Here is a 57,671-nt window from a genome sequence, read left to right on the forward strand (position 1 = left end):
CCGGCCGAGATCCGCGCCCCCGCAGGCACCCTGCCGGGCGTGTCGAGCTTCCAGGTGCACTTCGCCGACTACGACATCCTCACCCCCGGTGACGCGCCGAACGTGCTGGTGGCGATGAACCCGGCCGCGCTCAAGGCCAACCTGGCCGACCTGCCGCGCGGCGCCGACATCATCGTCAACACCGACGAGTTCACCAAGCGCAACCTGGCCAAGGTGGGATACCAGTCCAGCCCGCTGGACGACGACTCCCTCGCCGGCTACGTGGTGCACCCGGTCGCTCTCACCTCGATGACGGTCCGGGCGCTCGCCGAGAACGAGGTGTCCAAGAAGGACGCCGAGCGGGCCAAGAACATGTTCGCTCTCGGCCTGCTGTCCTGGATGTACTCCCGGCCGTACGAGTCGACCCTGCGCTTCCTGGAGCGCAAGTTCGCCAAGCGTCCCGAGCTGGTCGCGGCGAACATCGCGGCCTTCAAGGCCGGCTGGAACTTCGGCGAGACGACCGACTCGTTCTCGGTGCGGTACGAGGTGAAGCCGGCGAAGATGCTGCCCGGCACGTACCGGAACATCACCGGCAACGCGGCGCTGTCGCTGGGCCTGGTGGCCGCGGGCGTGCGCTCCGGCCTGCCGGTGTTCCTCGGGGCGTACCCGATCACCCCGGCGTCGGACATCCTGCACGAGCTGAGCAAGCACAAGCGGCTCGGCGTGGTCACCATGCAGGCCGAGGACGAGATCGCCGCCGTCGGCGCGGCGCTCGGCGCGTCGTACGGCGGGTCGCTCGGCGTCACCACCACCAGCGGCCCCGGCGTGGCGCTCAAGAGCGAGACGATCTCGCTCGCGGTGGCGCTGGAGCTGCCGCTCGTCATCGTGGACGTGCAGCGGGCAGGCCCGTCGACGGGCCTGCCGACCAAGACCGAGCAGGCCGACCTCAACATCGCCCTGTACGGCCGGCACGGCGAGGCCCCCGTCGCGGTGATCGCCCCGAAGTCGCCGTCGGACTGCTTCCACGCGGCCATCGAGGCGGCCCGGATCGCGCTGACCTACCGCACCCCGGTGATCCTGCTGTCGGACAACTACGTCGCCAACGGCTCCGAGCCGTGGCTGCTGCCCGACGTGGAGTCCCTGCCCGACCTGCGGGTCGAGTTCGCCACCGAGCCCAACGGCGAGAACGGCGCCTTCCTGCCGTACCTGCGGGACCCGGAGACCCTGGCCCGGCCGTGGGCCGTCCCCGGCACGCCGGGGCTGGAACACCGGATCGGCGGCCTGGAGAAGGCCGACAAGACCGGCGACATCTCGTACGACCCGGCGAACCACGACTTCATGGTGCGCACCCGGGCGGCCCGGATCGAGACGATCCCGGTGCCGGACGTCGAGGTGGAGGACCCGGACGGCGACGCCCGGGTGCTGGTGCTCGGCTGGGGCTCGACGTACGGGCCGATCGGCGCCGCCTGCCGGGGGCTGCGCCAGCGCGGGCTGTCCGTCGCCCAGGCGCACCTGCGACACCTGTCCCCGATGCCGGCCAACCTCGGCGAGGTGCTGCGCTCCTACGACCGGGTGGTCATTCCCGAGATGAACCTCGGCCAGCTCGCCCAGGTGATCCGGGGCAAGTACCTGGTCGACGCCATCGGCTACAACCAGGTCCGCGGCCTGCCATTCACCGCCGTCGAGCTGGAGACGATGCTGGAAGAGGTCCTGAAGAATGTCTGAGCCCGTCGCCCTCAAGCTCACCGCGAAGGACTTCAAGTCCGACCAGGAGGTGCGCTGGTGCCCCGGCTGCGGTGACTACGCGATCCTCGCCGCCGTGCAGCAGTTCATGCCGGAGCTGAACATTCCCCGGGAGCGGACCGTCTTCGTGTCCGGCATCGGCTGCTCGTCGCGCTTCCCGTACTACATGAACACCTACGGAATGCACTCGATCCACGGCCGCGCCCCGGCGATCGCCACCGGCCTGTCGGTGTCCCGCCCGGACCTGTCGGTGTGGGTGGTCACCGGCGACGGCGACGCGCTGTCGATCGGCGGCAACCATTTGATCCACGCGCTGCGCCGCAACGTCAACCTGAAGATCCTGCTGTTCAACAACCGGATCTACGGCCTGACCAAGGGGCAGTACTCGCCCACCTCCGAGGTTGGCAAGATCACCAAGTCGACCCCGGCCGGCTCGGCCGACGCGCCGTTCAACCCGCTCTCGCTCGCCCTGGGCGCGGAGGCCAGCTTCGTCGGCCGCACCATCGACTCGGACCGCAAGCACCTCCAGTCGGTGCTGCGGGCCGCGGCGGAGCACCAGGGCTCCGCGTTCGTGGAGATCTACCAGAACTGCAACATCTTCAACGACGGCGCGTTCGAGCAGCTCAAGGAGCCGGGCACCCGGGACGACTTCCTGATCCGGCTGGAGCACGGGCAGCCCATCACCTTCGGCTCCGACGGGCAGTTCTGCGTCGTGCACCCGCCGGGCGGCTTCGGCCTGGAGGTGCGGGAGACCGCCTCGGTGGGCCCGGAGGAGATCGTCGTGCACAACGCGACGGTCAACGACCCGGCGTACGCGTTCGCGCTCTCCCGGCTGCCCGGGCTCGACCTGCGCAACACCCCGATCGGCGTGTTCCGCTCGGTCGACCGCCCGTCCTACGACAGTGTGGTGCAGGAGCAGCTCGCGGCGGCGAAGGCCACCGTGACCGAGACCCCGGAGCAGCAGCTCGCCGGCCTGCTCGCCAGCGGCGACACCTGGACGATCCGCTGACCCGCCGCTGACGGCGGCACGGATTCGCCGCCGCCCTCCGCGACACGAAAAGGGCCCGCAACCTTCGCAGGTTGCGGGCCCTTTCGTCAGTACGGGTAACCCTGGTCGATCAGAAGACCAGGTTGAAGCTGCCCCAACCGGTGGAGATGACCTTGCCGCTGGCGTCGATCCAGTTGCCGTGGCCGTCGGTGGTGTAGAGGCGCATCTGGTTGCTGCTGTTGACGCCCATCATGTCCATCATGTTGTCGCCGTTCCAGTCGCCCGGCGTGATGATGTTCTTGAAGCCGCCCCAGCCGCTGCCGATCTGCGTGCCGGCCGGGTTGGTCCAGCCGCCCGCCTGGTCGGTCTGGTACATCTTCAGGATGCCGGTCGAGCTGCGGCCGATCAGGACCTCCTTGCCGTCACCCTTCCAGGCGCCCGGGGTGAGGAACAGGTTGAACCCGTTCCAGCCGGTGCCGATCCGGGTGCCCGCCGGGTTGGTCCAGCCGCCCGCGCCGTTGCTGGTGTAACGCCACAGCTCGCCGTTGGACTTGCGCACCATGAGGCTCGGCAGGCCGTTGCCCAGCCAGTTGTTCGTCACCATGAGGGCGGTGAAGTTGCCCCAGCCGGTGCCGATCTTCTTGGGGTCGCCGCTGGGGCTGCCCTGGCCGTTGGTGTTGTAGATCCACAGCGCGCCGGTGGAGTCGACCTCCATCAGCGACGGGGTCCGGTCGCCGTTCCAGTTGTAGACCCGGAAGATCCGCTTGGAGCTGCCCCAGCCCGAGCCGATGCTCTCTTGGGAGTAGAAGCCGCCCTTGCCGTCGTTGGAGAACCCGCGCCCCACGTACAGCCGCAGGTTGCCGGCGGTGTCCCGGGCCATCAGGTCGGTGTGGCCGTCGCCGGTCCAGTCGGCGTTCACCAGCGGCGCACGGGTCAGGTCCGCGTTGATCGAGTTGGCGTAGTAGCTGATCCGCTCGTAGTAGCCCGGGTGGTCGCCGCACGGGTCGTAGCCCCAGTCGGTGATGCCGACCTGCTTGCCGTTCACCAGGAGCGGCCCGCCGGAGTCACCGTGGCAGGTGTCCGCGCCGTTGTTCGGCCCCGCGCAGATCATCCGGTTGGCGTCGTACGCCTGGCCCGCGACGCCGGCGCAGGCCTCGTTCGACTTCATCGTCACGGTCGCCTTGCGCAGCTTCGTGTCGTCGTTGTCGCCGTCGGCCACGCCGTAGCCGAGGATGTCCGCCGCAGTGCCCGCCGCGTACGGCGCCTGGTCACCCTGGCCGCTCAGCGCGATCGGCGTGTACGCCGACGGAAGGTTCTGCTTGAGGGTCAGGACCGAGACGTCGTCCAGGATCGCCGTCGCGGTGCCGTTCTCCTGCGCGGCGAGGTTGTAGCCCTGGTGGGTCCAGGTGGACGCCACCGCGCCGATGTACCCGCCGGGCGGGATGTTGCCGTTGACGTCGAGCAGTTGGTTCTTCCCGGCGAGAACCAGGGTCGTTCCCGCCGCGTCCACGGAGCAGTGCGCCGCCGTCAGCACCTTGTTCGGGGCGATGACGGTGCCGGTGCACCAGTAGATGCCGTCGTACGTGTAGGTCAGGATGCCCACGACGTACGGGTGGTTCGCGACGTTGACCTCGGAGCCGCCGACGATGCGCTTCGACGGGAGCAGTTCGCCCTTGACGCCGGGGCTGGGCGGGGCGAACTTGCCCGCCCGGAAGTTCTTCGACGAGGTCTTCCGGCTCTCACCCTGGATGTCGCTCGCCGGCTTGAGCACGCGGTCGTTCGAGGTGGCCGCCTGGACGACCGTTCCCGGCGCGACGACCGCCGCGCTGCCGAGGGCGAGGCCGGCGATGATGCCCGCCGCCCGCCGCCGCCGGATCCCTGCGGTGTTTGCCACTTCAGCCACTAATTTCTTCCCGTCGTTCGATTAACGAGGCACTCGAAACTGCCGACGTGCGGTGCGCCGACCGGACGGAGAGATGACGACGCGGCCGGGGGCACGACCTGTGCACCCCGCGCGTTCCGTTGGATCCCCCGTGCCTGAGCCAATCGAGGGGCGTCGGCGATAATCGGACGCCATGCCCATTGGCAATTCCAAGCGGCCAAACGGTAGCAAGATTCGCGCCGTCACAAAAGAACCGACAGGATGAATCTCCACTGGCCGAAACCGCAGTAACAGCACGTCGATCGGCCGGAGGACACGGACCCGGAAGGCAGGGATCCGGCGCCGCCACCCGCCTCCGGTGCCGGGGGTCAGCCCGGCGTGCTCGTCTGTTGGGGCCGGTCGTCGCGAACGTGCACGAGCATGTCGCCGGTCTCGATGACCGCGCCGGCCTTGTCCGAGAGCGTGACCACCTTGCCCCGCCGGACCAGCGCGATGACCAGGGAGTCCAGCTCACGCGGCGAACGGCCCACCTCGCTGCGCTCGGCCGAGCGCATGGCCAGCGCCATGCCCTGACCCGGGGTGAGCAGGTCCTCCACCACGTCGATCAGCGGCGGCGCGGAGGTCGACAGCCCGAGCAGCCGCCCCGCCGTGGAGGACGAGACGATCACGTGGTGGGCGCCGCTCTGCTTCAACAGGGGCGCGTTCTCGGCCTCCCGGACCGCGGCGATGATCCGCACCTGGCCGGCGGTGAGCTGCCGGACGGTGAGCGCCACCAGGACCGACGCGTCGTCGCTGTCGGTCGCGATGATCACCGACTTGGCATTCTTCACGTGCGCCTCGATCAGCACCGACGAACGCGTCGCCGAGCCCTCGATCGCGACCAACCCGGCCGAGGTGGCCTGCCGCAGCGCGGTCGGGCTGCGCTCGACCACCACGATCCGGGACCTGTCCAGGCCGTTCTCCAGCAGCGCCGAGACGGCACTGCGGCCCTTGGTGCCGTAGCCGCAGATGATGACGTGGTCCTTCACGCTTCTCCTCCACCGCGACAGGCGCCGGCCGGTCCGGTACTGCTCGGTCAGGACTTCCAGGGTGGTGCCGACCAGGATGATCAGGAAGATCACCCGGGCCGGGGTGACGAACAGGACGTTGACCAGCCGCGCGGACGGGGCGGCCGGGGTGATGTCGCCGTAGCCGGTGGTGGAGAGGGAGACCACCGCGTAGTAGAAGCAGTCGAGGAGGGTGAGGCCGTCCTCGTTGACGTCGCGGTAGCCGTCCCGGTCGAGATAGACCGCGGCGACCACGGCGAGGACCAGACCCAGGGCCGCGGCGAGGCGCAGACTCAACGCGCTCAGCGGACCCCGCCGCTGCGCGGGAAAATGGATCACCGTCGGACCTGCTCCGCCTCCGTCGCCTGCACGTGCTCAACATAGCCGGTACGCGGGGATCCGCACCCCGGGGTGCCGCCGGGACGCGTCCGGCCGTACCGGCTCGCGGACCGGGGCTGCCCGGCGGCCCCGCACCGGGCATGATGGGGCTGTCCGCGGAGAGACGACCGGGGGTGAGGCCGCATGTCTTTGCTGCGACGGATCATCGGCGGGGTGCTGCGCCGGATCAGGACGAGACAGGGCCGCACCCTGCGTGAGGTGGCCCAGGCTGCCGGCGTGTCGCTGCCCTACCTGTCCGAGGTCGAGCGGGGCCGCAAGGAGGCGTCGTCGGAGGTGCTCGCGGCGATCTGCCGGGCCCTCGGCATCCGCCTGTCCGACCTGTTGGAGGAGGCCCGGGACGACCTGCGCCGGGTCGAGCCGCGCACCCCGGTGGGTCCCCGGGCTGCCGTGGCGGCGCACGCCGTCGCGCTGCCGCTGCCCCGGTACGGCGACCGGCTGGCCAGGCTGGAACGGCCTGGCGACCGGCTGACCGGCGCCCGACGGGGGGCCGACGTGCACCGGGCGCTGCCCGGGGCGCCGCTCGCCGGCGGTCCGCGTACCGCCGGGTTGGTGCGGTGCGGGCGGGACGCGGCGGGCCTGCGGCGGCCGGTGACCGTCTAGGGGCGTCGCCCGACCGCGTCGCCGGCTGCCGACGGCCCGCCCGGTTCTGCTGTCGGCGAATCTGCCGGCGGCAGAAGCGCTGGGGTCTCCGCCCCGGGCGGGCGCACGCTGGACGGGCCGGTCCCCGGGGCGGGGGAAGTCGCCCACCGGCGCGGTGGAGGTCGACATGATCAGGTACGACGTACGGATGCTGGAAGGCGGGCAGCCGGCCTTCGGCGACCAGGTGTTCCAACGGTTGCTGCGGGAGCGGATCATCTTCCTCGGCACCGAGGTCACGGACGAGTCGGCCAACCAGATCTGTGCGCAGCTCCTGCTGCTGGCCGCGGAGGACAGCGAGCGGGACATCCACCTCTACATCAACTCACCGGGCGGCTCGGTCAGCGCCGGGATGGCCGTGTACGACACGATGCGGTACATCCGCAACGACGTGGCCACCCTGGCGCTCGGCTTCGCCGGCTCGATGGGGCAGTTCCTGCTCTGCGGGGGGACGGCCGGGAAGCGGTACGCGCTGCCGCACTCGCGGATCATGATGCACCAGCCGTCGGGCGGGATGGGTGGCACGGCCGCCGACATCACCATCCAGGCGGAGAACATGCTGCACGTCAAGCGCACCATGCAGGGGCTGATCGCCCAGCACAGCGGGCGAACCCTGGACGAGATCCAGCAGGACTGGGACCGGGACCGTTGGTTCACCGCGGAGCAGGCCCGCGAGTACGGCCTGATCGACCAGGTGCTCACCCGGGTCGACCAACTCTCGACGTGACGCCCCTGGCGGCGTGACGGCCCCGGCGGCGGGCCGGCACGGGGCGGCCCGCCGTGCGCCCCTTTCGGGCCGAGGGCGGCCCCCTCTGTGGTCACCGACGGTCCGGCGCGCGCCCCTCGACCGGGTCCGGCGCGTGTCCGGAGCCGCCGTCCGGGCGGACCCGGTCACCAGGTCCGCCCGGACGGTCCGGTCAGGGGTAGCTGACCACCGGGCTGGTGCCGAACGAGCCGACGACCGGGGTGCCGGCGTCGTTGACCGTACGTTCGATGCCGCCGCTGCCGTCGAGGAAGACGGTGATCATGTCGTGGAACCGCACGCCCGGCCGGCGGGGCACCTCGATCGCCCGGTCCGCCCGGATGTCGACCCCCTGGTTGAAGTACGAGTACACGCCGAGCCCCCACGCCTCGTGCCGGCGCACGGAGTCGGCGACCTTGTACGACGCCCAGCCGCGACCGGTCGGGCTGGCCCAGGCGGCCTGGCTCGGCGGGTCGTAGGGCAGTTCGCTCTGGTAGAAGACGGTCCGGCCGCGCTCGCCGGTCCACACCGTCTGGTACCGCTGGTAGTGCTCGACGAAGAGCCCGTACGCCGTCACGTCGTCGCCGGTGACCAGCACGCCGGTGTCGGCGGTGTTCGCCGTCCAGCCGATGCCGTTGCCGTGGTCGCCGCGCCAGGCCCAGATGTTGTCGAGCAGGGTGTCGTCGCTGTGCACGGCGAGGCTGGTCCGGGCCCGGCCGACCCAGGGGCCGCCGATGCGGAAGAAGACGTCCTGCAGCGAGGTCGGGTTGGCGGCGTGGTCCCGGCGACCGTCGCGCCGGCCGATCTCGACGAGCACGTCGGACTCGCGCCGGCCGGCGTCGACCAGCAGCCCTGCGACGCGTACCCCGTCGACGTCGGCGACCCGCAGCGCGGCGTCGCCGGTGGTCGGGGCGAGGCTCGGCATGCCGAGTCCGAGCACGACGGTGCCCGGCCGGGTGACCCGCAGCGCCTGGTCCAGCCGGTACACGCCCGGGGTGAGCAGCAGGTGCCGCCCCCGCGCCAGTTCCCGGTTGATCCGCTGGGCGCTGTCGGTGGGCCGGGCGACGAAGAAGTCGCGCAGCGACAGCGAGGGGGTCGGTCGGCCGCCGGCTGCCCAGGTGATGCCGGCGGTGTCATGCCGCAGGCCCGGTACGGCCACCCGCCACCGGTCGTTGCCGTCGACGAACAGGTACGGCTTCTCCCTGGTGACCGGGCTGGTCGGGAGCGTGGTGTACGGGGGATTGGGGAAGGCCTGGGCGGGTGCCCTGGTCACGCCGGAGAAGACCTGGTTCCAGACCCCGTTGCTCCATTGGCCGCCGAGTTCGCTGTTCCGGGTCAGCCACTGCTGCTGGGAGCCGTTGATGGTGGTCCCGTCGACCTTCGAGTCGGCGATGTAGCCGCCGCTGGAGTACCCGCCGTTGCCCGGTTCGAGCCAGAGGGGGCCGCGCACGTGCACGCGGCGCATCGGGGACGCCTGGGAGACCGCCCACTGGTTCGACCAGTCGGAGGGAATGACGGAGAGGTTCTCCGCCGAGCGCCAGAAGTTGGTCAGCGCGGAGATGCCACCCGGCGAGTTCGGGTCGGGCTGTCCGACGACCCGGACCGCGCCGTAGATGTCGACGTCCTCCGGGGAGCGGCCGAGACCGGCCACGGTGGTGTAGTAGCCGAGCTTCGCGTCGACGTCGTACCGGCCGGGCTTGAACAGCACCGCGTGCCGGTCGGTGCCCATCTCGTTGCGTTCCTGCTTCGTGAAGATCGCGTCGAGGGTGGACTGGATCTTGGCGGTCGGGGTGGACGGGTCGTAGACGTGCACGTACGGGCCGAGGTCCGGGTCGCGGTCGTCGGGGTGGCCGGGGTGGGCCAGGGCGGACGCCGGGGCGAGACCGGCGGTGGCGAGGGAGACGGCGGTGGTGGCCAGGGCCAGGAGGTGGCGGCGGGTGCGAGGTGTCATCGGCCTGCCTGTCGGGTGGCGGTGGCGAGCCGGGCGGGCGACCGTGAGAGCGCTCTCTTCGCCGTCCGGCATCCCTTGGCGAATTGAGGGATCGCCATGTTTCTACCCCCTCCCGCCCGGACGCGCCAGCCCCCGACCGCCGCCGAGGATCAGCGGGCGTCCAACGGGAAGTGATGGCAGGAGTGTCCTGTTGGTACCGGACGACGGATCATCGACACCTCCCGAGGAGCTCACCATGTCCATCGTCGTCACCGGCGCCACCGGCCACCTCGGCCGCCTGATCGTCGAGTCGCTGCTGCGTCGGGGCGTACCGGCCGGGGAGATCGTGGCGCTCGGCCGGAACACCGGCAAGCTCGCCGACCTCGCCGGACGCGGGGTGGTCACCCGGCGGGCCGACTACACCGACCCCGCCTCGCTGCGCGCCGCGTTCGCCGGGGCCGAGAAGCTGATGTTCGTCTCCGGCAGCGAGGTCGGTCAGCGGGAGACCCAGCACCGCAACGTCGTCGCCGCCGCCCGCGAGGCCGGCGTGGGGCTGGTCGTCTACACCAGCGTCGCCAACGCCGACCGGTCCAGCATGATCCTCGCCGGGGAGCACCTGGCCACCGAGCGGGAGATCGCCGCCGCCGGCCTGCCGTACGTGATCCTGCGCAACGGCTGGTATCTGGAGAACTACACCGACCAGCTCCCGACGTACCTCCGGTACGGGGTGACCGGCGCGGCGGGCGACGGCCGGGTCAGCGCCGCCACCCGCGCGGACTACGCCGAGGCCGCCGCCGCGGCGCTCACCGGCGCCGCCGAGGCCGACCGGGCGTACGAGCTCGGCGGCGAGGCGTTCACCCTCACCGAGCTGGCCGAGGAACTGTCCCGGCAGACCGGCCGCACCGTCGGGTACACCGACCTGCCGGCGGAGAAGTTCGCCGAGGTGCTGGGCGGCGCGGGCGTCCCCCCGATGTTCGCCACCCTCCTCGCCGACAGCGACCGGGGCCTGTCCCAGGGCGACCTGTACGTCGAGGGCGACGACCTGGCGAAGCTGGTCGGCCGCCGGCCGACCACCCTCGCCGAGGCGCTGCGCGCGGCGCTCTGACCCGTAGCCGCCCCGTTCGGAAGGAGTCGCACGCCGCCGTCCGTCGCCCCGCCCCGCGCCCGTGGGGGGGGGGCGACGGGACTGCTCAGGCCGTGACCCGCTCCACCGGGATCCACAGCTCGGCGTCGGCCCGCGTGCCGTCCGCCGAGACCCGGGCCTGGAGGATCTCCGGGCCCGGCCGGCTGCGGTACGGGTTCGCCGGGAACCACTCGGTGAAGACGTCCCGCCAGATGTTCTGGATGGTCTGCGGGAACTCGCCCGAGCTGGAGAAGACCGCCCAGGTGCCGGCGGGCACCGGCATGGCGTCCAGGTCCTCCGGCGGGGTGACGCCGGTGACGACGCCGTGCCAGTAGTCCAGCTCGGCACCCTCCTCCCGGTTGTCCCCCAGCTTGTCGCTGACGTTGACGATCCCGCGCGGCTCCTGGTCGGAGAGGGCCTCGATCCGCTCGACCGTCCCGGCGTCGATGCTCCTGACGAACGCCACGATGGCCGGGTTCATCCCCTCGTGCACGAGCGGGACGCGGGCCTTCCGCCCGACCAGGTGGAAGGCGTCCTTCTCGGTGACGCGGTAGCGCATGCTGCTGCTCCCTTCGACGACGAGGCGGAAGGACATCCGGGGCTGGGACCGCAGCACCGCGCCGGTCCGCCGGGCCTCACCCGGGCCGACCCCGTGCACCCCCTGGAACGCCCGGCCGAACGCCTCGGCCGAGCCGTAGCCGTACCGGACGGCGATGTCGAGCAGCGTCGCCTCCCCCGCGAGCACCTCGGCGGCCGCGACCGTGAGCCGCCGACGCCGGACGTACTCGGACAGCGGCATGCCGGCCAACGCGGAGAACATCCGCCGGAGGTGGTACTCCGACGTGACGGCGATCCGCGCCATCTCGGCCACCTCGATCCGCTGGTCGAGATGCCGCTCGACGTACGCCATCGCCTCGTTCAGCCGGTCCAGCACCCGGATCTCCCTCCCTGATGTCCACCACGCTAGGAAGGACGACCCCGGCCGGACCCGACATCCTGTGCCAGATCCGGTCGGGCTGTGGGGTCAGCGCTGCCAGCGCACGACCCCGCCGACCACGGTGAGCGCCACCGTGAGGTCGCGCAGGTCCGCCGGATCGACCTGGTACGGATCTGCGGGCAGGGCGATGAAGTCGGCGAGCATGCCGGGGCTGAGTCGCCCCTTCAGGTGCTCCTCGTAGGAGGCGTACGCGCCGGCGACGGTGAACCCCCGCAGCGCAGCGTCGAGGCTGAGCCGCTCGTGCGGGTCCACGCCTCCCGGCGGGTTTCCGTCGGGCTGCTGCCGGGTCACCGCGGCGTGGATGCCGTGGAACGGGTCCGGGTCCTCGACCGGCGCGTCCGAACCGAACGCCACCGTCGCGCCGGCGTCCAACAGGCTCCGCCAGGCGTACGAGGCGAGGTCCCGGCCGGCGAGCATCCTGCTGGTCAGGGGGATGTCGCTGGTGCAGTGGGTCGGCTGCATCGAGGCGATCACGCCCAGCCGGGCGAGCAGTGGCACGTCCTCCGGCCGAAGATGCTGGGTGTGTTCGATCCGGTGCCGCAGCCGCCGTACCGCCCCGGCGACGGTCGGGTCGGTGCGCGCCGACTCCTGCCAGCGGGCGTACGCCCGCAGCACCATCCGGTTCGCCGCGTCGCCGATGGCGTGTGCCGCCACGGCGATGCCGGCGCCGGCCGCCTTCGCCACCAGCCGCTCGAACTCCTCCGCCGGGGTGACCGCGATGCCGTGGTTGTCCGGCTCACCGTCGTACGGTTCGCTCATCAGGCAGGTGTGCGAGCCGAGCGCCCCGTCGGTGAAGATCTTCACCGGCCCCGTACGCAGCCAACGGTCCCCGTCGCCGGTCGCCCAGCCCAGGTCGATCACCTCGTCCAACGCGGTCGACGGGATCGACTTGTGCACCCGCAGCGGCAGCTCGCCCCGGGCGTACAGGGTCTCGTAGGCGGCCCGGCAGTCCTGCCCGTCGAGGTCGTGGATGCTGGTGAGGCCGACGGCGAGCAACCGGGACAGGTGGGTGCGCAGCTGCTCGACCATGTCACCGGCGACGGAGGAGCGCAAGATGTCGTACGCCGCGTCCCCGGCCGCCTCCCGCAGGATGCCGGTCGGCTCGCCGCGCTCGTCGCGGGCGATCTGCCCACCGACCGGGTCGGGGGTGTCGGCGTCGATGCCGAGCCGCCGCAGGGCGGCGCTGTTGACCCAGGTGGTGTGCCCGTCGATGCTGGGCAGCACGGCGGGACGGTCCGGGCACACCCGGTCGAGGTCGGCCCGGGTCGGCTGCACCGGCCGGGCCCACTTGTGGCTGTCCCAGCGTCCGCCGAAGAGCCAGGCGTCGGGCGCCAGGGTGGCGGCGTGCCGCCCGATCCGGGTCAACGCCTCGTCGAGGCTGGCGGTGCCGCGCAGGTCCACCTGCTCCAGGCCGCGCACGTACAGGGCGGAGTGGATGTGGCTGTCGATCAGCCCGGGCAGCACGGTCATCCCGGCGAGGTCGACCCGACGCGCTCCGCCGCCGGCCCGGTCCCGGCACTCGTCGCGGTTCCCGACGGCGACGATCCGCTCACCGCGCACCAGCATGGCCTCGGCGCGCGGCCGGGCGGGGTCGAGCGTGTGGATCCGGGCGTTCTCGAAAACCGTACCGGTCATGGGGCTGCCTGCTTCGACGGTTGGACAGGGGCCAACCATGCTAGAGGACGGGCTCCCCGACGCGAGGCACCGTCCGTGGTCGAAGTGATCGATCCTGACCACCCCACGGCGCCCGATCGATCGGCGCACCCGGGCGGGGAGCAGCACCGCCAGGAGCCGCACCGCCAGGAAGGGCGCCAACCGCCGGTAGGCCCAGCCGACTCCGTCTCGTATCCCGCTCCCTCAGAAGCCTCCCGTGGCGAGTCGCAGTTCGGGGAGATGTTCGCTGGCGGCGTCGATCACGGTACGGGCGAGGGCTGCCGGAAGGCCGGCCTGCGCTGCCAGGCTCTCTGTCGTCACCCGCTGCTGGCCGAGGAGTTCGACGGCTTTGCCGAGCAGGGAGGGCTGTTCCCGGGGTCCGAGGTCGCCCGGTTCGGGGTGGCCCCACTGGGCGAGCAGGCTCATGCCCCGTCGGTAGGTGTGGTCCCGGTACACGCCCAGGTCGTGGCCGCGGTACACGAGTGCTTTCAGGCTGATGCCCCAGCGGCGTTTCAGCTCGTGCAGCCGGTCGAAGTCGAGGCGGGCAGGTAGCTCGTCGGCCAGCGCCGGGCTGGGGGCGAGGAATTCGGAGGCGAAGGCGGTGGCCTCCCGTTCCAGGATCTGACTGCCGGGCTCGGCGTCGTGGTGCAGCAGCAGGTGGCCGAGTTCGTGGGCGGCGTCCATCCGGGAGCGGGCCTTGTCGTTCTTGGCCGGGTTGAGGAAGACGAACGGCCGCTGGCCGTACCAGTGCGAGAAGGCGTCGACCCGCTCGGAGGCGTCCGGCAGGGACAGCACGATCACCCCGTGCGCCTCCAACAGCCGTACCGCGTGCGGCACCGGCCCGTCGACGAGCCCGAACTCGCGGCGCGCGACGGCGGCGACCGCACGGACGTCCTCGGGACGCACCGGTTCGGGCAGGTCGAGCTGGGGAAGCCGCAGCTCGGGCAGCCGCAGATGCCGGCTCACGACCTCGATCACCCGCCAGGCGACCTCGCCGAACGCCTCGGCCTGGTCCCGCTCCGCCTGGCTGGTGGCCCGCAGGCTGCGAAAGTGCGCGTGCCCCGGCGACGCCGGTGCGGGAACACCGGCGGCGAAGAACTCCACCGGCATCGCCAACGCCAACGCCATCCGGGCCAGCACGGCTGCCGAGGGGCGGGCCTGCCCCAGCTCGTACTGGCTGGCCGCCGCCGCCGTGACCCCGATCTGCCGGGCAAGTTCGTTCTTGCGCATCCGCCGCCACCGGCGCGCCAGCCCGAGGGCGTGCGGCTCGAACGCCGCGACGGCCGCGGTGGCCGGGACCGGCGGGCGGGTCCCGCCCGTCACGCCGGTCGGCCGACGGCAGCACCGAGGGTACGGCCGATGCCGCGGCCCGGCCGCAGCGTCTCGATCGGCAGCTCGGGGATCGGCAGCTCGTCGTGCCGCTGCCCCGGCACGCCGGCCGGGTCGCCGACGACCGGCAGCGGCGTGCCCACCGTCACGGCGTCACCGAACCACAGCGTCACCTCGAACCACGGCGACCCGCCCTCGCGGTTGTCACGGGGCAGCCCGAGGTACGCCGTCGCCTCGCCGGTCGCGATGTCACCGGTGTGGGCGACGCGCAGGTGCCGCTTCGCCGGCACCACGCCGGCGAAGACCTCCGGGAACTGCTCGGCGTCGTCGAAGGCCAACTGCCCGTCGCGGCTGTTCTCCACCGCCCCACCGAGGCGGGCCTCGCTGCCCTCCCACCGGATCGACTCGATCCCACCCTGCAACGAGTACAGCCGCACCACGTACCCGGCGCAGAGGATCTCCAGGGAGTTGTCCTCCACCCGCACCCGCACGCCGTCGACCCCGTCGAAGGATGCCTTGCCCAGGTTCGTCAGGTTCCGCCACACCGTGGTGCCGAAACTCATCGCGTCGTCGCCGAGCTCCGGCTCGTGCCGGTCCGCAGCCCGCCGGTACACCTGCCGGATCAACCCGCCCAGCGGCTCCAGCACGCCCCGCCCGTCCAGCACCGCCACCGCGTCACCCAGCAGACCCATGGCAGGGAATCTAGCCGATGCCACAGTTGATGTTGCGGAAATCAAGCGGGCAACACGCCCAGAACCTGAACCCGACCCAACCTCACGTGTCCTCGCCGAACGTGGCCGGGGACACCCCGCCCACCACCGGTACGCGAGCTTCGCCGGCGAGCCGGCGAGCCGGCCACCGGCGGCCTGGTCGGGCGGTGGCTGACCGAGCCCGCCCAGGCGGACGTGCGGGTTCTATGCTTCCGGCGATGGGCCGTCGCAGCCGCTGGCAGCAGCCTGATCGGGGGGAGGTAGGACCGAATGGGGCCACCCACCCTGGTCGTCTCGCTGACCCGGCCGAACGCGTACCGCGGGATCGGGCCGGCGGTGGCGGCTGCGCCTCACGGCGCGGTGATCGTGGTGGAGCCGGGCCGTTACGACGGGCAGGTCGTGGTGCGGGCGAAGGCGGTCACCATCCGGGCTGCCGCACCAGGTGGGGCGCCGGTGGTGGTGGAGAACCGCGACGCTTCGCCCGCGCTCTGGTGTGAAGACGCACAGGTCCTGCTACAGGGGCTGGTGCTGCGTACGTGGAGCGCTGACGCCCCTGCCACCGTGTCAGCGGTTCGGGGATCCCTGTCCATGGAGTCATGCGCTGTCACGGGACAAGCGGTCAATGCCGTGCTGTGCGAGCAGGGTACGGCACATCTACGCACCTGCTCCGTCAGTGGGATGCGGCGGGGTGTCGCCTTCGTCGACTCCAGCGGCCTGGTCGATCACTGCCGACTCTGGGACCTCGACGAGTACGCCGTACTGTCCAAGCGGGACAGCGAGCCGCTCGTGAGGCATTGCCATATCCAGAACGTCGGTCAGGGTTTCGAAGCGTTCGAGGGCGGTCGCGGCACCGTCGAGGACTGCGACTTCACGGGCGTACGCCAGGGGGCGGTGGTGGCGAGTGCGCGAGCCCGTCCGACGGTGCGTCGATGCCGGGTCTCCGCCGGACAGGGCAGTGGTCTGACGTTCAGCGGATCCGCCCGAGGGCTGGTCGAGGACTGCGACCTGACGGACCTGGAGGGTTGCGGTGTAGAGGTGTCCGGCGGCGCCGACCCCGACATCCGCCGCTGCCGGATCGAAAGGATCGGCCGGAACGGCATCTACGCCAGCGGTTCACGCGGGACGTTCTCCGACTGCACCGTGATCGACAGCCAACTGCCTGCGATCGCTGTGATCGACGGGGCGGCCCCTGAGATCCGCGGCGGCGTTCTACGGGGAGCGCGTGAGGACGCTCTGCTGATCCGGAACGCCACCGGCCGGTGTGCCGACCTGCGGATCGAGGATCCGGGCCGCTACGGCGTGGTGATCCAGGGCGGCACCCCGACTTTCACCGGCCTGATGGTTACCGGCGGCGAGGCCGGAATCGTACTTGACGGTACCAGCGAGGCAGACGTCCGCATCGATGGCGCCACTCTCCGGAACCTGGAGAAGTGCGGCATCGCGGCCGGGGGTCCAGGCCGGCTCACCGGTACGGCGATCCGGATCGAGGATGCACCGGTGGGTCTGACCGGGAGCGACGCGATCTCGGTGAGCCTCACCAACGCGGCGATTTCCGGCGGCACCATCGGGGCTGTCGGGATGGGCCAGGCCAGCCTGCGCATGGACCAGAGCACCGTGACTGGCATGGCCAAATCGGGGTTCGTGTTGCGAGACCAGTCTCGCCTGGACCTCCGGGCCAGCGTGGTGCGCGACTGTGGTGGGGACGGGGTACAGGTGGAAACCGACGCCCCAGTCCTGGTCGATCGGTGTGAGTTCGTGAACGTGGCTGGCGAGCCGGTAAGGGGCGTCGACCGTCCGCTGGTGTCGGTGCTCGCACCGAAGCAATCGAGCAACACGGACCGTCCGAACTCGGCCGGCTCCGGCGTCGGAAATGACCCGGCCGGCCAGGACACTGCTCCAGCTCAACCGGCGGCGGAGCGTCCCAGCGGCGACAACGGAGTCCGATCGTCCTCAGGCGATGTCGATGTCGAGGCCGCCCTCGCGGAGTTGGACGCCATGATCGGCCTGGACGCGGTGAAGCGTGAGGTGCGCACCCTGGTCCATCTGATCCGGGTGGGTGAGCAGCGGCGGCAGGCGAACCTGCCGGTACTGCCGTTGAGTCGACACCTCATCTTCACCGGACCGCCGGGCACCGGCAAGACCACCATCGCACGCATTTACGGGCGGCTGCTCGCCCATCTCGGCATCCTGTCCAAAGGGCAGGTCGTCGAAGTGGCCCGGGTCGACCTGGTGGGCGAATACTTGGGCAGCACCGCGCTGAAGACCGCCGCGGTCTTCGAGCGCGCACTCGGCGGCGTGCTCTTCGTGGACGAGGCATACACACTTGCCCGTCGATTCGGCACCACCTCCGACCTCGGCCTGGAGGCTATCGACACCCTGGTCAAACTGATGGAGGACCACCGGGACCAGATCGTGGTGATCGTCGCCGGGTACCCCACCGAGATGGAACAGTTCCTGGCCACCAATCCCGGCCTCGCTTCGCGGTTCACCAAAACCGTCGAGTTCGTCGACTACACCCCCGACGAACTACTTGCCATCATCTGTGCACTCGCCGAGCAGCACGGGTACGACCTCACGAAGCTGACGAGCAGCGCCCTGCTGGACCGACTCACCGAAGCCGTTCACGACTCGGACTTCGGCAACGGCCGCAGTGCACGAAAGCTGTTCAACCTCACGGTCGAACGGCAGGCAGAACGGCTCGCCGACATATCCGATCCGACTGCGGAGCAACTCCGGCTACTGCTGCCAGAGGACGTCCCACCTGCGGCACTCAACCACCACAGCCCCTCAGGCCAGCACTGACATGAGGCGTCCGGACGGCTCACGACCAAGACAAACATCCGCCTGCAGTGCTCCAGCAAGCGAGCACAGCGACATGCCATTGCGACCAGCACGCAAGATCCTGAAGTAGAAAAACCGCAGGCAAGTAACCTGCGGCTGCACATGGAGCAGCGCGTCAGGAAAGGCGACCGGGCGGGATGGCCACTGTGGCCATGACCTGCGCCTCCGGAACGCACCGACTCCGAGCTCCAAGAGCATTCAACGCACTCCCCACCGAACGCTGCGGGCACCCGAGGATGACCGAAAGCCGCCCGCAGGGCGGGCCGCAGGGCACAGCGACCGCCTCGGCCTTCCAAAGATCAAGACCGCTGTCGACGGATGGCGGCCACCGACGGTGACGTTCTACTGCCGGGGCTGGCTGAAGCTGGAGATGCCGTCCATCTCGTCTGGTGTCGTCGGCGTACTCCCGGGTCTGGAAAGGGCGCGGAGGCTGAGCCTGAACCCGGCCTGGGTCGCCTCTCCCCTGGCCGGGCGTCCTTACGACCTGCGGCGCGCCGGGGTGTCGCTCTGGCTCAACGCCGGACTGCCGGCACCCGTAGGTCGCGCAGCGGGCGGGGCACTCGGTCGACGTGCTGCTCAAGGTGTACGCCACGTGCCTCGACGGCGTTCACAGCAGGATGAACGAACGGATCGAGGCGGCACTGAGCCAGCGATGATCACTGGCGGGACGCGATGGGCCGTGGCGACGCCGCGTCCCTTCCGCGTTGCAGTGGTTCTGAGCTGGGGAACCGGGGCCACCCAACCGTCCAAGATCATTGCACGCATCTGCCACGGAGGGCTGCAACGGCGGCTGCGGGTGGCATTTGGCTGCGCAGGTCGACCGATCGACGCGGAAGCGTATCCGCTGGTCAGATGGCGTTTTGGCTGATCTTCGAGGTGCCCCCGGCAGGATTCGAACCTGCGACACACGGTTTAGGAAGACGACTGCGGCGGGTTGGTGAGCATGCCCTTGACCTGGACGTCCGCGTCGGCCATGCGCCGGACGAGTCAAGATCATTGCACGCACTCTGCATGAGGCGCTGCGGATGCCCGACGGCGGCCGTCACCCCTTACGGTCGGTCTTGGCGTGCCTGTCTCGCTCCCGAAGCCGCCGCACTCTCCGGAGGTACTGCCCGGCATAGGAGCGCTGCGCGTCGTCGAGCGCCTGCGCGTCTGGGTCCGCAAACGCTTCGTAGTAGGAGACCTCGGCCGAGTCGTGGTCGTGCTCAATCAACCGGCCCAGCACCTGGGCGTCCTGTGCAAGAGGCGGCTGCCTCGCCGCCTCTTCGCGCCATAAGCGCCCGCTGATGTCGTCGTCTGACACGCCGCGATGGTAGACCCCACTCAACCCCCGGCACCCGCAGTTTGGAAGATCGTTTCCGGCTGGCCTGATCTGCCCGGATCGCCTGGTCATCGGCGGTGCCGTGGTGCCCGATCATGACCGCTGCTGACCGGCTGGGACACCGGCTACTGGCACAAGGCTGGCACGGCTACGCGGTGAGCGGCGCGGCTGTTCAGCGGCGTACGGATTACCGCCCCCGGCCTTCGGGCCGGGGGCGGCTGGCCGTGTCGCCGCTTTCCGCGCGCCTGGACCCCGGTACCCAGTGGCAAGCCGCGAAGCGGCGCGGCAGCGAGCGCCCAGACCTCGTCGGAGATTGAGCGCCCTCGCGCTCGTCGCGGCGTGGGGACACCACAAGGACGAGGGCTACGTCCACGTGTGTCGGCTACCCTCGGGTTGGTCTGAAGAGAGGGGCTAGGGTGGGGATTCCGAAGAAGGGGAGTCGGCTCATCTCGGTCGATCACGTCGTCTACAGGTGGAAGGTCCGTCACAAGCCCTCGTACGAGCAGGGCCGCGGGCACAGTCCCTTGTCCTTCGCAGTAGAGCTTGCTCAGGAGCCGGGTTCCGTTCTGGTCATGCAGACGCCATCAGCACGACTGGACAACTGGATGGCACTACCGGGGAAGCCTGTGCTTCCGGCGCTGGTCGAGCAGGTCATCCGCACAGCGCTGACCAACGGTTGGCGTCCCGACCGTCCTGGGCACCCGTTCACTCTCAACGCCTCCTGAGCGATTCCCTTGGCCTCGGAGACGATGGATAGGCGGGATGCCGGTCTCTCGCCCGCCGTGCCGGCCGATGCCGGCCGGAGGCCGCCAGCAGGCCGAGCGCGGCGGGCGGGCCGCGCTTGCGCGGCCCCTTGATCCTGAAGAGACTGTTTCGGCAATGTCTGGCGATGACCTTGCCACGATTTGCGCATTACAAGTCAGTACCCGGACTGGTCTACGGCCTGGTCCTCGCGCCCGACATGGTGTCCGGGTTCGCCATCGTCCACTCCTGCTCGCGGGTTTGGCTGCTCACATGGATGCTCGGTGTCGGCCTCTGGTGTTAACCGTCGGCGATCCGCAGCGGGGCAGCAATGGTGGCCGACACCCGGTACCAACCCGTCTCATGCACTAGATCTAGAAGATCTCACCGCTTGGGCGGCACGACGCACTTACGCTCGTTCCTCTACTTGGCGCTTGGGTGTGGTAGGCGCTTGTCGATCACTCCCGTACGGCCTCAACTGGACGACAAAAGCGAAGCACGTGCTCGACGAGGGTTTCCATAGCTCGCTGGGTCCCGCCAATATCTCCTGGCTCGATCCCCAAAACCTCCACTACTCCGCCGTCACGTGATATAAGCGTCCGCCGCTGCCGCCTCCCATCAATAAGATGACCGGCTGGGGAGTGATAGACAATTGCGCCTGTCTTGCATGCCTGAGTGCCATCGTTCGAAAAATATCCCAGCATCTTGTAAACTTCCTCCGTCAGCAAGCCGGACGCTCGCTGCCGCAACTTTGCGTCGATGAGCATGACCATCCGTTTACCCTCGACCCCTTCGCAAACTAGCCCAAGGTCGGGACGGGCACCCAGCATCTTCGCCCCCTGGTACATCCACCGATTGCCTTCACCGGTTAACGCGCTCAGTGGCGCCTGAAAATAAAGACTGACTATGGTGCCGCTCGCGTTCCATCGTCTAGACACGCTCGAGGAACCCGCTACGGTAGAACCCTGATTCTGGGCGAACGGAGCCCCGAGCTTCGCCGTGAGGCATTCCGAAAGACGACTAAGTAGCCAGATTTCAAACAAGGTAGTGTCAAAGTCTGAGTCGTAGAACTGCGCCGACAGCTTGCCAGCCGCTCCCATATCAGGGATCTTAGCCAAATGCAGTCGGCACCATTCGACGAGATCTGAATACGCCTCCTGTTGCGCTAGGCGCCCCATCTCAGCACGTCGCTCTGTCTGATCGATGAGCTTGCTGACGGGTGGCCGTCGTCGAGCCCTTGTCCTAGTCTGCTGACTGGCGGTGATGAGCCTCTTCAATCTAAGCAGTTCATCTCGCTGGCTCATGGCAACCCGATATTCAAACTGCTTCCGGGTCAATCGAAGAGCTGTGGTAGCCACTTCTATGTCACCAACGACGCGATCTACTGCCGCCTCGGCCAGAAGATTCTCCGGGGTTTCTCTGTCTCGGCCGGGAACCCTAACGGGGTATCTGCGAGGGACGGCTACGCGCAGCCGCTCCATGAGGTAATGGTTGACATCCAGTCGCCCACGCACCGAACCTGGTTCTGACGCAGACGCTAATCGGTAGCGGAAGCTGGGGTTTGCGGCTACTTGACGCAGGATCTCTGCCAAAGGCTCAGCTGAATAGATCCGAGTTCGCAGCAGAAGGGCGGCTGCGAACCGGCTTCGTGCGCGGAATTCACCCTCAGAGTTCTCGTATCCACTCAGTTCATACGCTAGGTATTGGCGGTCTGCGCCGCTGAAGTATGTTGCAACCCACGGCAATGCGTCCGCAATCGCTCGTTGGCGAGACTTCTCGCTCAACCTTCCGCTGTTCGACAGGCTGGTCATGGAAATCGGCACCCGTTACGACTGGAGCGCAAGAGGGTTAAGGAGGCGCTCCACACTACGGCGGCTCTTTGGCCACGTTCCCGCCCCCGCTAGACCATCCGAAATCGCCGACAGCAGAGGACGCGGTGCATGGGCTAGCTGTGGAACAATCAGATCCGAGACCGCCTCATCGAGTCGGAGGGCAATGTTGTCATAAGCGGTGGCGGCCAAGAGCAGCTGTCGTACTACGTCGAGCGCTTGGGCAGTACCCAGCGGCCAAGTGACGGCAGCAGCGTTGGCGGTGGTAACCGCCTCTTCGTCTGCGGTCGCAAGATCGTCAGCGGAGGAGGGGCCTGCAACAAGTGAGAGCTCCCCATATCGGATCCACCTCAGCAGTTCTTCTAGCCGCAGGATAGAAGTTTGAACGTCGCTCCGAGCTGCAAGCGAAGACGCCTCGTCGATTGCAGTGCCAGTGCCAGCCAAGAGGCCGGCATGCTCACGGGCTAGCCATTCGATACCCTGGGCCGTCACCGCTGCGATCTCTTGGTGCGTTTGCTCCCGGCCGGGTATCCCGATGTACACAAAGGTGAACCGACGTGACAAACCCTGCGAGATCTCGTTGGCGTAGGCGGTGTCAACGTCGTTCATCGTTGCGATGATTCGGAACCGCCGCGGGACGTACAGGTTGGCGGGCAAAGTCTCGTCGGCGAACCACAGCTTGAGGGTTCGAACGCCACCTCCGAGCACGGTATACAGGGGGCCGATCGCTTTATCGATCTCCGCCCGGTTCATTTCGTCCAGGATCAACCAGTGGGCCTGTTGCGCGGTGCGATCTGCTGCATTTTCTTGGACGGTTTTCTGGCAAACCAGTACGGCCTCGGTGACGCAGCCTCGATGAACCGTCAGAATCTCATGCTGATCTTGCCCTGTGCCGGGGCGAAATCCGCCGATCACATCGTACGTGCTCCAGTCGGCTGTTGCCGTTTCCAGTTGCTCGCTGCAGCCAAACTCCTCGACCAGCAGTCGAGCAAGCGTCGTCTTCGCAGTTCCCGGCGGACCGTGCAGGACGAGGTGTCCCTGGACTAGTGCCAACACGCACTGGCTAACGAGCTGCTCTGCGTCGGTAAAGCAAAGGAAGCGCTCGGCAAGCTTTTTCATGAGGCGTTTCGTAAGGCCTGCGATCCCGCCACTCACCTCTAACGGCAAGTCGTCATCCGGATCGAAAGCAGTTGAGTCTGGTTCTACGGGCAGCTCCACTTCGGCCAGCGGTATGGCGGCAGGAGCCCCCATGGGAACGAGTGGAACGGTCTCTACCTCGGATACAAGCGGAAAGTACTTTTTAACATGCCGCCCAATTCCGACGCCTTCGACGTCGATAATCTGCCGAACCCGCCAAACGTCATCGACCTTCTCGGCCAGGCCCACGGTGGTCATGTGTCTCGTGAGAGGGATTAGTTGCTTGACGGCTTGGCGTTGCTTGGGGAGGCCTACCTTGGCGTCGACGACGATGAGGAGGAACTGTCGTGGCGCGGTGATCAGGCCCGCAGACAACGGGCGGTTGTTCTTGACCCCGTCCTCCGTGACGGATATTGCGCCGACAACTTCTGGGGTAAGGCCCAAGTGCGGCCCCAGAACCTTCTGCACATCGCGCCACACCGTACCGGAACCCTTGCCGTAGGCCAAGTCGATCTGCTCACTGAGACGGAACTCAAACTCGGTAGGCGCTGGCACCGACCGTGCGCCCGGCTCGGCCTTTGCAGGACGAGGGATGCTAGCCAACAGGTCGGCAAACGGGTCCTGGGTCATGCGGGGACTCTAGTTGGTCCCCTTGCGAGGGCGGTAGGGTGCAGGCGAGCCAGGAGGCAGCCGGGTATGAGATCTCTAGTCAAGACACCCTGAGGCGGTGCGCTTCAAGCGCGTCTAGGAAGCCGTCGGAGAACCGGAGCCGGCTCGACCGCGCTCGTGACAGAAACCCCGTCACCGCCCTAGAGGACAGAGGGCGAAGTGGCTGCGCAAGGAACTTCAGCAGGTTTGGCTCCTCGTCGAACGGCTGCATGCTCGCTTCTGCGCTCCACCGTTCCCCTCTCGCACCCCACGCAGCGAGCGGCCAACGGCCCCCCGTTGACATCCTCTGAAACGCTACGACGGGTGTGCCGGGTTCGGAGATTCTTCGGCCGACCCATGCAGCCATCGGAACGCACACGGCGTTGCCGACCATTCGCCACCGGAACCCAGGCTTGTGCCCGGCTTCGATGGCGGGCAGCGTCCAGTCTGCGGGAAATCCCTGCATTCGTTCGCCATCTTCGATCTCGGGAGTGCCGACTTCTCCAGTTGCCGGCACCCATACTGCAGGGGCAGAAGGTATCCCGAGGCCGCTGCCTCCCTTGATGGTCGGAACAGCGTTACGAGCCCAGCCCAGCCCGCGAAGACCCTCCGTCCAATAGAAACCGTACGCACAGTCTTCGTCAACAGGCCCGATCAAGTCTTGGAAACCCGACCCATTACCTTCGTCGGCAAACAAAACCTCGCGGGGGTCAAGCGATCGTGACGCAATCATGACAACTCTTTGACGCCGTTGTGGTACACCGAAGGAGCGGGCGTCCACGACCCGATAGGCCCACGCGTATCCAAGCTCTTCAAACCTGCGCACAAGGTGACCCATAGCTTCGCCCTTATCTAGACGGAGCATGTATGACACATTTTCCAGTAAGACAGTGGGAGTTCCGTTAGGGCTATCAATGAGTCGAAACACGTGGTCAACGAGACTTGAATGCCTGCCTGTAATGCCGATCTTTCTACCGGCCTGGCTTAGGTCGGTGCAAGGAAATCCTGCCGCAACGAGGTCCACCGTAGGCAGGTTTCCGAGAGTACGAACATCATCGCGCAGTGGGATTCCTGGAAACCTGGCCTGAAGGACATGGGCGGCCGCAGCATCGATTTCGCACAAAAGTGCGGTCTCGTGTCCTGCTTGCTTGAGACCAACTTCGATGCCGCCGATACCGGCGAACAGACCAGCGACCCTCGGCGTCCTGCTTGTGCGACTCATCGGACCAACCCTAGGACGGCACTGTAGGCAAGTCGAGTGTGAACGGCATTTCCAATCATCTGCTGCAGAGCTCGGCGGCCTGCTGCGCTGCTGAAGCGGAAAAAGTCTGGAAAACCTTGGAGCCGCGCAGCTTCATGTGGTGTCAACGTCCTCGGTCGTTCCGGATGCACAAATCGACCTTGTCCGGTGGATCCGAATCCTGCAGTGATCGTCGGGGCTGGACGGTCCGGACGCATCCGTCCGTATACCGAGGTGTAGGAGTGCGGCTTGAGGCGGTGGCAGTCGGGGCGTTGCTCGTTTGGCAGATCGTAGAGCCCGTGGTCAAAGAGGTACTTAATCCGGCGGTTATTGGTCGGAGAATGCCGAGCCGAGGTGTCGAAAGTGCCGCCCTCCGGATCCTCGTCGAGATCAGAGATTGCCCACATGACGCTTCGATGAGGTGCATGGAATTGCCAAGAAAGTGCTTGGACCGCGCCGAGTGACTTCTCGTCCAGGGTTGCGAGTAACAGATGGCGTTTTCGATTCTGCGGCACGCCTAGTTCGACTGCATGCACCACGCCTGCAGTAACCGTATAACCTGCCTGACGCAGCGCATTGATGGCGAGAGGCACGACGCCGTGCCGGTCATGGGCAACGCCGGGAACGTTCTCGATGACGACGTTCCGAGGACGGACGACTTCAACGAATCGCGCCACTTTCAGGTAGAGAACGTTCTTGGGATCTTGCCGACGCGTGTGGTTGTTCAGGTCGGAGTGCCCCTGACACGGCGGCCCGGCGACCACTAGGTCGAGTCCAGTCAGTCGATCCCCTAGTTTCCGTTCGCCAGGGGTCGGACCACTGCCGAGCGGTCCGTCGACCAGCATCTCGATTGGTTGGTCCCGAAGATCGGCGCCTGGGAAGTTGTCACCGTAAACGGCGAGCGCTGCGGGCTCGATGTCCACCGCGAGCGCGTGCTCGACCGGGCGGCCCAACGCTCGACATGCCTCTACCGCCCCGACTGTCAAGCCTCCGCAACCCGAGAACAGGTCGGCCATCGACAGGGCGGGTCCGCCAGGAGCCAGCGGTGCCGCCTGCGAGCGCAACCAGGCAGAGTCGTGAGCATCTGCAGCTGACAGGTGGGACAGTGTTTGGGGCGACCACGCAACCGCGGACGTGAGGACGTTTCCGTTGCGGTCTTGCACATGACGGAGCACTCGCCTGCGCGCAGAATCTATCTCGTACTTCTCGACGGTGTGAAGCCCTTCGGCGGGTAAGGAGTCGGCTACGTCGGCGCAAGCTGCGACCTCGCGTCGGAAGGCGGCTGGCGCGGGATCGACTGACATGGGGTGGAGGTTAGCCCGAGGCGCGGACTTTTTCGAGGCACGGCGCGTTGGATCACACGGAGCACCTGGGAGAGGTGCAGGGGGTAGGTCTTCCAGCTAGGCTGGGGGCGCCGCGGACCTCGGTCTCCCGATCGGGAGCGCGCGGCCGACCGGTGGCAGCAGAGGGGCACACCGCCATCACTCAGCGGATGCGGCGAGGCTGATTGGGCACGTAGGAGATGAAGACAGGTCAGGCTCCGGCTCCACTATCGGCGGCTGTGCGGAGTCGTATGCGCAAACAAGGGCGACGGGACACTCGACCGGAGCTTCGACTTCGGTCCGCGCTGCATCGGTTAGGACTGAGGTTCCGGGTAGAGGTCCGTGTACTGCCGGACGTTCGACGTACCGTCGACATTGCCTTCACTCGACAGAGAGTTGCTGTCCTGGTGATGGGCTGCTTCTGGCACTCCTGCCCCGACCACGCGACGCGGCCGAAGAACAACAGCGCCTGGTGGAGTGCGAAGCTAGCAGCCAATGAGGCACGAGACCGTGACACTCTCCGCCGCCTTGAGGTGGCCGGTTGGACCCCGATCGTCGTTTGGGAGCACGAAGACCTAAGTGCTGCGGCTGCGCGAATAGCAGCCGTTGTCAGGCCAACCAGCGGACGCGCCTGATCCGGGGAATTAGCTGTTAATATGCAGCCGTCGTTTCCTCGTTCTTCCTGAACTTGCCTCAGGGACGCCGGCGGGTCGGGTAGTGGTCTGCTCGGTTTGCCCGGGTCGATGGCCGGCGGGATGGCCGACCGCAACCACCCACGGAGTGCGACCCGCCGACGGGCCCCGGCCACCCTGGAGCCGGAGCGCCCCCGCCGGAGGCACCCTAACCGCAGCTCCGCGACCGCCGCCAGCTCGCCGACGCGGCCTCGTCGCTCCCCTACTGCCGCGCGGGTCCTAGCCGCGCCGCCCGGCCGGTTGTCGGCCCACCACACCCCCGGTCAACGTCTGTCGTTTTGCGGGGCCCTCCGGGCTTCCCGCTGTCCGCGCCGGCCGCCGGCCGCCGGGCGTACGGCGTACGGCCGCACGGCAGCGGCCGGCGCGTGCCCAGGCGGCGGCGTGTGCGGCCCGCTTGTCGGGCTGCCTTGAACACTCGTGTCGAAAGCCTACAGAACGTCGCCGTGCTCCGCGTAGGCAGCGTTGCCACTGTTGCGAGCTGCGATCGCTGCGCGGAGTCTCCGAGTCAGTCGAGCCGTTCCGTAATGGTCCAGGTTGTCCGCTGCAACGTAGCGCCATTCGGTGAGTTCTCCGTCCATGAAGCGGATGGCCTGTTCCTGCTCCGTGGTGAGAGATCCCCCGTCGAAGATGAAGAGGAGCTTGTCACCTTCGTGCTCGGCTGGCGCCCAGTCAACGACGAGCAGGGGGCCAACGACGGTGGTGAGGCCGAGTTCTTCCTCGATTTCGCGCATACATGCCGCACGCGGTGACTCGCCGGGTTCGACGTAGCCGCCGGGGATGTCCCAGTGGTCCTTATAGCTGGGGCGAACGAGCAGCACGCGACCTTCGTTGTCGAAGAAGAGGGCGCCTGCCGCGACGCGTGGGGTTGCCATGGGTGGCGTCTGGTTGGCCGTCACCAGGGCAGCCTAGATGGGCTGGGTTTAGTCGAGCACCTTGAGCCGCTGGGCCAGGCCGACCAGTTCAGCGGAGGGCTTGCCGCGCTGGCGGCGGATCCAGGTCAGGGCGAGTTGGCGGCTGAGGAAGTGATGGCGGACCTGCTCGGGTGCCATCTGCTCGGCGTCGAGTAGGGCGGCTTGGGCGTCGTCGACGCGGTTCCACGAGCTGTAGGCGCGGGCGACTTCGAGGGCATGCCGTACCCGGCGTTCCATGGGCAGGCCGGTGGTGTCGACGCGGGGGCCGAGGTCGATGGCGACTTGCAGGTCTCCCATCTCGGCGGCGGTGGCGACGCGGTGGATGGCGACGTTGGTCGGCCCGAACGCGGTCCAGAGGTGGTTGGCGTCGGCACCGAGCTGGCTGGCGGCCTGATCGGCGGCGGCGAGGAAGGTACGGGTGGTGCCAGCGTCGTTGGCGCGGGCGGCGGCCATCGAGCCGGACAGGAACAGGGTGCCGTAGACGGAGAGCAGCGCTGGGGTGGCGTGCTTGAGGTGGGGCTCCAGGTAGCCGGCGGCGTCTTCGGTGAGGCGTACGGCTTCGGCGTAGCGGCCGGTGGCGTGCAGGGCGTGGCCGACGGAGCGGAACAGGCTGCCGGTGATGAGCGGGTCGCCGGTGGGGCGGACGGCGGCCAAGCCCCGGTCTGCGGCGATCCACGCGAGGTCGCTCTCTCCGAGCTTGGTGAGCTGGGTCGCGGCGAGCTGGTAGGACAGACCGAGTAGCCGGCGGGCCTGATCCTGGTCGTCACCGTCGTGATGGTCGGCGGCGGCCTGGGCGCGGTCGAGCAGCTCAGGTAGGCGGCCGGTGACGTACCCGAACCGGGAGTCCTGGTAGGCGTCCCAGAGTGCGCCTACCTCCTTTCCGAGTGCGGCGATGCTCGGTGTTGCCGCGTTGGTGCCGCCGTTGAACGGGCTGAGGGCGCGGTAGTTCATCAGGGCTGCGCGTAGAGCGGGGACGGTGGCGGTGCCGCTGTCGCTGGTCCAGTCGAGCAGGGAGGGTTCGCCGAGCAGATCGCCAAGGGAGACGTCCAAGACTTCGGCGAGGGACTTGATGACGGACAGCCGGTCCAGCTCGATCCGGTTGTTCTCGACCTTGCCCAACCAGTCGGCGGTACGACCGATGAGTCCGGCCAGGACTTCCTGGGACAGGCCGCGTCGGTAGCGGTACCAGGCGACGCGTTCGCCGATGGTCAGGTTGTGAGTTCTCCCTCGCACCGGTTCACCATCTCCCCTCGGTCGGCTGCGACCCCGGAAGGATTTTCCGGGTCGTTGGGCGGTTCGTGCCACAGCCTGTGTCTATGACGGGGCTGAACGTATCGACCAACTGCCAATCCTGCTCGGGCGCGGGCTGGAAGTACATCCTTTCCCGCGCCGCCATCCGGGGGATGGGCCAGGGATCGGAGCGGACTCGATCCCTGGCCCGGCGGTCCTGCCTGGAGTGCGCGGGTTCCGGTCGTTCGGCGGCGTGCTGAGGCTGGCCCGGGGTGGGTGCTGGTGTGGGGCCGCGACCAGAACGACGGCCCGTGAATGGCCCGCCCGCCCCGGTGCCCCGCGCGTCTGCGCCGAGTCGGCCGGGGGTGCCGGTGCCGGGCGACCTGGTCCTGGTCGATGGGCGGGCGTCGGTGCAGTTCGGCGGCGACCGCGCGCTGTGGTTGCGAATCACGTCTGTGGACGAGCGGCCGACGTACTACGGCTGGGTGTGGCTGACCGGCTACTCCATCGACCTAGCGACCGGTAGGGCGCTGGCGCGGCGGGAGGTCTTCGTGCAGATCGACGGCCTTCAGATTCAGCGACGCAGGACCGAGAGTGCGCCGCCTCGCAATGTGGCGCCGGTGATGAGGAGACGCGGTGTTTGACGTCCGGATACAACTCGGCGCGGTGCTGAAGATCGATGCAGCGGATCGTGTCCTGCCGTCGGCCGGGCCGGTGACGATGTGGGTGACCGGGGTTCGGCTGGTGCTCAATCGCCCGCCGCACAATGAGTGGCTCTGGGTTGAGGGGTTCAGGCTCGGTCCGTCTGGCCGGCAGGGTCCGCAGTCGCAGATCCTGGTACGCGGAAGCAGCTTCCTGCCTGACCGCGCGGCCCGGTGAGCACCTACCTGTCGAGTGCTCTTCGCGATCAGCTTCGGGCGGCGCAGGCGCAGCTTGACCAGCACACGCCGTCGAGCGCGGACGGGCGCTGCGCCGGCTGTGGCGAGGAGGGTCCGTGCTCGTCGCGTCGGGTGGCATTGCGGGTGTTCGACCGGTACGGCTGCCTGCCCCGTCGGTGGCCGGGTGCGACTCGTCCGGAGCGGGTGGAGGCGGCGTCTTCGTGGTCGGGCTGGCTCACCGCAGCGGTGGAGCGTGTGACGCCGAACGGCTGACCGGACTTGTTCTGTCATGCAAACAACTCTTAAGCTGCTGTGATTCATGCAGCGTTCATAGGTGGGGTGGCCCGCAATGGCGTACGAGATTCCGACGCCGAAGTACCTGCGCGTGTTGAACACGCTGCGGAAGCGCATCGAGGATGGCGACTACGCGCCCGGTGCGGCTCTGCCGTCGGAGAGTCAGCTCTGTACGGAGTTCGGGGTGTCCCGCCCAACGGTGCTCAAGGCGCTGGGCATCCTCAAGCAGGACGGCTGGATCGAGTCGCAGCAGGGCAAGGGCAGCTTCGTACGTGGCCGGCCCGCCTCCGGCCGCACCTCGCCCGACTACGCCCGCGACGCGGTCGAGCTGGACGAGACAGGGGAGACGGAGATCCTGCACGTCGGCCCGGTGCTCGCCTCACCACGCATCGCGGCGGAACTGGAGATCCCGGAGGGCACGCCGGTCTACGAGCGGCGTCGCCGGACCGTCTCCGAGGCGGGGCCGGTGGACCTGGTGGCCACGTTCGTGCCGGTGGACATCGCAGTCGGTACCGACATCACCAAGCCGGACCCGATTCGGGGCGGCCTGCTCGACCTCATCGCCCGCCACAAGGGCCTACGGGCCGACTACGCCACGGAGCGGATGACCGCCCGGCGGGTGAGCGGGGTCGAGGCTGAGGCCCTGGAGGTGCCGGCCGATGAGTCGGTGATGAGCGTCGTCATCACCGTCCACCAGGCATCCGGAAGCCCGATCATGACATCGGTGCTGGTGATGCCGGGCAGCCGCCACGAAATCGAGGACACCTACGCCCTGTCCTGACTGGTCAGCTCCACAGGTTGCCGTAGAAGTCCTCGTCATCGTCGTCCGGCGGCAGCGGGGCCTGCCACCAGAGGTCGATGAGAAAATTCCCGGCGTCGTCACGCCTGCTCCGGTGGACCCGGACGCCGTAGACCCCGGCTCCCTGAGGGAGCGTCATCTCTGCCGCCGCTCCGGCGGTGATCTGCTCTACGAGTAGTTCTCCGGTGGGGCAGTGCAACAGAAGCTGTCGACATTCGTCCCACGAGCCGCGATCAGGCGCGGGCTCGCCGGCCCATAGCCGTAGCTCAAGTCCCACCTTGCCCGGGTCCGAGAGCGCTCGCACGGTGAGTTGATACGTGGACGCGCCGGCTACTTGGCCCTGCGAATCCCTGTACGACTCTTCGTCATCCTCAGCATCGCACCATGCGTCCCGTAGGACGAAATGCCCATAAAGGATGCCGACGGCGGCTCGATGCACGGCGAGAGGCTCCATGCTCAGAGGCTGACAGCACCCTCTGACACTCCTATGTGAACGGAATTCGCCCAACCCTTGCTTGTGCTTACAAGCTGACGTAGCTTGTTGGCTCAACCGGTTGTCAGGAAGACGACTGGTGAGGCTAGGAGGCTGTCCAAGTGGTTCCAATGACGTTGAAGGTGCCGGTTCCGTCTGAGTACGTCTTCCCCGCCGGGGCGCTCTGCCTCGGTGTGTCGCCGCAGATCGACTTCGAGCGGCGGGGTGAGGCGGACAACCAGGCGCGGGACAAGGACACCGGGGAGCGGGTCTGGGTGGTCCGGGTGATGGACCTGGACCCGGAGGCGGGGAAGTTCGGTCGGTCGACCGAGGTGAAGGTCAAGGTGGTCGCCGGGCAGCAGCCGGTACCCCCGCCGTCGACCGTGCCGGGTTACCCGCCGGCGGTGGAGTTTGAGGGCCTGACCCTCACCCCCTACGTCGACTCCCAGCGGTGCAAGCCGGGCCGCTCCTCGGGCGACTGCCGCTCCCGCATGGCGTACTCGCTGCGGGCGACCGCAATCCGTCCGGCGTCGGCAATTCCCGGCGTGGTGGCGGCCTGACCGCTTCTGTCGCGCGCGGGGCGGGTCGTTTCCCCGCCAAGAGTCCCGACCCGTCCCGCGCTCTCCCATCCCTCGCGTGACGAAGGAGGGCGTGATGCCCACCGTAGTTCCCCCTGCCCTGATCATCGCCGCGCCCCTGCTCGTCGCGGCCCTCATCCTGATCCGCACCCGCCTGGCGGGTCTGCGGCACGCCTACCGGGAGACGGAAGCCGTCCTGCGGTCGGTGCTGCGGTTGCCGCCGGCTTGCGGGCGGGTACGCGCGATTCGCTGCCCGTACTGCTTCCGGTGGGTGAAGCCGCGCCGGTTCGACCTGCGCCGCATGTCCTGCCGCTCGTGCATCTCGACGCTGGCGCGCCCTGGCCGGGGTGGTGACCTGTGCCTCTGATCAACGTCATCCCCGGGGACAAGATCCCCATGGCGCCGATGAACGTGCGCCTTCCGGCGTGGCGGATTCCGGGTTGGCTGCTGGTGTTCTGGTGGCTGGCCCGGGGCCTGTTCAGGCTCACCGTCCTGGCCGTCCGGTACTGGTGGCTCACCACCCCCGCCGCGCTCGCGCTGTGGATCCGCGCCGAGTACGGGGAGCTGGTCCTGACCGGCGTCATCCTGACGCTTGCCGCCGGCTGTGTCGGCTGGTGGCGGTGGCACCCGTCGTCGTGGCTGCGATTCGGCTGGTACCCCATCGTCGCCCGCGTCCGCGCCCTGGTGATCTACCGGCGTCGCTGGGCGTCGGTGATGGCCACCTGTGGGCTGGCGACTGCGTTCGCCGGTGACCGCTACGTGCCGCAACTGCTCAAGGTCCGCTGCGACCGGTTCGGCGACGAACTAACCGTCCGGTTGTTGCCGGGGCAGATCCCGGATGACTGGGGGCAAGCCGCGGAACGCCTCGCCTACGCCTTCCGCCTACGAACCGGTCATGCCCGATCGACGGGACGGCCGGATCGGGTGGCGCTGCGCCTCGTGCGCCGCGACCCCTTAGCCGAGATCGTCGGCCCGCTGCCCGTGGCTGAGGTGCCGGACTTCGACGGGCTCGCGCTCGGCGTCAACGAGGACGGGCGGCCGTATCGGCTGCGCCTCGCGGGGTCGCATGTGTTGATCGCGGGGGCGACGGGGTCGGGCAAGGGGTCGGTGTTGTGGTCGTTGCTCCGGTCCCTGGCCGGCGGTATCCGGTCGGGGCTGGTGGAGGTGTGGGCGTTCGATCCGAAGGGCGGCATGGAGCTGGCGGCTGGGGTGCCGCTGTTCGCCCGGTTCGCCTACGACGACCCCGACAGCATGGCCGGCGTCCTGGAAGAGGCCGTGAAGCGGATGCGGCTGCGGGCGGCGCGGCTGCGCGGGGTGACCCGACAGCACGTGCCGACGCCGCAGGATCCGTTGCTCGTCCTGGTCGTCGACGAACTCGCCGCGTTGACGGCGTACATCACTGACCGGAAGGTCCGCGACCGGATCAAGGAAGCCCTCGGCCTCCTGCTCAGTCAGGGCCGGGCGGTCGGCGTGCACGTCGTCGCCGCGTTGCAGGACCCGCGCAAGGACGTGCTGCCGTTCCGCGATCTGTTCCCCACTCGCATCGGCCTACGGCTGACCGAGCCCGAGCAGGTGGACATGGTCCTCGGCGACGCCACCCGCGACCGGGGGGCCATCTGCGACCGCATCCCCGAATCCGCCCCCGGGGTGGGGTTCGTCGTCCTCGACGGCGTCCGCGAACCGGTCCGGGTCCGCTTCGCCTACCTCACCGATGACGACATCCGGCAACTCGGCCGCGAATACCGCCACCTCGACGACACCGACAACCGCCAGGGGGTGACCTCGTGAAGGCTGACACCGAGCGTGTGGAGGGCGTGGTCCTACTGCTCATCGTCCTCACGGTGGGCGGACTGGCCGGGGCGGCGTCGTTCACTCACGTCCACGACTGGACCATGGCCAACTCCCCGAGCGGTACGGGGGACTGGTTCGGCTGGGCCAATGCCGCCATCTCCGAACTGCTGCCCCTGGCGGCGCTGCTGACCATCCGGCGACGCCGCCGCACCGGCGGTCCGGTCGGGTACCCGCTGTTCCTGCTCGTCTGCGCCGTGGCCCTCTCCCTCGCCGCGCAACTCGCCGTGGCGAAGCCGAGCCTGTCGGGCTGGTTGCTGTCGGCCGTTCCCGCGCTGGCGTTCCTTGGCCTGTCCAAGCTCGTCTTCTCGGTAGCTCCGGCGGTGGTGCCCGTCGACCAGCCGACCGACACCCCCGACTGGGACCAGTGGTCAGCCGATCAAACCCGCACTGAAGACCGGCCACCCCTGCACCTCGTCGACGACCAGGCGGCGAACGTCGAACCGGTCTTACCGCCGCCAGGACCGGTGCAACGGCCGCGGCTGGTGCCCGTTCCTGCGGCGGCGTTCGCGCCCCGGAACGGCACGCCGTACGGCTCGGAGCGTGACCAGTGAGCCAACAGCAACTCCTGCCCACCGTGACTCCAACCGAGGCGGAGCGGCCTCGGCCGGGGTCACGGGCCGACCGGATGCGCAAGCCCCTTGCCAAGGACGCGCTCAAGCAGCTCGCCGAGCAACACGGCGTCTGCGTCCGCCCCCTGGCCCTGCGCCGCACCGACACCACCACCGGCCTGACCGAGGTCGTCGAAGTCCCCTGCGGCGCGACCCTCGCCGCGAAGTGCAAGCCCTGCGCCGAGCGGGGCCGGCGGCTGCGCATCCAACAGATCCGGGAGGGCTGGCACCTCGCCGACGAACCCACCGTCCGCCCCGACAGGCCCGGTGAAGACGTGCTCGCCCTCGTTCGGGTCCGGGCGCACCTGGAGTTCGAACGCGAAGCAGTCGAGTACCAGCCCATGAGCCCAGACGAGCGGGCTACCCAGGTAGCCGAGATCGACGCCGCCATCGCCGAACTGGACGAAGCCCTCGGCGAAACCAGCCTGCGCGGACACCTCACCCCCAAGGAACGCGACGAGCGCCCACGGCGCAAGCGGTCGACCCGGCGGCGGCAGGACACCCCCGACCTACCCCGGCTGCCCGTCGACCCGCGCACCGTCGGCCGCGCCTACTCGGGCAAGGCGGGCAAGACCTACCGCCCGTCGATGCTGATCACGCTGACCCTCGGCTCGCACGGGTCGGTGCACTCCCACCTGCGGCGCGGCGCCTACGTCGCCCCCTGCGAGTGCGGGCAGCGGCACGGCCCGTATGACGACGTGCTCGGCACCCCCGTCGACCCGGCCGGCTACGACTACCGGCGCGCGGCCCTGGACGCGATCCACTTCGCCCGGGTCCTCGATCGGTGGTGGCAGAACGTCCGCCGGGCCGCCGGCTGGAACGTCCAGTACGCGGGCGCGATCGAGCTGCAACGCCGCCTCGCCCCGCACGCGCACTTCGCCATCCGGGGCACCCTCCCCCGCCGGCTGCTCAAGCAGATCGCTGCGGCCACCTACCACCAGGTCTGGTGGCCACGCTTCGACGAACCGGTCTACGCCGTCGAGAAGCCGCCCGTGTGGGACGTCGACCGACAGGCGTACGTCGACCCGAAGACGCGCGAGCCACTGCCCACCTGGAGCGAAGCCCTCGACGCCCTGGAAGAACCCGACAGCCGACCCGCATACGTCGCCCGCCTCGGACGGATTGACGCCCGGGGTATCGAGCAGGGCACCAAGGACGCCGAGCGGTCCATCCGCTACGTAACCAAGTACGTCACCAAAGACCTCACCGACCAAGCCAAGCCACGCTCCGACGCGCAGAAAGCTCACTTCGACCGGCTCCACGCGGAACTGTCCGTGCTGCCGTGCTCGCCAACGTGCGCGAACTGGCTGCTCTACGGCGTCCAGCCCGACGGGGTCAAGGCGGGCTTGACGCCCGGCCGCTGCACGGGGAAGGTCCACCAACGCTCCACCCTCGGCTTCACCGGCCGGCGCGTCCTCGTCTCGCGGCAGTGGTCCGGCAAGACCCTGGCCGATCACCGGGCGGACAACCGGTCCTGGGTGCGGGCGATTCTCGCGGGTGACATGGCCGACACCGAGGAGCACGACCAGGCGGCCGACGACGCGGACGGCTCGAAGCGGTACCGGTTCGAACTCGCCCGGCCGGAAGACCCCGACGTGCCACCCCTGGAGCACCGGCTCCTGCGCGCAATATCCGCCCGCATCCGCTGGCGCGCTGACCTCGATACCGCCCGGATACGAACAGCCGCCGCCGTTTCGGCAACCGCTGTTCCCCTCGCCCCTGCTGCTTGATCCGAAGGAAAGAACCCCCCATGGAAAGCGAGCTGTTGACCGTTCCGGAAGTCCTCGCCGTGCTCCACGGAGTGTCGCGGCGGACCTTCTACCGCTGGCGTGAGCTGGGCATCGCCCCGGACTGCATCAAGCTGCCCAACGGTGAGCTGCGCATCGAGCGGCGCGACCTGCGGTCGTGGCTGGAACAGCACCGGGAGGCGGCGTGAAGTCGCGCGAGGTGCGGATCCGTGGCATTCAGGTCAACGGCCTGGCGGGTCGCAAGAAGTCGTACACCGTCCGCTGGGTGGTGGGCACGGGGCCGAAGTCCCGGACGTTCGGCACCCGGGCGCTGGCGGACAACTTCCGGTCGGACCTGATGCAGGCGGCAAACCGGGGTGAGGCGTTCGACGGCGACTCCGGGTTGCCTGAGTCGATGACGGTGCCGGTGGAGTCGGTGAGCTGGCTCGGCTTCGTCCGTCGGTACATCGACATGAAGTGGCCGGGCTCGGCGGCCAAGTCTCGGGAGAGCACGACGGACGCGCTGGCGACCGTGACGGCGGTACTGGTGCGGGACCTGGCCGGGCGGCCGGATCCGGCGTTGCTGCGGCGGGCGTTGCGGGAGTGGGAGTTTCCGCCCGCGTCTCGGCAACTCGACCGGCCGGCTGAGATCGCTGCCGCGCTGCGGTGGCTCGGCAAGGCGTCCCTGCCGTTGTCGGCACTGGCGGAAGCCGCGGTGGTACGGCCGGCGCTGGACACCCTCGGGCTGACGATGGACGGGCGGCCGGCGGCGGCGTCGACGACCAGGCGGCGACGCTCGGTCTTCTACAACGTCCTCCAGTACGCCGTCGAACTGGAGCTGTTGGACTTCAATCCGGTCGACAAGCTGCGGGTCCGGTCGTCCCGGCGGAAGGTGGCCGGCGAGGTGGATCGCCGGGTCGTGGTCAACATCCGCCAGGCGCGCGAACTGCTGACCGGCGTGACGTACGTCGGTCAGCGCGGGAAGAACGGCCGGCGCGGTGAGCGCTTGGTCGCCTTCTACGCCTGCCTCTACTTCGCGGCTCTGCGGCCGAGTGAGGCGCTGGGCCTGCGGGAGCGGGACTGTCATCTTCCGGCAACCGGCTGGGGTCTGCTGACGGTGGAGAAGTCACGGCCGGCGGCCGGGAAGCGCTACACCGACAGCGGCGAGGTGCACGACGACCGAGGGCTCAAGCACCGGGGCGACACGGAAGCGCGGGAGGTGCCGATCCCGCCGGAACTGGTGACGATGCTGCGGGTACACATCGAGCGGTTCGGCGTCGGCGCCGACGGGCGGCTGTTCTGCAGCGACCGGGGCAATGTGGTGTCGTCGTCGACGTACTCCCGGGTCTGGGAAGAGGCGCGGACGCTGAGCCTGACCCCGGACCGGGTCGCCTCTCCCCTGGCCGGTCGTCCTTACGACCTGCGGCACGCCGGGGTGTCGCTCTGGCTCAACGCCGGGCTGCCGGCGCCCGAGGTCGCGCAGCGGGCCGGGCACTCGGTCGACGTGCTGCTCAAGGTGTACGCGAAGTGCCTCGACGGGGACCGTAGCCGGATGAACGAGCGGATCGAGGCGGCGCTGAGCCGATGATGATCACTAGCGGGATACAAGGGGCCGTGGCGACGCTGCGGCCCCTCCGCGTTGTAGCGGCTCTGAGCTGGGGAAACAGGGTCGCTCAACCGCCCAAGATCATTGCACGTATTTTGCACGGAGGGCTGCAAACGGCGGCTCCGGGTGGCATCCGGCTGCACAGGTCGACCGATCGACGCGGTGACGTATCCGCTGCCCAGATGGCGTTTTTGCTGATCTTCGAGGTGCCCCCGGCAGGATTCGAACCTGCGACACACGGTTTAGGAAACCGATGCTCTATCCCCTGAGCTACGGGGGCGCGAGGGCCTAGTCTAGCGACCTGGGGGTTAACCTGGGGTGGCAGGGAGCGGCCCACGTTCACCCACGTCACCCGGACCCCTATTTGCCCAGTCCAGGGGCACACCCGGAGCACACGAACCCCGGGGTTGCGACCGGCGGTCGGCCCACAGTGACCCGCGTTGACCCGGGTGGCATCCGTTGGAGAGCACACACCGCGCACATCACAAGATCATGGTGTGCCGCCCGCTCCCCGGGCCCGGGGATCCACCGGCCGGCAGGAGCGCGCGTCGGCATCCCTCCCGGGCTTCGGGCTTCGAGGGCTGGCTCAGGCAAGACGCGGATGCAGGGCCAGCGTTCGGGATGAGTCCCGCACGGCGCTCAGCGCCCGGATCAGCCACGGGGCTGCGCTGGACCAGCTCCCGCAGCTCGTCCTCGTTCACCTTCCGTGGTGAGTAGCACACCGTACGGGCGGGCTGCCCCGATCTTGTAACATCGGCCCCCGTGCCGGCATGGGAGTTCTCGCTTCCTGCAGTTCCGTTCCGTTCGACGCCCGGGGCGGCCCCGGACGTGCCGTTCGGCGTCATCCTGCGGGCAGCCCGCGAGCGCGCCGGTGTTACGCAGCGGGAGCTGGCCGACCGGTCCGGCGTGAGCATCGCGACCATTCGCGATCTGGAGCAGGGCCGCAGCCGACTTCCACGCCGGGCATCGCTGCACGCCATGATCGAGGCGCTGGGGCTGTCCGGCGACGACGACGGAGCCGAGCTGGTGCGGGCAGCCGCCACGGCCCGCACGGAACCGGCGCCGCAGCCCGACCCCGCGCCCGGCGACCCTGTCGACGAACTCTCGGTGGCGGTGCTCGGGCCGCTTCAGGTGCGGTGCGGTCCGCACGAGGTGGAACTGGCCTCCACCAAGCAGCGCCGGATCCTCGTGCGACTGGCGCTGAACGCCGGCGAGGTGGTGGGACGCGAGGAACTCATCGAGCTGCTGTGGGGCTACCAGCGGCCACAGCGGGCCCAGCAACTGCTGCAGAGCTACGTCGGCCGGCTCCGCCGGAAGCTGCGACTCCACGACGCGACGGGGGTGCTCCGCGCGGCAGGCGATGGCTACCGCCTCGTACTCGCGCCGGGACAACTGGATCTACTTCGGTTTCGCCGGCTCATCGCGCTGGGCGCCGGTGAGGCCGACCCCGAGCTGGCCAGCGGCCATTTCGCCGCAGCCGCGCTCCTGTGGCGCGGCGAGACGGACGTGGAGCCGCTGCGCGACATCCCGGTGACCACCGCTCTGCGGCATCAGTACGCACAGCTCCTGCGCAGTTGGGCGGTGCTCGTCCGGGAATCCGGCGGCTGCGAGCAGGTGCTGCCGCCGTTGCGGGAGTTGGCCTGGCAGTTCGAGCTGGACGAGCCGGTGCACGCCGAGCTGATCATGGTCCTGTCAGCCAGCGGCCGGCAGGCCGAGGCGCTCGCCACCTACCAGCGGATTCGCGCCGCTCTGGTGGAGCACCTGGGCATCGAGCCCAGCCCGAAGCTCCGGCAGGCGCACGACTACGCGTTGCAGCGCCGCGAGTCGCCGGCCCCTGCGCCGGCGCACCGCCCGGTGCTCCAGCAGGCGCCCGCCCCGCCGTCGGGGTTCGTCGGACGGACCACCGAACTCGTCACGATCAGGGCCGCGTTCGACCGAGGTACGTCCGAGGACGGGCAGGTCTCCCCCAACATCGTCACGCTCAGCGGAGCTGCGGGAGTGGGCAAGACCGCCCTCGCACTGCGGGCGGCGCACCAGTTGCGCACCGGCTACCCGGATGGGCAACTCTACGCCGACCTGCGGGGCGGAACCGGGGCAGCCGTCGCACCCATGGAGGTGCTTGGACGGTTCCTGCGCGCCCTGGGCGTGCCGGCTCGCCAGGTCGGCGTGGATGAGGCCGAGGCGTCGGCGTCGCTGCGCAGCGAGCTGGCCGACCGCCGCATGTTGATCATTCTCGACAACGCGCGTGAGGCGGCGCAGGTACGGCCGATGCTTCCCGGTCCCGGCCATTGTGACGTACTGGTCACGAGCCGGTGGCGACTGCCGGACCTCGCCGGCGCGATTGTCGTCGACGTCCCGACACTGCCCATCTCGGACGCCGTGAAGTTGATCGCGGACGCTGGCGGCCGCCGGCCGCCGGCGGACCCCCGCTCGACCCAGGAGCTCGCGCTGGCGTGCGGGAAGCTGCCGCTGGCACTTCGCATCGTGGCCGCCCGGCTCGCGAACCGGCCTGCCTGGAGCACCGCCGAGCTGGCCCGGCGGCTGCGGGACGTGAACGGGCGGCTCGCCGAACTGAGCGTCGGCGACTCCAGCGTCCTGGCCAGCTTCCAGCTCAGCTACCAGGATCTCAGCGAAGCCGCACGGAGGGCTTTTCGGCTCTGTGCCCTGCATCCCGGTGACGACTTCGGACTCGATGCCACCGCGGAGGCGCTCGACCTGGACCCGGCCGCGACGGACGCTGTCGTCTGCGAGCTCCTGGACGGCAACATGTTGCTCCAACTGACCGCAGATCGGTTCAGGTTCCACGACCTGCTCGGGCTGTATGCCGGCAAGCTGCTCGCCGACGGTGATCCCGGCGAGCGCGATGCCGGCCGGAGGCGTCTGCACGCCTGGTATCTCGAACACCTGATCGCCGCGACGGGGTGGGTCTCCCCCCACGCGGTCCAACTACCGACCACCGTACCCGGACGGGCGGACGCCTTCGCGGGACAGGACCGGGCGCTGGAGTGGCTGGACCGGGAGGTCGCCGCGCTGGTGGCTCTGGTCGAGCAGACCGCCGCGCGGGGGCCGGACCCGCTGAGCTGGCAGATCGCCGACCAGCTACGGGGATATTTCCTCGTCCGGCGGCATGTGGATCGGTGGCTGCGAACGGCGCAAGCCGGTCTGCGGGCCGCCGCGGAGGCAGCGGACGAGGCCGCACAGGCCGCGCTGCTCATCAGCCGCGGGCAGGCCATGTGGGCCCTGGGTCGCCACCGGGAGGCACTGGACGACTACCTGGCGGGCGCACTGCTGGCCGAGGCGTGCGCATGGCATGAGGCCGCGGCGTACCTGTGGCACAGCATCGGCGTCGTACAGGCGGAGCAGGGCCTGCTCGACGACGCCCACACCTCGTATCGACGCGCGCTCACCCTGTGCGGTGACGAGAGCGCCGGGTACGTCCGGTCCCTCGCGCTCAGCGGTCTGGGCGCCATGTACACGGATCAGGGGCGGCTCCGGCCCGCCGCCGAGTGCTTCACCGCCGCGCTACGGATCAACGAGCGGGCCGGCCGGGAGGCGTCTGCGCTGTCGACGCGGGGAAACCTCGGAATGGTGCTGCGTCAACTCGGCGAGTTCGACGAGGCCGCATCGCATCTGACGGCGGCACTGACCGGCTACCGACGACGCTTGAACATGCACGGGGAGTTGTCCACCCTGGACGAGATCAGCCAACTCCACCGGCAGCAGGCCGCCCCGGTCGCCGCCGTCAGCGCGGCCCGGGAGGGTTACGACGTCGCCCTGATCGTCCGCGACCAGCGTGCCCAGGTGGCGTTGCTGACCACGCTGGGCGAGGCGCACCTGGCCGGCCTGGACGTGTCGGAGGCGACGCGGTGCCTGCTCCAGTCGCAGGCCATGGCGAGGCAGCATCACTACCCGTACTTCGACGCCCGCGCCGGTGTGGGCCTGGCGGGCGCGCTCCTTCACACCGGCGACCGCGACGCCGCGCAGCGGGCCTGCGAGCTGGCCCGCGACACGGCACGGACGCACGGCTTCCGCCTTCTTGAAGCGGATGCCCTTGCGGTGCACGCCCACTGCCTGGCCGCGCAGGACTCCCGTACGGCGGGGCGGTTGGTCGACGAGGCGGTGACCATCTATCGCGCCGCAGGGGCGGACCGGATGGCGGACGCCCTCACCCGACAATGGCTTCGGCCGCCCGCCAACCGACTTTGACCAGGCGGGACCGGTACGGGACAGCTACGGGAAGCCGGACGTCGGTCCCGCGTACCGGCCCGTCGTTAGCTTCCACGCGATGGGAGTAGACATCGATCCCGGGTGCCGGTGAACGCCTACCCACCAGGATGCTCCCGAACGGTTCACCCAGCCTCGCGAGGGAGAACATCCGAAATGGACGCCCCGTTGGACTGTCATCGGCTCCGGAAGAGTATCGATCCGAGCACCGGTTTCGAGGGCGGCAGCCCGGCCCCGCTGTCTTCGGGTGGGACATCATGAGCCTGCGCTTCACTCTACTGGGCCCGGTGGGTGTCACGGCTCACGGCTCCCCGGTCAACGTGGATCGGCCCCGCCGTCGGGCGGTGCTGGCCTACCTGCTGCTGCACGCCAACCAGGTGGTGTCGGTCGACCAGCTGGCCGGGGCGATCTGGGGAGTCAGCCCGCCGTCGACGGCGAGAGCCCAGATCCAGTCCGAGATCTGGGCGTTGCGCCGGAGCATCCAGCAGGCCGACATCGCCGCCGAGCCGATCGTCACCCAGCCCGGCGGATATCTGCTGGCGCTGACGGCCGACCAGCTCGACCTGGCGAGGTACACGACCCTGACCACGACGGCTCGGGTCGAGGGTGAGCGGGGCCTTCTGGAGAATGCCTGCAAGCTCATGCGCGAGGCATTGGCGCTCTGGCGGGGATCGCCGCTTGCCGGCGCGGCCGCCGACTTCGTCGAACCCGGCCGGTTGCATCTGGAGGAGAGACGCCTCGCCGACCTGGAGTGGCTCCTCGGCCTTGAGCTGAGCCTCGGAAGACACCATGAGCTCATCGCCGAACTGACCCGGTACGTCGCCGAGTATCCGCTGCGCGAACGCCTGCGCACCCAGCTCATGATTGCGCTGTATCGCTGTGGTCGGCAGCTTGAGGCGCTGCGGGTGGCCCGGCAGGGCTGCCAGATGCTCGCCGATCAGCACGGGCTCGACCCCGGCCCGCTGCTCCGCGACCTGGAGCTGGCCATCCTGCGGCAGGACCCCAAGCTCGATCTTGACGAGAGGGCCACACCGGACGGCGCCGCCGTCGTCCTCGCGGGCACGGCGTTGCCGGGATGGCGTGCCGAGCGGCGTCCTCACGCCGCCACGCGGCCCGACAGCACCTCGCGGTACGCCTGGACGCTCTCGGCGGTGGCCCGGGACAGCAGCTCCGGCTGAGGCCGGCGCCCACGGCGCAGCCCGTCCACGACAGCGGACAGCCACGCCCGGACCTCGTCCCCGGTCATCCGTACCAGGTAGTCGTCGCCGCACTCCGGCGGATCGAGGCAGATTCCGCCGTCGCCGACGGCCTCGGGCAACCCGCCGGTCCGGGTGGCGACGACGGGCACACCGTGCACCACGGCCTCGCGGGCGATCATCCCGAAGCTCTCCCGCCACAGGCTCGGCGCCAGCAGCAGGTCCGTCTCGGCGTACAGCGAACAGATGTCGGCGCGGTAGCCGACGACCTCAAGGCACGGCAGTTCCGCCGCGACGATGCCCTCGGCGGCCAGATCGGCGGCGGTCCAACGACCCTCCACGAAGCGGAAGCGGAACGGCAGATTCGCCCGGAGGGTGGCTGCGACCAGGTGCATCACCACACCGAGGCCCTTGGCCGGCTCGGGGTTGACGAAGGTGAGCCGGTACGGGCCGGACCGGGCGGCGCCACCGGGGCCCGCGCCGGGTGAACAGGAGCACGGGCGCAACAGCGGCTCGATCGGCCGGGCATCCCGACCGGTCTGCCCGGCGAAGAGATCCCGGGCGAATCGGGACGGGACCACGACTTCGTCGACGAGGCGGAGCGTCTGCGCGGCGGGCCGAAGGTCGGCCGCGGGATGCTCCAACACGATCGGCACGCCGGCCGCCCGCAGCCGCTGTGCCAGTACGGTCTCCTCACCGAGATGTCCCCAGAGCAGGGCCGCATCCGGGCGGTCCTGCCGCAGCAGCCGGTCGAGCGCTCCCGCCAGGGACTGCAGCGCCGCGTCGTGCCCGCTGCCCGCCGCGCCCGGGTTGATCGGCCCGTCCAGCACCGTCACCCGCTCACCGGCGGTCCGCAGTGCCCCGGCAAGCTGCCGGAGGTGGATCGCCTCGCCCGACCGCCCGGTGGAGATGCGGTGCACGCTGACGACGAGAAGGTGTCTCATCGCCCGCCACGCACCCCGCCGGACCGGTACGAGGGCAGGCCGAACTCGCCACGGATGCGGGCGAAGGCGGCAGCCCGGCGGCGAAGCAGCTCGACGTCGGCCGGATCGTCCTTGCGGTAGACGAACGGGGACAGCCAGACCACTGCCCGGTCGTCGAGCGGGCGCAGGGACCACGGCGTGTCCGCCAGTACCGCCTCTGCCTGTACGGCGTGCGCGAAGGCGACGACCGTCGACGGCGCGAACGGCAGCGCCGCCGTGTGCCACTCCAACCCTTCGGCGAGTTGGGCGACCTCCTCCGGGTGCTCGCTGTCACCGCCGACGATGCGCAGGTCGTCGGGGTGCTCCGAGACCCGCAGCGCCAGCCGCTGCCCGTGCTCGCGGACCAGCCGCTGGACGTCCGCGGCCTTGGCCCGCAGGGTCGCCACGGAGCCGGCGGTGACGGACAGGTCGAGGACGAGCCCGTCGTGGGCGGTGGCGACCCCCTGCGCCCTCCGACGCGCCTGCGGTGCCAGGATGGAACTACTCGCCAGTCCCTCCACGAGCAGCTCACGCCAGCAACGCACCAGTTCCTCGGTCAGGGCCGGCTCGGAGAGCACCACCAGCCGCATCGCCTGTGCCGGTGCCGCCTGGAGGACATGGGTCAGCTCCACCACGATCGGGCCGTACCCGCCGGTCTGGAACAGTGCTCCCTGTCCGTGCGGACCGGGCGGGTAGGGCAGGGCACCCCGGACCCGCGCGTCCTCCGCACCGGTCCAGCCGGGCCGGTGCAGCGAACCGTCGCGCTCCATCACCAGGAAGTCCCGGCAGTGACGCTCCCGTTCGCCGAGCCCGGAGAGCAGCCCCCGGTCGAGGGCGTTGCCGAGGACGGAGGTGTGCGGTCCGGAACCCGGCGGCGGCAGGTAGAACGCCGCTCCGGCGTCGGTCAGTGCCGCCTTCAACCTGGCGAAGGTAACCCCGGGCTGCACCGTGGCGAGACCGATCTCGACGTCCAGGCTGAGCCGGTCCAGTCGGGCCAGCCGGATGATCACGCCGGGCGTGCGTACGCGGGAGTCGTCGTACCCCCAGTTGCGCCCGCGGCTGTCGACCCGCCACGGGACCGCGCTGTCGTTGAGGATCCGGACCACCGCGCCGAGCTCGGTCAGCGACGTGGGCTCCACCACCCATTCCGGCGGATGGCCACCGGGCACGGTCGACGCCGTCGATGCCGCCGACGTCACGATGGCGCCCGCGTTCGCCAGCCGGTCGAACAGGCCCGCCTGGCTCACACCTGCTCCAGCGCCGTGCGTACCCGGTCCGGGGCGATCCCGTACTCGTCGCGCAGAATTCGGGTGACCGACGCGTACGCGGCGACCAGCGTCGCCACCTGCGGCCCGCGCTTGATGCTCCACAGGTGGCCGAAGTTCGGGGGGTCGGTCATCCAGGTGAGCGTCTGCGGCGACCAGACCGCGCCGAAGACGTTCACCACCGGATGCCCGGCGGTGATCGTGAGGTGCGTGGCGAGCACCTGCTCGGCGACGGTCATGTGCGAGTGGATGTCGCGTCCCGGGGTGGACGGGTTGTCGGCCAGGAAGGACAGCCCGGTGCGGCTGATCCGACGGGCCAGGTCGGGGTCGGCGGCCCGGAACAGCGAGGTGTTGCCGACCAGCGCCAGCGAGTCGGGCAGATCCACGCCGGCTGGGTTGGCGAGTTCGCGCAGCCGGGTGTAGAAGTCGACGTCGCCGCGTTCCAGGTGGGCGAAGAGCGAACCGGGTCCTTGCGGGCGCAGGCCGACGCGCAGGTAGGCATCGGTGTCGACGAGCACCGACTCGGGAAAGCGATCGAGGGCGAGCAGCTTCGGCAACGCGAAGCAGGCGACCCGGTCGTAGTGTCGGTCCAGCCCGGCGTCGTCGAGGACCTCCGCCCGGTCGTAGTGGCCGAGCCAGCCAAGTTGATCGAGCCAGTCGATCGTCGGCGGGTCGGCGTACAGGTCGATCGGACCGGCGTGCCGCTGCCAGGACAGGATGCTCAGCAGCCAGGTGGCGCAGGACAGCTGCCGGTAGGGGCGCGGATGCCGGCTGGGAATCCGCCAATAGGCGTGCACCCCGCGCAACGGCTCAGCCACCGGACACCACCCGGGAGACGCCGTCCTGATCGCGTACGACGGTCAGGTGTCGGCTGCCCAGGTGCTCGCCGACCGGCCGGTGGCTGACCACCATCAGCGTCTCCACCCGCGCCCGGACGGCGTTCAGCAGCCGCAGTTCCATCTCGCGGTCGAGGGAGTTGGTCGCCTCGTCGAGGATCAACAGCGATGGTCGGCGCAGCAGCGCCCGGGCCAACGCGAACCGCTGCACCTCACCCGCGCTGAAGGTCGCGCCGTTGATCCGTAGCGTCGTGCGCAGCCCCAGCCGCAGCGGGCGCATCACCTCGTCCAGTTCCATCAACGTGAGCATGTTTCGGATTTCCTGGTCGTCCACCTCGTTCGCGCCGGCGCAGAGGCTGTCGCGGATCGTGGTGTGCATGAAGTCGGAACGGGGCGGTACGTAACAGACCAACGGCCGCAACGCGTCCGGGTCCCAGTCCCCGGCCGGCACACCGTAGATCACGGCCCGGCCGGTCGGCGCCGGGTCCAGCCCACTGACGATCTGCGCCATCGTGGACTTGCCGACGCCGCTCACCCCGCCGACGGTGACGGTCTCACCCCGCTCGACACGCAGGTCGAGCCGCAGGTCGAAGCCGTCCCTGGGGCGGCAGACACGCACGCCGTCCAGCTCCACCGCCGGCGCGTCCGGCACCGGCCGGGTGTGCGTGCCGGCCGGCATCGCCGGCAGCGTCAGCAGCGTCGCCACGTAACGCAGCTGCCGCTCCAACTGGGCGACGGCCGGCAGGGTCTGCGCGATGGAGATGACCGAGAACAGCACCGTCCCGCCGAGGGTGAGGAATCCGAACAGCTCACCCGTGCTGACCAGCCCCGTCGCGGCCAGCACCGACCCCACGATGAGAATCACGTACAGGCCGGAGAAGCGCAGGGCCTCACTCGGCCCGTACACCCAGGAGAGCCGGTACTGCAACGTTCGTACCGACTCGTGCAGCAGATCAAGCCGCCGGGCGTGTTCGGCCCTCAGGTGCGAGACGGCCCCGAGACCACGGAAGGTGGTCAGTCCCCGGGTCGTGGTGATCAGGACGTCCTGGACCTCACCGTCCAGGCGCAGTTGCTCGTCGTAGTGGCGGCTGATCGGCCGTCGGGCGAGCAGCGTGACCCCGATGTGCAGGGCGCCGAGGGCCGCCACCACGCCGGTGAGCGGCAGCGACATCGACGCCATGAACGCCAGCAGGATCACCACGGCGACGGCGTCGGTGAACATCGACAGGGCCAGGGTGGTGCCGGCCTCCCGCACCTCCCGGGCGCTCTGCACCCGGTGCAGGACCGCACCCGAGGTCATCTCGGTCGTCGCCGACGTGCGGGTCAGCCGGTCGACGAGGTTACCGAGCATTGCCCGGTCGAACGCCAGCCCGACCGAGGTGAGCTGCCGGTGCCGCAGCCAGAACAGCACACTCAGCGCGACGAAGAAGGTGATGAGGGCGGCGGCCAGGGGGCCGGCGGCCACCCGGCCACCGGCCGCGACCTGGTTCAGGTACGGCAGCAGGACCAGGTTGAGCATGGTCAGGCCGGTGTAGAGCACGAGGCTCATCACGAGCAGCGGCACGACCTGGCGGAAGCTGAGCTCTCCGGAACGCACCAGCGGCCACAGCCACGAGGCCCGGGCCGACCGGCGGGCGCGCCCGGCCGACGTGGCCCGCGCCGCAGGCTGGTCGCCGGCACCTGGCGCGCCCGGCCGGGAACCCGGCAGCAGCACCCAGCCGGAGGACCGCTCGCGGTAGCCGCGCTCGTCGAGCCACGCGTGACCGAACGACGGGTCGAAGATCCGTACCTGGCCCCGCCGCCGACGTTCGACGGTGATGAAGTGGTCAGCCCGCAGGTGAACGATGGCGCCGGGGGTCAGCGCGTCGAAAGGGCACTCCCGCCGGGCGCGATAGCGAACGCCGCACACCTCGGCCGAGGTGTCCCGCAGGTCCCGCATCGAGAGCGCTCCACGTACGGACAACGCGTCCCGCAACGCCGGCTCGGGGAAGTCGTGGCCCAGCAGCTTCAGGCTGGTGACCAGGGCCTGCACCCCGCAGTCGTTGTCCTGCGTCTGCAGGCTGACTGTCATACGGGGACTCCGATCACTCGTGTTCCGGCCACGGCGGACGTGCCGTCGCCCAGGCTCACCCCGCTCCCCCACCACGGCGGGGTGCTGGTCACGGTCTCCGCCAGCGCCAGCGCCACCCCGACCGGTCCGCTCAGCACGGAGAGAACGTACGGCGTGTCGAAGGCGTCGGCCACTGCCTGCCCGTCGACCCGGTCGAGGTGGGCCGAGAGCCGGGCCCCCAGCGCGCTCGCCCGATCGGCGCCGACGAGCCCTGCCCAGCATGGCGAGAGCCGGATGGCGAGGCTCAGCCCGGCGAGGCCGTGGCAGAAGGTGACGTCGGCGGTCTCGTCGACGAGCAACTCGTCGAGCCGACGCAGGGACGCCTGGGTGATCGGCGCTCGGACTGTCCGCTCCAGCACGGCCGGTTCGGCGTCCGGGCCCAGCGCGGCCAGCATGCCTGGCAGGCCGGAGCACAGGGTGACCCCGCCGGCGCCCAGGCCACCGGTGTCGAGCACCGCCGGCTCAAGCCGCTCGATGTCGCGGACCAGGGCGTCGACCGCGCCGGTCAGCACCTCGTCCCGGCCATACCGGTGACCGAGCATTCGTAGCAACAGGACGCCACCGCTGCGACCGTGGTAGACCCCGTTCGACGGCGCCCGCAGGATGCCGAGGGCGGTCCGGGTGAGCGCGGGAGCGAGTTCGTCCCGCGCCGCCGGGCCGGCCACGTCCCACAGCGCGATCCCGATGCCCCCGGCACCGTTGATCGGATCCAGCTCGCCGGCCTCGACGAAGCGCCGGTACTGGGCGGTCAGCACCTCGGCAGCCGCCGGGCCGGGCGACGCCGGCACATCCAGGTCGCCGGCAGCCGAGGAGAGGCAGTCGTCCACCAGACGATGCAGCAGCCAGGTGACCCGGTGGTCGGAAACGGGCTCGCCGCGCAACGCGAGCTGGGTCAGCGACCCGGCCAGCGGACGGTGGTCGAGCCGCAACGCGAGCAGAGCCAGGGCCGCCAGCGCATCCACGGTCGCGTTGCCACGTCGGCGGAGATGCCCCATCAGCCGGCGGAGCAGCCGACGCGCGGCGTCGACCTCAGGCATGCCCGGTCCCGCCCCGTGGCACCCGGGCCATCCGGCCCTTCAGCAGCCGCGCCGCTGCCATCACGATCTCCGGCTCGCGGCTCACCGCCTGCCCGAGCGGAAGCCCTCGGTTGACGGTCATGTGGATCATGCTGCTGAGCGCCAGGCGACGGGCGTCCTCGTTCATGCCCACGAGATGGCCGAGCGTCGGATCAGGCTCGGCGAGTACGGAGTCCAAGGCCCGCTCCAGACCGGGCCGGGCCGAACGGAAGGCCGCCATCCAGTCCCGCTGGGCCAGGGAACTGGGCAGCCGCGGATCCAGCCCACGCAGATCGCACAGCAGGTCGAGGGCTCCGTCGTCCCCGCCGAGTTGCCGGCACCAGGCCGCGATCCGGGACACCGCCAGCGCGTACCGGCCCGCCTGGTCCGGACCGGCGGCGAGCCGCCCCACCCACCAGGCCGAGTCGCCGCAGAAATGACGCAGGGTATCCGCCCGGAATGCCGGGCCGCCGTACCGGTAGTCCTCCGGCACCCAGGCGCGGACCTCGACCTCCCACGGTTGCTGCGGCACCAGTCTGGCCAGGTGGGTGCGCAGATCGGCGAGCAACACCTCGGTCGCGGCCGAGGAACGCACGCGTACCCGCAGGTGAGGCCGTTCGTCCCGGTACCGGATGTAGAACAGCTCGGCCCGGCGCATGAGCGCCATCACGTCAGCCCTGGCCAGCCACGTCTCCACCGCCCGGTCCGGGGCGTACACGTACCAGCTGGTCCAGTCCGGGTCCGCCACGGGCAGCCGGTCCACGAGCCGGGTCCGCGACAGCGGCCGGCTCACCGCCGGCTCCTGGTACGACCAGGGCACCCAGAGGTCGTGCACGTGGCCGCCGAGATCGGACCACACCGGCGTGCTCACCGGCAGCGCCTCGTGCAGCTGGAGCCTGCCCTCGCGGCGCAGCCGCTGGGTGAACCACCGCCGTTGCACGGCGTCGGTGAGGTCGATCCGCATGGTGAGGTCCGCGCCCTCGGTCAACTCCACCGTGGATCCCAGCCCGACCTCGGTCAGCACGTCGCAGAGCCCGACGGGATCGGCGGCCAACTCGAGCAGGTCGGCCCGGTGTCGGGCGTTCAGCACCAGGCCACGGCGGGCAAGCAGGCAACGACCGGCGGTGATGCGCGGATTCATGCCACCCGGCGACCGCCACTGGCTCGGGTCGGCGGCCGGTATCGTGTCGGCGGCCTCGTCCATGAGCAGCCCGAGCAGCCTGACCGCCCAGGGGTTGAGATCGTGGCTCAACGACAGTGGGCTGTCCCAGCGCAGTTCCACGAAGCGCCCGTCGGCGCGGTTGATCAGCTGGAGCCGACCGTCCACGACGACGACCGCAAGGTCGGTGAGGAGGAGGTCGCCGGGACGGTGCGGCAGGTTGAGGTTGAGTCGGGGCAGCTCGCCGACCCGACGTCGGGCCAGCGGCGCCCGCCGGTCCAGCGGAATCCAGCCGAGCTCGACGGCGAGCCGGCCGGGGTCCTCCACCGTGGCGCAGAGCTCCGGAACGCGCAGGTGCTCGCCGAACCTGGCCCCCGGCCCGCCCCAGAACCCGGGCATGATCATCTTCAGCCAGGCATCGGTACCGGAGCACGGCTCGGCCAGGAGCGCGCCGCAGGCCATGCCGAACCGGGGTCGGGTCGAGCCCGCGGGATCGGAGATGCCGGCACCGGCCCGCTCGGGTTGCCCCGCCCGCCACTGGTCCAGCGTGACCGCGTCGTTCCACCACTGGACCGCGCTGTTGTCGCGGCGGCCGGGGGGCACGAACAGCCGCCGCGGCGCATCCGGGAGGTCGGGGGTCTCCGCAGGCGTCGGCGGTCGCCGCCAACTACCCAGCGAGTGGTCCACCGGTGCGGTCAGCAGCCAGGTCAGCGGCACCGCGCCGCCGGAGAACATGCCGCCCACGTACTCCCTGACCCGTTCGAGCCGGTCGGACGGCCACGGCACCCGCATGATCTGGGCGACGCCGTCGGCCAACGCCTCCACCGGGCCGCGGTCGAGGCGGGGCCGAACCTCGCTGAACGCGTCCACGAACTGGTCGGGGCGGAAGGGCCGTTCCTCGGCGAGCACCGCCTTCACCGGATCCGTGGGCGAGGCCGCCACGGCGGTGCCCACCAGCATCTCCGGGGCGTGCTCCGGCAACAGCAGGTGTCGGCGTACGCAGAGGTCGAACTGTGCCGTGCCGTCATCGCCGAGGTCGGCAGCCCAGTCGGCAGCGGAGCGCGGTGCGGCCGCACGCTGTTCATCGAGCAGCTCGGCGAGCCGGCAGATCGCCGGATCGTCCGACAACGACGTCGTCCCGCCCCGGTCCGGACGCACGTACGACCAGCGGCCGGCATCGGCGACGAGGGTGGGATTGACGAACCAGCTCCCGGTCGGCCGGGGCAGGTCGAGGCGCGCCAGCCGGATCTCGGTCGCGAGATCGATGCGCGTCGTGAAATCACCGTCGACAAGGTCGGCGAGCATGCTGAAGCCGAACATTCCGAACGGGGTGGGCCGGAATCGGGCCCGGTTGCCGTAGATCGCCATCCGGGTCGGCTGGTCCTGCCAGTCGCGGTCGTCGTCCCCGGAGCGCTGGAAGGTGGTGGCGTACTCCACGGCCAGTTCCAGCAGCCGCCGCGACAGCTCGCCGGCCGGGGGCGACGAATCGTCGCAAGGCACGGCCGGCAGCATCGGCACCCGGACCAGGCACCAGCCCGGCGTGGACAGCGTCCGTGGGGATGGCGTCATTCCAGCGGCTCCGGTCATCTGTGCGGCCGCATGGCCGCGTGCGGCTTCATGGTGGCGGCGTCCAGACGTGCCTGGGCCAGCCGCTGCTGCACACCGGGGTCCGCCGAGTCGCAAACCTCGACCAGGGCGAGAATCGCGTCGAGGCAGACGTGGTAGGCGGCGGAGAGGACCGCGCGGTATTCGGCCCGCAGGGCCGGCGCGAACGGCCGCAGCCGCCCGTCCCGGGCCAGCGCGTCGAAGCCGTGCAGCATCCCGGTCAGACCGCGTCGGGCCAGGATGGTGCGGGTTTCGGCCTCGGCGTAGGCGGCCTGCCAGGGCGATCCCGGCGACATGCCGGGACCCAGCAGCTCCAGCAGCCGCTCGGCGAGCCCGATCGCCACCCCGGGCATGTTCGCCAGGAACAGCTCCGCATCGGCGTAGATCCCCAGCGGGCGATTCGTCGGGATGGCCGACATCTCGATGACGTCCTCGGGTCGCACCCCCAGGCCCCGGGCACTCAGGGTGTGACTCGTCGTGCCGAGCAGGCCGGGGCCCTCCCACGGGTGCTCGACGCGCAGTCGGGCGCGGTCGATCAGCACGGTGGTGCGGTTGCCCTGAACCGGCTCGCACCCCATGGCCATGAAGGTGGCCCGGTCCGCGCCGGAGCCGAACCGCCAGCACCCGTCGACCACCAGCTCACCGTCCGGGTCCCTGCCCAGCCGACCGACCTGGGCGACCACGCCGTAAACCGCGTTGGTTCCGGAGTACGCCCGGGACAGCAGGTCACCGGGCGCGTACGTCGAAAGGTAGTGCGCGGTGCCGTTGGCAATCATGCAGAGCCACGCCTCACTGGCGTCCTCGGCTGAGGCGCGACGAACGAGATCCAGGCCTGCTACCAGGCTCTGGACCTCGTCCGGACCGTCGCGCAGCCACAGCAGCGTAGCGGCGAGCTGTCGCATCGATCATTACCTAACTATTGGACGATCAGTACGATCCGCCGCCGCCGCACCGGTTGGTGGTGCTGGTGCAGCCGGTGGTCGGGATGATCGAGGTCCAGTTGATGCCACCGGCGATCTCGCCGGCCTCGACGTCGATCCCGGCGAGGTCGAGGTCGTCGAGGTCGACGAAGTTCTCCGCGTGGTCCACCATCTGGGCACCCGCCTTGATGTTGTTGGTCATATCCACCTCTCAGGTTCGTGACAGTGAATGTGTGCGGCCGAGGGTTCGCCCGAACCGCACAACATCGATGGCGGCCAGCATTGCCGACGGCAATCTGCGCCTTCTATGCGTCCGCTATGCGCCCGGTGACTGCTGACCTCCGGACGTCAATTCACTACCGGCCGCCCGATCTCGCTGACACAGGGTTACCGGGAATCAGCCCTATCGAAGGCGCATAACACGAGACGTATTCATGCCTCAACGGGATCGCGGGCGTCAAGAAGTTCGTCCCAGTGGGTCGACGTCCACTCGTAGACAATCTTGAGGGGGCCGAGCAGGCTCCGGCCGAGCGGCGTCAGCTCGTAGGTGACGGCGCGGCCGGCCGTCGCGCGCGATACGAAGCCATCGCGTTCAAGAACGCGCAGGGCTCGGGTGAGTTCCTTGGGGCTCGTCCGGTGCAGCACGACGCGCAGCTCGCCGAACCGGAGCGGCGCCGCTTCCAGCAACCGCATGACAAGCGGCGCCCACTTGTGCCCCATCCGTACCGGCAGGAACGAGGAAGGGCACAGCTCATCGAACATGTCATGCTCCGGGCGGCTCATGGATCGAGAATAGGTACCCGATCGGTAACCATGACCTGCCCTATGGTCGTCGCCATGTTGAAGATCGTTGTTTTCGGAGCGGGTGGCAAGGCCGGTGGCACCGCTGTTGTGGAGGCGAGGGCGCGCGGCCATGAGGTCACGCCGCTCGTGCGCTCCGCGGCGGACGTCACGGATGCCGCCGCTGTGGCCAGGGCGGCGGCGGGGCACGATGTGGCGATCGTGGCCGCGGCTGACGCCAATGCCGATCCCGCTGTTTTCTTCCGCGCCGCGGCTGCGAGCCTCGTCACGGGGTTGAAGGAGGCGGGGGTGAACCGCCTCGTCTGGGTCAGCCTCGCGTCGCTGCTGCCCGACGCGAACGGCGTGCCCGTCATGGACATGGCCGGTTTCCCTGCCGAGTTTCAGCCCTTCTCCCTGGCCCACCGTGCGGCCCTGGACATTCTCCGCGGTTCCGACCTTGACTGGGTCGCGGTCAGCCCATCGGGCAACTTCGACCTTGAGGGCAAGCCCGCCGGCGGGTACCACCTCGCGCCCGGCGACCTGGCGGAGCACATCACCTACGCCGATCACGCGCGCGCCCTGATCGATGAGGCCGAGCGGGCCCAGTTCCGGCGAACGCACATCGGGGTGACGAGTTAGCCCTTGGGTGGTGCGCTTACGGTCTGGCCCGCCGAGAGCCGTCGACCGACGCCCGAGACGCGGTGGACGCGACCATGGCGTGACAGGCGAGATCGCCGACCTGTGCCGGGCGACTCGCCTGTCACGGTCGCCTCAGAAGTCGTCGTCGAAGGCGACGGTGCCGGTCACCCCGACCTGGTACGCCGACACCCGCCGTTCGAAGAAGTTGGACAGCTCCTGCACGTCCTGCAACTCCATGAACGCGAACGGGTTGGTCGACCCGTAGTGGACGGGCATGCCGAGCTGTGCGAGCCGCCGGTCGGCGACGTGCTGGAGGTACTGGCGCATGTCGGCCAGGGACATCCCGGACACGCCGTGGCCGAGCAGGTCCTCGGCGAACTGGACCTCGCACTCGACGGCCTCGGTGAGCATCAGGCGGACCTGGTCTGCGAGGTCGTCGTCGAACAGGTCCGGTTCCTCGCGGCGGACGGTGTCGACCACGTCGAAGGCGAAGGCCATGTGCATGGACTCGTCGCGGAACACCCAGTTGGTGCCGGACGCCAGGCCGTGCAGCAGTCCCCGGGAGCGCAGGAAGTAGACGTAGGCGAAGGCGCCGTAGAAGAACAACCCCTCGATGCAGGCGGCGAAGCAGATCAGGTTGAGCAGGAACACCCGCCGGTCCTGCTTCGAACGCAGCTCCCGCAGGTCCTGGAGGGAGTCGATCCAGCGGAAGCAGAACTCGGCCTTACGCCGGATCGAGGGAATGTTCTCGATGGCGTCGAACGCGGCGAACCGCTCGGCCTCGTCGGGCACGTACGTGTCGAGCAGGTTCAGGTAGAACTGGACGTGCACGGCCTCCTCGAACAGTTGCCGCGACAGGTAGAGCCGCCCCTCCGGCGAGTTCACGTGCTGGTAGAGGTTCAGCACCAGGTTGTTGGCGACGATGGTGTCGCCGGTGGCGAAGAACGCGACGAGGCGGCTCACCAGGTGCCGCTCCGCCGGGGAGAGCCGGTCGAGGTCGGCGAGGTCGGCGTGCAGGTCGACCTCCTCCACCGTCCAGGTGTTGCGGATGGCGTCGCGGAACCGGTCGAAGAAGTGCGGGTAGCGCATCGGGCGGAGGGTGAGGTCCATCCCCGGGTCGAGCAGCATGTGTGTGGTCCTCGGGTCGGTGGCGGTGGTGTCGGTCGGGGCGGTCACTGGCAGGCCTCGCACGACTCGGGGTTCTCCAGGGAACAGGCCACCGCCTCGTCGACGGCCACCCCCGCCGCGACGACGCCGACCGGGCCGACGGCGCTGACCGGGCCGGCGGGTGCGACCGTGGCCTGCTGGATCCGGGTGGCGGGGCGGGACCGCAGGTAGTAGGTGCTCTTCAGCCCGGCCTTCCAGGCGTACAGGTACATCGAGGAGAGCTTGCCGATCGTCGGGGCGGCGAGGAACAGGTTCAGCGACTGCGACTGGTCGATGAACGGGGCGCGGGCGGCGGCCAGGTCGATCAGCGCCCGCTGCGGCAACTCCCAGGCCGTACGGAACAGCTGCCGGACCTCCGCCGGCAGTTCCGTGATGCCCTGCACCGATCCCTCGGCGCGCTTGATCGCCGAGCGGACTTCGTCGGTCCACAGGCCGCGGGCCTTCAGTTCGCGTACGAGAGCGGTGTTGACCTGGAGGAACTCCCCGGACAGGGTCTCGCGCTTGAACAGGTTGGACACCTGCGGCTCGATGCACTCGTAGCAGCCGGCGATGGAGGCGATGGTGGCGGTCGGGGCGATCGCCACCAGCAGCGAGTTGCGCAGGCCGTGCGCGGCGACGCGCTCCCGCAGCACCCTCCAGCGCTGCGCCTGGCTGCCCGTGACGCCCCACAGGTCCGGCTGGAGCCGGCCGCGTGCCGCCCGGGTCTCGGCGAAGGCCGGGTGGGCTCCGAAGCGTTCCGCCAGGTCGGCGGAGGTCTCCAGGGCCGTCAGGTACAGCTCCTCGCTGATCCGGGTGGACAGCTCCCGGGCGGCCGGGGAGTCGAACGGCAGCCGCAGGGCGAAGAACACGTCCTGCAGGCCCATCAGGCCGAGGCCGACCGGCCGCCAGCGGGGGTTGCTCGCCGCGGCCTGCGGGGTCGGGTAGTAGTTGATGTCGATGACCCGGTCGAGGAACGTCACGGCGGTGCGGACGGTGGCGCGCAGCCGTTCCCAGTCGAGGCCGCCGTCGGCGAGGTGGGCGGCGAGGTTGACCGAGCCGAGGTTGCACACGGCGGTCTCGGCGTCGCTGGACACCTCGATGATCTCGGTGCACAGGTTGGACAGGTGCACCACGTTGCCCGGCTCGGCGGTCTGGTTGCACAACCGGTTCGCAGCGTCCTTGAACGTCATCCACCCGTTGCCGGTCTGCGCGAGGGTCCGCATCATCCGCCCGTACAGCTCCCGCGCCGGCACCTGCCGCACGTACCGGCCCTGAGCCTCGGCCGCCCGGTACGCCGCGTCGAACTCGTCCCCCCACAGGTCCGGCAGTTCCGGCACCACGTCCGGGTCGAACAGCGACCACACCCCGTCGGCCTCCACCCGGCGCATGAACTCGTCCGGGACCCAGTTGGCCAGGTTCAGGTTGTGGGTGCGCCGGGCATCCTCACCGGTGTTGTCCCGCAGTTGCAGGAACTCCTCGATGTCCGGGTGCCACGGCTCCAGGTAGACGCAGGCCGCGCCCTTGCGCCGGCCGCCCTGGTTGACCGCCGCCACCGAGGCGTCCAGCGTCCGCAGCCACGGCACGATCCCGTTGGACTGCCCGTTGGTGCCCCGGATCAGCGCGCCCCGCGACCGGACCCGGGAGAACGCGATGCCGATGCCGCCGGCGAACTTCGACAGGTTCGCCACCTGCGCGTACCGCTGGTAGATCGAGTCCAGTTCGTCGCGCGGGGAGTCGACCAGGTAGCAGGAGGACATCTGGGTGTGCCGGGTGCCGGAGTTGAACAACGTCGGCGAACTCGGCAGGTACGCCAGGCTCGACATCAACCGGTAGAACTCGATCACCTCGTCCGGGGCGTGGGACAGGCCGCAGGCCACCCGCAGCAACCAGTA

The 57,671-nt window shown here is 69.6% G+C and carries 46 protein-coding genes and 1 tRNA gene (2 of these 47 running past the window's edge); 20 read left to right on the forward strand and 27 right to left on the reverse strand.

What is annotated here, in order from left to right; translation table 11 throughout:
* Both ABT023_RS10570 and ABT023_RS10575 read left to right on the forward strand, forming a co-directional pair.
* A protein-coding gene (locus tag ABT023_RS10570; RefSeq protein WP_350883888.1) for a 2-oxoacid:acceptor oxidoreductase subunit alpha crosses the window boundary here: on the forward strand, window positions 1–1,704 show its 3' portion. 141 nt of this gene lie to the left of the window's left edge; 1,704 of the gene's 1,845 nt are visible here — the last part of the coding sequence; the start codon falls outside the window, past its left edge; its stop codon occupies window positions 1,702–1,704.
* On the forward strand, window positions 1,697–2,731 hold the full coding sequence (locus ABT023_RS10575; RefSeq protein WP_350883890.1) for a 2-oxoacid:ferredoxin oxidoreductase subunit beta: 1,035 nt from the start codon (window positions 1,697–1,699) through the stop codon (window positions 2,729–2,731). Before ABT023_RS10570 ends, ABT023_RS10575 begins: the two co-directional genes overlap by 8 nt.
* A gap of 109 nt (window positions 2,732–2,840) precedes the next feature.
* Here the strand turns inward: ABT023_RS10575 and ABT023_RS10580 are convergent, their stop codons facing one another.
* Window positions 2,841–4,613: a trypsin-like serine protease gene (locus ABT023_RS10580; RefSeq protein WP_350883892.1), complete on the reverse strand. Its 1,773-nt coding sequence runs from the start codon at window positions 4,611–4,613 to the stop codon at window positions 2,841–2,843.
* A gap of 347 nt (window positions 4,614–4,960) precedes the next feature.
* On the reverse strand, window positions 4,961–5,977 hold the full coding sequence (locus ABT023_RS10585; protein ID WP_350883894.1) for a potassium channel family protein: 1,017 nt from the start codon (window positions 5,975–5,977) through the stop codon (window positions 4,961–4,963).
* Window positions 5,978–6,160: 183 nt separating this feature from the next.
* On the opposite strand from ABT023_RS10585, the gene ABT023_RS29085 reads away from it, so the two are divergent.
* Both ABT023_RS29085 and ABT023_RS10595 read left to right on the forward strand, forming a co-directional pair.
* The gene (locus ABT023_RS29085; protein ID WP_502890633.1) at window positions 6,161–6,637 is read left to right on the forward strand and encodes a helix-turn-helix domain-containing protein; all 477 of its coding nucleotides are present in this window, start codon (window positions 6,161–6,163) and stop codon (window positions 6,635–6,637) included.
* A gap of 166 nt (window positions 6,638–6,803) precedes the next feature.
* Complete coding sequence (locus tag ABT023_RS10595) at window positions 6,804–7,400, forward strand: ClpP family protease (protein WP_350883896.1); 597 nt, start codon at window positions 6,804–6,806, stop codon at window positions 7,398–7,400.
* Window positions 7,401–7,590: 190 nt separating this feature from the next.
* On the opposite strand, the gene ABT023_RS10600 is transcribed toward ABT023_RS10595, so the two are convergent.
* Window positions 7,591–9,366: a pectate lyase-like domain-containing protein gene (locus ABT023_RS10600; RefSeq protein WP_350883898.1), complete on the reverse strand. Its 1,776-nt coding sequence runs from the start codon at window positions 9,364–9,366 to the stop codon at window positions 7,591–7,593.
* Window positions 9,367–9,601: 235 nt separating this feature from the next.
* Between ABT023_RS10600 and ABT023_RS10605 the strand changes: the two genes are divergently transcribed.
* A complete protein-coding gene (locus ABT023_RS10605) occupies window positions 9,602–10,450 on the forward strand; it encodes an SDR family oxidoreductase (protein WP_350883900.1) in 849 nt (282 codons plus the stop codon).
* An 85-nt stretch (window positions 10,451–10,535) separates the two neighbouring features.
* Here the strand turns inward: ABT023_RS10605 and ABT023_RS10610 are convergent, their stop codons facing one another.
* The 4 genes from ABT023_RS10610 to ABT023_RS10625 form a co-directional block, all read right to left on the reverse strand.
* On the reverse strand, window positions 10,536–11,402 hold the full coding sequence (locus ABT023_RS10610) for an AraC family transcriptional regulator (RefSeq protein ID WP_350883902.1): 867 nt from the start codon (window positions 11,400–11,402) through the stop codon (window positions 10,536–10,538).
* Between the two features lie 90 nt (window positions 11,403–11,492).
* Complete coding sequence (locus tag ABT023_RS10615) at window positions 11,493–13,100, reverse strand: amidohydrolase (protein ID WP_350883904.1); 1,608 nt, start codon at window positions 13,098–13,100, stop codon at window positions 11,493–11,495.
* 222 nt (window positions 13,101–13,322) lie between these two features.
* Window positions 13,323–14,441 (reverse strand): helix-turn-helix domain-containing protein, encoded by a 1,119-nt coding sequence (locus ABT023_RS10620; protein ID WP_350883906.1) that lies wholly within the window; start codon window positions 14,439–14,441, stop codon window positions 13,323–13,325.
* The gene (locus ABT023_RS10625) at window positions 14,438–15,139 is read right to left on the reverse strand and encodes a hypothetical protein (protein ID WP_350883908.1); all 702 of its coding nucleotides are present in this window, start codon (window positions 15,137–15,139) and stop codon (window positions 14,438–14,440) included. Before ABT023_RS10625 ends, ABT023_RS10620 begins: the two co-directional genes overlap by 4 nt.
* Before the next feature lie 288 nt (window positions 15,140–15,427).
* Here ABT023_RS10625 and ABT023_RS10630 point away from each other — a divergent pair, with 288 nt between their 5' ends.
* The gene (locus tag ABT023_RS10630; protein WP_350883909.1) at window positions 15,428–17,959 is read left to right on the forward strand and encodes a right-handed parallel beta-helix repeat-containing protein; all 2,532 of its coding nucleotides are present in this window, start codon (window positions 15,428–15,430) and stop codon (window positions 17,957–17,959) included.
* Window positions 17,960–19,040: 1,081 nt separating this feature from the next.
* On the opposite strand, the gene ABT023_RS10640 is transcribed toward ABT023_RS10630, so the two are convergent.
* The 5 genes from ABT023_RS10640 to ABT023_RS10660 all read right to left on the reverse strand — a co-directional run bounded on the left by ABT023_RS10640 (window position 19,041) and on the right by ABT023_RS10660 (window position 26,218).
* Window positions 19,041–19,301 carry a hypothetical protein gene (locus ABT023_RS10640; RefSeq protein WP_502890634.1) on the reverse strand — a complete coding sequence of 87 codons (261 nt, stop codon included), beginning with the start codon at window positions 19,299–19,301 and terminating at the stop codon, window positions 19,041–19,043.
* Window positions 19,302–20,518: 1,217 nt separating this feature from the next.
* The gene (locus tag ABT023_RS10645) at window positions 20,519–21,541 is read right to left on the reverse strand and encodes a hypothetical protein (RefSeq protein WP_350883911.1); all 1,023 of its coding nucleotides are present in this window, start codon (window positions 21,539–21,541) and stop codon (window positions 20,519–20,521) included.
* A gap of 345 nt (window positions 21,542–21,886) precedes the next feature.
* Window positions 21,887–23,656: an AAA family ATPase gene (locus tag ABT023_RS10650; protein ID WP_350883913.1), complete on the reverse strand. Its 1,770-nt coding sequence runs from the start codon at window positions 23,654–23,656 to the stop codon at window positions 21,887–21,889.
* Window positions 23,657–23,735: 79 nt separating this feature from the next.
* The gene (locus tag ABT023_RS10655) at window positions 23,736–24,896 is read right to left on the reverse strand and encodes a DNA cytosine methyltransferase (protein WP_350883915.1); all 1,161 of its coding nucleotides are present in this window, start codon (window positions 24,894–24,896) and stop codon (window positions 23,736–23,738) included.
* Complete coding sequence (locus ABT023_RS10660) at window positions 24,893–26,218, reverse strand: DNA cytosine methyltransferase (RefSeq protein WP_350883917.1); 1,326 nt, start codon at window positions 26,216–26,218, stop codon at window positions 24,893–24,895. The genes ABT023_RS10655 and ABT023_RS10660 overlap by 4 nt, the downstream gene beginning before the upstream one ends.
* Before the next feature lie 269 nt (window positions 26,219–26,487).
* On the opposite strand from ABT023_RS10660, the gene ABT023_RS10665 reads away from it, so the two are divergent.
* Entirely contained in the window at window positions 26,488–26,871 is a 384-nt protein-coding gene (locus ABT023_RS10665; RefSeq protein WP_350883919.1) for a very short patch repair endonuclease, read from the forward strand.
* Between the two features lie 485 nt (window positions 26,872–27,356).
* Here the strand turns inward: ABT023_RS10665 and ABT023_RS10670 are convergent, their stop codons facing one another.
* Window positions 27,357–27,824, reverse strand: coding sequence for an NUDIX domain-containing protein (locus ABT023_RS10670; protein WP_350883921.1), 468 nt, complete (start codon window positions 27,822–27,824; stop codon window positions 27,357–27,359).
* Window positions 27,825–27,848: 24 nt separating this feature from the next.
* Window positions 27,849–29,072, reverse strand: coding sequence for a helix-turn-helix domain-containing protein (locus ABT023_RS10675; protein ID WP_350883923.1), 1,224 nt, complete (start codon window positions 29,070–29,072; stop codon window positions 27,849–27,851).
* 368 nt (window positions 29,073–29,440) lie between these two features.
* Here ABT023_RS10675 and ABT023_RS10680 point away from each other — a divergent pair, with 368 nt between their 5' ends.
* The 3 genes from ABT023_RS10680 to ABT023_RS10690 all read left to right on the forward strand — a co-directional run bounded on the left by ABT023_RS10680 (window position 29,441) and on the right by ABT023_RS10690 (window position 31,022).
* Window positions 29,441–29,713 carry a hypothetical protein gene (locus ABT023_RS10680; protein WP_350883925.1) on the forward strand — a complete coding sequence of 91 codons (273 nt, stop codon included), beginning with the start codon at window positions 29,441–29,443 and terminating at the stop codon, window positions 29,711–29,713.
* The gene (locus ABT023_RS10685) at window positions 29,706–29,948 is read left to right on the forward strand and encodes a hypothetical protein (RefSeq protein ID WP_350883927.1); all 243 of its coding nucleotides are present in this window, start codon (window positions 29,706–29,708) and stop codon (window positions 29,946–29,948) included. Before ABT023_RS10680 ends, ABT023_RS10685 begins: the two co-directional genes overlap by 8 nt.
* A 348-nt stretch (window positions 29,949–30,296) precedes the next feature.
* Complete coding sequence (locus tag ABT023_RS10690; protein ID WP_350883929.1) at window positions 30,297–31,022, forward strand: GntR family transcriptional regulator; 726 nt, start codon at window positions 30,297–30,299, stop codon at window positions 31,020–31,022.
* Window positions 31,023–31,026: 4 nt separating this feature from the next.
* Here ABT023_RS10690 and ABT023_RS10695 read toward each other — a convergent pair whose 3' ends face one another.
* The gene (locus tag ABT023_RS10695; protein ID WP_350883931.1) at window positions 31,027–31,494 is read right to left on the reverse strand and encodes a hypothetical protein; all 468 of its coding nucleotides are present in this window, start codon (window positions 31,492–31,494) and stop codon (window positions 31,027–31,029) included.
* 149 nt (window positions 31,495–31,643) lie between these two features.
* On the opposite strand from ABT023_RS10695, the gene ABT023_RS10700 reads away from it, so the two are divergent.
* The 7 genes from ABT023_RS10700 to ABT023_RS10730 all read left to right on the forward strand — a co-directional run bounded on the left by ABT023_RS10700 (window position 31,644) and on the right by ABT023_RS10730 (window position 37,864).
* On the forward strand, window positions 31,644–32,072 hold the full coding sequence (locus ABT023_RS10700; protein ID WP_502890635.1) for a hypothetical protein: 429 nt from the start codon (window positions 31,644–31,646) through the stop codon (window positions 32,070–32,072).
* Between the two features lie 94 nt (window positions 32,073–32,166).
* Window positions 32,167–32,457 carry a hypothetical protein gene (locus ABT023_RS10705; RefSeq protein WP_350883935.1) on the forward strand — a complete coding sequence of 97 codons (291 nt, stop codon included), beginning with the start codon at window positions 32,167–32,169 and terminating at the stop codon, window positions 32,455–32,457.
* The gene (locus tag ABT023_RS10710) at window positions 32,448–33,878 is read left to right on the forward strand and encodes an FtsK/SpoIIIE domain-containing protein (RefSeq protein WP_350883937.1); all 1,431 of its coding nucleotides are present in this window, start codon (window positions 32,448–32,450) and stop codon (window positions 33,876–33,878) included. The genes ABT023_RS10705 and ABT023_RS10710 overlap by 10 nt, the downstream gene beginning before the upstream one ends.
* Window positions 33,875–34,492, forward strand: coding sequence for a DUF2637 domain-containing protein (locus ABT023_RS10715; RefSeq protein WP_350883939.1), 618 nt, complete (start codon window positions 33,875–33,877; stop codon window positions 34,490–34,492). The genes ABT023_RS10710 and ABT023_RS10715 overlap by 4 nt, the downstream gene beginning before the upstream one ends.
* Window positions 34,493–34,566: 74 nt before the next feature.
* Window positions 34,567–36,279: a replication initiator gene (locus tag ABT023_RS10720; RefSeq protein ID WP_350883941.1), complete on the forward strand. Its 1,713-nt coding sequence runs from the start codon at window positions 34,567–34,569 to the stop codon at window positions 36,277–36,279.
* A 20-nt stretch (window positions 36,280–36,299) separates the two neighbouring features.
* A complete protein-coding gene (locus ABT023_RS10725) occupies window positions 36,300–36,485 on the forward strand; it encodes a helix-turn-helix transcriptional regulator (protein WP_350883943.1) in 186 nt (61 codons plus the stop codon).
* A complete protein-coding gene (locus ABT023_RS10730; RefSeq protein WP_350883945.1) occupies window positions 36,482–37,864 on the forward strand; it encodes a tyrosine-type recombinase/integrase in 1,383 nt (460 codons plus the stop codon). Before ABT023_RS10725 ends, ABT023_RS10730 begins: the two co-directional genes overlap by 4 nt.
* Before the next feature lie 225 nt (window positions 37,865–38,089).
* On the opposite strand, the gene ABT023_RS10735 is transcribed toward ABT023_RS10730, so the two are convergent.
* Window positions 38,090–38,162 (reverse strand) — tRNA-Arg (locus tag ABT023_RS10735).
* Window positions 38,163–38,644: 482 nt separating this feature from the next.
* Here ABT023_RS10735 and ABT023_RS10740 point away from each other — a divergent pair.
* Window positions 38,645–42,088 carry a BTAD domain-containing putative transcriptional regulator gene (locus ABT023_RS10740; RefSeq protein ID WP_350883947.1) on the forward strand — a complete coding sequence of 1,148 codons (3,444 nt, stop codon included), beginning with the start codon at window positions 38,645–38,647 and terminating at the stop codon, window positions 42,086–42,088.
* Window positions 42,089–42,393: 305 nt separating this feature from the next.
* On the forward strand, window positions 42,394–43,284 hold the full coding sequence (locus ABT023_RS10745) for an AfsR/SARP family transcriptional regulator (RefSeq protein WP_350883949.1): 891 nt from the start codon (window positions 42,394–42,396) through the stop codon (window positions 43,282–43,284).
* Here the strand turns inward: ABT023_RS10745 and ABT023_RS10750 are convergent.
* From ABT023_RS10750 to ABT023_RS10790, 9 genes are all read right to left on the reverse strand, one after another.
* Window positions 43,203–44,246 (reverse strand): glycosyltransferase, encoded by a 1,044-nt coding sequence (locus tag ABT023_RS10750; RefSeq protein ID WP_350883951.1) that lies wholly within the window; start codon window positions 44,244–44,246, stop codon window positions 43,203–43,205. The two genes, ABT023_RS10745 and ABT023_RS10750, sit on opposite strands and share 82 nt — an antisense overlap.
* The gene (locus tag ABT023_RS10755; protein WP_350883953.1) at window positions 44,243–45,511 is read right to left on the reverse strand and encodes an FAD-binding protein; all 1,269 of its coding nucleotides are present in this window, start codon (window positions 45,509–45,511) and stop codon (window positions 44,243–44,245) included. The genes ABT023_RS10750 and ABT023_RS10755 overlap by 4 nt, the downstream gene beginning before the upstream one ends.
* Window positions 45,508–46,347, reverse strand: coding sequence for a hypothetical protein (locus ABT023_RS10760; RefSeq protein ID WP_350883955.1), 840 nt, complete (start codon window positions 46,345–46,347; stop codon window positions 45,508–45,510). Before ABT023_RS10760 ends, ABT023_RS10755 begins: the two co-directional genes overlap by 4 nt.
* Entirely contained in the window at window positions 46,340–48,436 is a 2,097-nt protein-coding gene (locus ABT023_RS10765) for an ATP-binding cassette domain-containing protein (protein WP_350883957.1), read from the reverse strand. Before ABT023_RS10765 ends, ABT023_RS10760 begins: the two co-directional genes overlap by 8 nt.
* Complete coding sequence (locus ABT023_RS10770; RefSeq protein WP_350883959.1) at window positions 48,433–49,512, reverse strand: glycoside hydrolase family protein; 1,080 nt, start codon at window positions 49,510–49,512, stop codon at window positions 48,433–48,435. The genes ABT023_RS10765 and ABT023_RS10770 overlap by 4 nt, the downstream gene beginning before the upstream one ends.
* Window positions 49,505–52,258: a thiopeptide-type bacteriocin biosynthesis protein gene (locus ABT023_RS10775; RefSeq protein WP_350883961.1), complete on the reverse strand. Its 2,754-nt coding sequence runs from the start codon at window positions 52,256–52,258 to the stop codon at window positions 49,505–49,507. Before ABT023_RS10775 ends, ABT023_RS10770 begins: the two co-directional genes overlap by 8 nt.
* Before the next feature lie 14 nt (window positions 52,259–52,272).
* A complete protein-coding gene (locus ABT023_RS10780; RefSeq protein ID WP_350883963.1) occupies window positions 52,273–53,196 on the reverse strand; it encodes an acyl-CoA dehydrogenase family protein in 924 nt (307 codons plus the stop codon).
* A gap of 25 nt (window positions 53,197–53,221) precedes the next feature.
* Window positions 53,222–53,416, reverse strand: coding sequence for a hypothetical protein (locus ABT023_RS10785; protein WP_350883965.1), 195 nt, complete (start codon window positions 53,414–53,416; stop codon window positions 53,222–53,224).
* 230 nt (window positions 53,417–53,646) lie between these two features.
* The gene (locus ABT023_RS10790; RefSeq protein ID WP_350883967.1) at window positions 53,647–53,997 is read right to left on the reverse strand and encodes a winged helix-turn-helix transcriptional regulator; all 351 of its coding nucleotides are present in this window, start codon (window positions 53,995–53,997) and stop codon (window positions 53,647–53,649) included.
* Between the two features lie 54 nt (window positions 53,998–54,051).
* Here ABT023_RS10790 and ABT023_RS10795 point away from each other — a divergent pair, with 54 nt between their 5' ends.
* Complete coding sequence (locus ABT023_RS10795; protein WP_350883969.1) at window positions 54,052–54,633, forward strand: NAD(P)-dependent oxidoreductase; 582 nt, start codon at window positions 54,052–54,054, stop codon at window positions 54,631–54,633.
* Between the two features lie 132 nt (window positions 54,634–54,765).
* Here ABT023_RS10795 and ABT023_RS10800 read toward each other — a convergent pair whose 3' ends face one another.
* Complete coding sequence (locus ABT023_RS10800) at window positions 54,766–55,761, reverse strand: ribonucleotide-diphosphate reductase subunit beta (RefSeq protein ID WP_350884015.1); 996 nt, start codon at window positions 55,759–55,761, stop codon at window positions 54,766–54,768.
* Between the two features lie 44 nt (window positions 55,762–55,805).
* On the reverse strand, window positions 55,806–57,671 hold the 3' portion of the coding sequence (locus ABT023_RS10805) for a ribonucleoside-diphosphate reductase subunit alpha (protein ID WP_350884017.1). The gene runs 534 nt beyond the window's last position; only the last 1,866 of its 2,400 coding nucleotides appear in the window; its start codon lies beyond the right edge, outside the window — the gene reads right to left on this strand; it ends in the stop codon at window positions 55,806–55,808.

Source organism: Micromonospora sp. NPDC002296 (assembly GCF_040296145.1).
Classification (GTDB): Bacteria; Actinomycetota; Actinomycetes; order Mycobacteriales; family Micromonosporaceae; genus Micromonospora.

Coding starts and splice junctions, on each gene's coding strand:
- ABT023_RS10630 (WP_350883909.1), top strand. CDS start 15,428: ATGGGGCCACCCACCCTGGTCGTCTCGCTGACCCGGCCGAACGCGTAC.
- ABT023_RS10725 (WP_350883943.1), top strand. CDS start 36,300: ATGGAAAGCGAGCTGTTGACCGTTCCGGAAGTCCTCGCCGTGCTCCAC.
- ABT023_RS10605 (WP_350883900.1), top strand. CDS start 9,602: ATGTCCATCGTCGTCACCGGCGCCACCGGCCACCTCGGCCGCCTGATC.
- ABT023_RS10765 (WP_350883957.1), bottom strand. CDS start 48,436: ATGACAGTCAGCCTGCAGACGCAGGACAACGACTGCGGGGTGCAGGCC.
- ABT023_RS10800 (WP_350884015.1), bottom strand. CDS start 55,761: ATGCTGCTCGACCCGGGGATGGACCTCACCCTCCGCCCGATGCGCTAC.
- ABT023_RS10775 (WP_350883961.1), bottom strand. CDS start 52,258: ATGACGCCATCCCCACGGACGCTGTCCACGCCGGGCTGGTGCCTGGTC.
- ABT023_RS10720 (WP_350883941.1), top strand. CDS start 34,567: ATGCGCAAGCCCCTTGCCAAGGACGCGCTCAAGCAGCTCGCCGAGCAA.
- ABT023_RS10665 (WP_350883919.1), top strand. CDS start 26,488: ATGCGCAAACAAGGGCGACGGGACACTCGACCGGAGCTTCGACTTCGG.
- ABT023_RS10780 (WP_350883963.1), bottom strand. CDS start 53,196: ATGCGACAGCTCGCCGCTACGCTGCTGTGGCTGCGCGACGGTCCGGAC.
- ABT023_RS10785 (WP_350883965.1), bottom strand. CDS start 53,416: ATGACCAACAACATCAAGGCGGGTGCCCAGATGGTGGACCACGCGGAG.
- ABT023_RS10655 (WP_350883915.1), bottom strand. CDS start 24,896: ATGAGTCGCACAAGCAGGACGCCGAGGGTCGCTGGTCTGTTCGCCGGT.
- ABT023_RS10615 (WP_350883904.1), bottom strand. CDS start 13,100: ATGACCGGTACGGTTTTCGAGAACGCCCGGATCCACACGCTCGACCCC.
- ABT023_RS10795 (WP_350883969.1), top strand. CDS start 54,052: ATGTTGAAGATCGTTGTTTTCGGAGCGGGTGGCAAGGCCGGTGGCACC.
- ABT023_RS10575 (WP_350883890.1), top strand. CDS start 1,697: ATGTCTGAGCCCGTCGCCCTCAAGCTCACCGCGAAGGACTTCAAGTCC.
- ABT023_RS10750 (WP_350883951.1), bottom strand. CDS start 44,246: ATGAGACACCTTCTCGTCGTCAGCGTGCACCGCATCTCCACCGGGCGG.
- ABT023_RS10705 (WP_350883935.1), top strand. CDS start 32,167: ATGCCCACCGTAGTTCCCCCTGCCCTGATCATCGCCGCGCCCCTGCTC.
- ABT023_RS10625 (WP_350883908.1), bottom strand. CDS start 15,139: ATGGGTCTGCTGGGTGACGCGGTGGCGGTGCTGGACGGGCGGGGCGTG.
- ABT023_RS10645 (WP_350883911.1), bottom strand. CDS start 21,541: ATGGAGCGGCTGCGCGTAGCCGTCCCTCGCAGATACCCCGTTAGGGTT.
- ABT023_RS29085 (WP_502890633.1), top strand. CDS start 6,161: ATGTCTTTGCTGCGACGGATCATCGGCGGGGTGCTGCGCCGGATCAGG.
- ABT023_RS10700 (WP_502890635.1), top strand. CDS start 31,644: ATGACGTTGAAGGTGCCGGTTCCGTCTGAGTACGTCTTCCCCGCCGGG.
- ABT023_RS10660 (WP_350883917.1), bottom strand. CDS start 26,218: ATGTCAGTCGATCCCGCGCCAGCCGCCTTCCGACGCGAGGTCGCAGCT.
- ABT023_RS10650 (WP_350883913.1), bottom strand. CDS start 23,656: ATGACCCAGGACCCGTTTGCCGACCTGTTGGCTAGCATCCCTCGTCCT.
- ABT023_RS10790 (WP_350883967.1), bottom strand. CDS start 53,997: ATGAGCCGCCCGGAGCATGACATGTTCGATGAGCTGTGCCCTTCCTCG.
- ABT023_RS10690 (WP_350883929.1), top strand. CDS start 30,297: ATGGCGTACGAGATTCCGACGCCGAAGTACCTGCGCGTGTTGAACACG.
- ABT023_RS10595 (WP_350883896.1), top strand. CDS start 6,804: ATGATCAGGTACGACGTACGGATGCTGGAAGGCGGGCAGCCGGCCTTC.
- ABT023_RS10695 (WP_350883931.1), bottom strand. CDS start 31,494: ATGGAGCCTCTCGCCGTGCATCGAGCCGCCGTCGGCATCCTTTATGGG.
- ABT023_RS10770 (WP_350883959.1), bottom strand. CDS start 49,512: ATGCCTGAGGTCGACGCCGCGCGTCGGCTGCTCCGCCGGCTGATGGGG.
- ABT023_RS10600 (WP_350883898.1), bottom strand. CDS start 9,366: ATGACACCTCGCACCCGCCGCCACCTCCTGGCCCTGGCCACCACCGCC.